Annotated in this window: 59 protein-coding genes (2 of these 59 cut by a window edge); 21 read left to right on the forward strand and 38 right to left on the reverse strand. The window is 38.8% G+C overall.

What is annotated here, in order from left to right; all coding sequences use genetic code 11:
* From Q0976_RS09215 to Q0976_RS09230, 4 genes are all read left to right on the forward strand, one after another.
* A protein-coding gene (locus Q0976_RS09215) for a hypothetical protein (RefSeq protein WP_299493231.1) crosses the window boundary here: on the forward strand, positions 1-509 show its final stretch. 2,110 nt of this gene lie to the left of the window's left edge; 509 of the gene's 2,619 nt are visible here — the last part of the coding sequence; its start codon lies beyond the left edge, outside the window; its stop codon occupies positions 507-509.
* A gap of 172 nt (positions 510-681) precedes the next feature.
* Positions 682-1,302, forward strand: coding sequence for a hypothetical protein (locus Q0976_RS09220; protein ID WP_299493232.1), 621 nt, complete (start codon positions 682-684; stop codon positions 1,300-1,302).
* Between the two features lie 62 nt (positions 1,303-1,364).
* Complete coding sequence (locus Q0976_RS09225; protein WP_299493233.1) at positions 1,365-1,985, forward strand: hypothetical protein; 621 nt, start codon at positions 1,365-1,367, stop codon at positions 1,983-1,985.
* Between the two features lie 83 nt (positions 1,986-2,068).
* The gene (locus Q0976_RS09230; RefSeq protein ID WP_299493234.1) at positions 2,069-2,698 is read left to right on the forward strand and encodes a hypothetical protein; all 630 of its coding nucleotides are present in this window, start codon (positions 2,069-2,071) and stop codon (positions 2,696-2,698) included.
* Positions 2,699-2,838: 140 nt separating this feature from the next.
* Here Q0976_RS09230 and Q0976_RS09235 read toward each other — a convergent pair whose 3' ends face one another.
* Positions 2,839-3,564 carry a YebC/PmpR family DNA-binding transcriptional regulator gene (locus tag Q0976_RS09235; protein WP_299493235.1) on the reverse strand — a complete coding sequence of 242 codons (726 nt, stop codon included), beginning with the start codon at positions 3,562-3,564 and terminating at the stop codon, positions 2,839-2,841.
* Between the two features lie 90 nt (positions 3,565-3,654).
* A complete protein-coding gene (locus tag Q0976_RS09240; protein WP_299493236.1) occupies positions 3,655-4,608 on the reverse strand; it encodes a LysR family transcriptional regulator in 954 nt (317 codons plus the stop codon).
* A gap of 94 nt (positions 4,609-4,702) precedes the next feature.
* Between Q0976_RS09240 and Q0976_RS09245 the strand changes: the two genes are divergently transcribed.
* The 5 genes from Q0976_RS09245 (at position 4,703) to udp (ending at position 10,226) form a co-directional block, all read left to right on the forward strand.
* Entirely contained in the window at positions 4,703-5,830 is a 1,128-nt protein-coding gene (locus Q0976_RS09245) for an HlyD family secretion protein (RefSeq protein WP_299493237.1), read from the forward strand.
* 56 nt (positions 5,831-5,886) lie between these two features.
* Positions 5,887-7,413 (forward strand): DHA2 family efflux MFS transporter permease subunit, encoded by a 1,527-nt coding sequence (locus tag Q0976_RS09250; protein ID WP_299493436.1) that lies wholly within the window; start codon positions 5,887-5,889, stop codon positions 7,411-7,413.
* A gap of 323 nt (positions 7,414-7,736) precedes the next feature.
* Entirely contained in the window at positions 7,737-8,192 is a 456-nt protein-coding gene (locus Q0976_RS09255) for a GNAT family N-acetyltransferase (protein WP_299493238.1), read from the forward strand.
* Between the two features lie 83 nt (positions 8,193-8,275).
* Positions 8,276-9,163, forward strand: a complete 888-nt coding sequence (locus Q0976_RS09260; protein ID WP_299493438.1) for a radical SAM protein — start codon at positions 8,276-8,278, stop codon at positions 9,161-9,163.
* A 304-nt stretch (positions 9,164-9,467) separates the two neighbouring features.
* Positions 9,468-10,226, forward strand: a complete 759-nt coding sequence (gene udp / locus Q0976_RS09265; RefSeq protein WP_299493239.1) for a uridine phosphorylase — start codon at positions 9,468-9,470, stop codon at positions 10,224-10,226.
* An 82-nt stretch (positions 10,227-10,308) separates the two neighbouring features.
* Here udp and Q0976_RS09270 read toward each other — a convergent pair whose 3' ends face one another.
* Positions 10,309-11,061, reverse strand: coding sequence for an outer membrane protein OmpK (locus tag Q0976_RS09270; protein WP_299493240.1), 753 nt, complete (start codon positions 11,059-11,061; stop codon positions 10,309-10,311).
* 354 nt (positions 11,062-11,415) lie between these two features.
* Between Q0976_RS09270 and Q0976_RS09275 the strand changes: the two genes are divergently transcribed.
* Genes Q0976_RS09275 through Q0976_RS09285 form a run of 3 tightly spaced genes read left to right on the forward strand, consistent with a single transcriptional unit; the run spans position 11,416 to position 13,782 of the window.
* The gene (locus Q0976_RS09275) at positions 11,416-11,895 is read left to right on the forward strand and encodes an NfeD family protein (RefSeq protein WP_299493241.1); all 480 of its coding nucleotides are present in this window, start codon (positions 11,416-11,418) and stop codon (positions 11,893-11,895) included.
* 13 nt (positions 11,896-11,908) lie between these two features.
* The gene (locus Q0976_RS09280; protein WP_299493242.1) at positions 11,909-12,841 is read left to right on the forward strand and encodes a slipin family protein; all 933 of its coding nucleotides are present in this window, start codon (positions 11,909-11,911) and stop codon (positions 12,839-12,841) included.
* Complete coding sequence (locus tag Q0976_RS09285) at positions 12,841-13,782, forward strand: stomatin-like protein (protein ID WP_299493440.1); 942 nt, start codon at positions 12,841-12,843, stop codon at positions 13,780-13,782. Before Q0976_RS09280 ends, Q0976_RS09285 begins: the two co-directional genes overlap by 1 nt.
* A gap of 77 nt (positions 13,783-13,859) precedes the next feature.
* Here Q0976_RS09285 and Q0976_RS09290 read toward each other — a convergent pair whose 3' ends face one another.
* The 3 genes from Q0976_RS09290 to Q0976_RS09300 all read right to left on the reverse strand — a co-directional run bounded on the left by Q0976_RS09290 (position 13,860) and on the right by Q0976_RS09300 (position 18,777).
* Positions 13,860-16,319 carry a hypothetical protein gene (locus Q0976_RS09290; protein ID WP_299493243.1) on the reverse strand — a complete coding sequence of 820 codons (2,460 nt, stop codon included), beginning with the start codon at positions 16,317-16,319 and terminating at the stop codon, positions 13,860-13,862.
* 86 nt (positions 16,320-16,405) lie between these two features.
* Positions 16,406-17,644 carry a hypothetical protein gene (locus Q0976_RS09295; protein WP_299493244.1) on the reverse strand — a complete coding sequence of 413 codons (1,239 nt, stop codon included), beginning with the start codon at positions 17,642-17,644 and terminating at the stop codon, positions 16,406-16,408.
* 662 nt (positions 17,645-18,306) lie between these two features.
* The gene (locus Q0976_RS09300; protein ID WP_299493245.1) at positions 18,307-18,777 is read right to left on the reverse strand and encodes an SRPBCC family protein; all 471 of its coding nucleotides are present in this window, start codon (positions 18,775-18,777) and stop codon (positions 18,307-18,309) included.
* 180 nt (positions 18,778-18,957) lie between these two features.
* Between Q0976_RS09300 and Q0976_RS09305 the strand changes: the two genes are divergently transcribed.
* Complete coding sequence (locus Q0976_RS09305) at positions 18,958-19,539, forward strand: TetR/AcrR family transcriptional regulator (protein WP_299493247.1); 582 nt, start codon at positions 18,958-18,960, stop codon at positions 19,537-19,539.
* Between the two features lie 75 nt (positions 19,540-19,614).
* Positions 19,615-20,871: an MFS transporter gene (locus Q0976_RS09310; RefSeq protein WP_299493249.1), complete on the forward strand. Its 1,257-nt coding sequence runs from the start codon at positions 19,615-19,617 to the stop codon at positions 20,869-20,871.
* Between the two features lie 333 nt (positions 20,872-21,204).
* Here Q0976_RS09310 and Q0976_RS09315 read toward each other — a convergent pair whose 3' ends face one another.
* The 7 genes from Q0976_RS09315 to Q0976_RS09345 form a co-directional block, all read right to left on the reverse strand.
* A complete protein-coding gene (locus Q0976_RS09315) occupies positions 21,205-23,307 on the reverse strand; it encodes a peptidase domain-containing ABC transporter (RefSeq protein WP_299493251.1) in 2,103 nt (700 codons plus the stop codon).
* A 346-nt stretch (positions 23,308-23,653) separates the two neighbouring features.
* The gene (locus tag Q0976_RS09320) at positions 23,654-23,863 is read right to left on the reverse strand and encodes a hypothetical protein (protein WP_299493253.1); all 210 of its coding nucleotides are present in this window, start codon (positions 23,861-23,863) and stop codon (positions 23,654-23,656) included.
* A gap of 5 nt (positions 23,864-23,868) precedes the next feature.
* Positions 23,869-24,063, reverse strand: a complete 195-nt coding sequence (locus Q0976_RS09325; RefSeq protein ID WP_299493255.1) for a hypothetical protein — start codon at positions 24,061-24,063, stop codon at positions 23,869-23,871.
* A 50-nt stretch (positions 24,064-24,113) separates the two neighbouring features.
* Positions 24,114-24,371 carry a hypothetical protein gene (locus tag Q0976_RS09330; RefSeq protein WP_299493257.1) on the reverse strand — a complete coding sequence of 86 codons (258 nt, stop codon included), beginning with the start codon at positions 24,369-24,371 and terminating at the stop codon, positions 24,114-24,116.
* A 496-nt stretch (positions 24,372-24,867) separates the two neighbouring features.
* Entirely contained in the window at positions 24,868-25,206 is a 339-nt protein-coding gene (locus Q0976_RS09335; RefSeq protein WP_299493259.1) for a hypothetical protein, read from the reverse strand.
* A 120-nt stretch (positions 25,207-25,326) separates the two neighbouring features.
* Positions 25,327-25,731: a hypothetical protein gene (locus Q0976_RS09340; RefSeq protein WP_299493261.1), complete on the reverse strand. Its 405-nt coding sequence runs from the start codon at positions 25,729-25,731 to the stop codon at positions 25,327-25,329.
* A 32-nt stretch (positions 25,732-25,763) separates the two neighbouring features.
* Positions 25,764-27,005, reverse strand: a complete 1,242-nt coding sequence (locus Q0976_RS09345; RefSeq protein WP_299493263.1) for an HlyD family efflux transporter periplasmic adaptor subunit — start codon at positions 27,003-27,005, stop codon at positions 25,764-25,766.
* A gap of 480 nt (positions 27,006-27,485) precedes the next feature.
* Here Q0976_RS09345 and Q0976_RS09350 point away from each other — a divergent pair, with 480 nt between their 5' ends.
* The 7 genes from Q0976_RS09350 (at position 27,486) to Q0976_RS09380 (ending at position 30,831) form a co-directional block, all read left to right on the forward strand.
* Complete coding sequence (locus Q0976_RS09350; RefSeq protein WP_299493265.1) at positions 27,486-27,851, forward strand: hypothetical protein; 366 nt, start codon at positions 27,486-27,488, stop codon at positions 27,849-27,851.
* Positions 27,852-27,877: 26 nt separating this feature from the next.
* Positions 27,878-28,243, forward strand: a complete 366-nt coding sequence (locus Q0976_RS09355; protein ID WP_299493267.1) for a hypothetical protein — start codon at positions 27,878-27,880, stop codon at positions 28,241-28,243.
* Positions 28,244-28,537: 294 nt separating this feature from the next.
* Positions 28,538-28,729: a hypothetical protein gene (locus tag Q0976_RS09360; RefSeq protein WP_299493269.1), complete on the forward strand. Its 192-nt coding sequence runs from the start codon at positions 28,538-28,540 to the stop codon at positions 28,727-28,729.
* Between the two features lie 146 nt (positions 28,730-28,875).
* The gene (locus Q0976_RS09365) at positions 28,876-29,139 is read left to right on the forward strand and encodes a hypothetical protein (protein ID WP_299493271.1); all 264 of its coding nucleotides are present in this window, start codon (positions 28,876-28,878) and stop codon (positions 29,137-29,139) included.
* A gap of 177 nt (positions 29,140-29,316) precedes the next feature.
* Positions 29,317-29,706: a hypothetical protein gene (locus tag Q0976_RS09370; RefSeq protein WP_299493273.1), complete on the forward strand. Its 390-nt coding sequence runs from the start codon at positions 29,317-29,319 to the stop codon at positions 29,704-29,706.
* Between the two features lie 250 nt (positions 29,707-29,956).
* Positions 29,957-30,286, forward strand: coding sequence for a hypothetical protein (locus Q0976_RS09375; protein ID WP_299493275.1), 330 nt, complete (start codon positions 29,957-29,959; stop codon positions 30,284-30,286).
* Positions 30,287-30,498: 212 nt separating this feature from the next.
* Complete coding sequence (locus Q0976_RS09380; protein ID WP_299493276.1) at positions 30,499-30,831, forward strand: hypothetical protein; 333 nt, start codon at positions 30,499-30,501, stop codon at positions 30,829-30,831.
* A gap of 750 nt (positions 30,832-31,581) precedes the next feature.
* Here Q0976_RS09380 and Q0976_RS09385 read toward each other — a convergent pair.
* From Q0976_RS09385 to Q0976_RS09505, 25 genes are all read right to left on the reverse strand, one after another.
* Complete coding sequence (locus Q0976_RS09385) at positions 31,582-32,529, reverse strand: hypothetical protein (protein ID WP_299493278.1); 948 nt, start codon at positions 32,527-32,529, stop codon at positions 31,582-31,584.
* A 19-nt stretch (positions 32,530-32,548) separates the two neighbouring features.
* Positions 32,549-33,298 (reverse strand): hypothetical protein, encoded by a 750-nt coding sequence (locus Q0976_RS09390; protein WP_299493280.1) that lies wholly within the window; start codon positions 33,296-33,298, stop codon positions 32,549-32,551.
* 15 nt (positions 33,299-33,313) lie between these two features.
* Positions 33,314-34,486, reverse strand: coding sequence for a 3-oxoacyl-[acyl-carrier-protein] synthase III C-terminal domain-containing protein (locus tag Q0976_RS09395; protein WP_299493282.1), 1,173 nt, complete (start codon positions 34,484-34,486; stop codon positions 33,314-33,316).
* Between the two features lie 525 nt (positions 34,487-35,011).
* Complete coding sequence (locus tag Q0976_RS09400) at positions 35,012-36,265, reverse strand: beta-ketoacyl-ACP synthase (protein WP_299493442.1); 1,254 nt, start codon at positions 36,263-36,265, stop codon at positions 35,012-35,014.
* Positions 36,266-36,338: 73 nt separating this feature from the next.
* Positions 36,339-37,064 (reverse strand): 3-ketoacyl-ACP reductase FabG2, encoded by a 726-nt coding sequence (locus Q0976_RS09405; RefSeq protein ID WP_299493284.1) that lies wholly within the window; start codon positions 37,062-37,064, stop codon positions 36,339-36,341.
* On the reverse strand, positions 37,061-37,570 hold the full coding sequence (locus Q0976_RS09410) for a hotdog family protein (RefSeq protein ID WP_299493285.1): 510 nt from the start codon (positions 37,568-37,570) through the stop codon (positions 37,061-37,063). The genes Q0976_RS09405 and Q0976_RS09410 overlap by 4 nt, the downstream gene beginning before the upstream one ends.
* A complete protein-coding gene (locus Q0976_RS09415) occupies positions 37,563-38,801 on the reverse strand; it encodes a beta-ketoacyl-[acyl-carrier-protein] synthase family protein (RefSeq protein ID WP_299493287.1) in 1,239 nt (412 codons plus the stop codon). The genes Q0976_RS09410 and Q0976_RS09415 overlap by 8 nt, the downstream gene beginning before the upstream one ends.
* Before the next feature lie 80 nt (positions 38,802-38,881).
* On the reverse strand, positions 38,882-39,550 hold the full coding sequence (locus Q0976_RS09420; protein ID WP_299493289.1) for a DUF3261 domain-containing protein: 669 nt from the start codon (positions 39,548-39,550) through the stop codon (positions 38,882-38,884).
* Positions 39,551-39,663: 113 nt separating this feature from the next.
* Entirely contained in the window at positions 39,664-40,983 is a 1,320-nt protein-coding gene (locus tag Q0976_RS09425) for an NAD(P)/FAD-dependent oxidoreductase (protein WP_299493292.1), read from the reverse strand.
* A complete protein-coding gene (locus Q0976_RS09430) occupies positions 40,974-43,391 on the reverse strand; it encodes an MMPL family transporter (protein WP_299493294.1) in 2,418 nt (805 codons plus the stop codon). Before Q0976_RS09430 ends, Q0976_RS09425 begins: the two co-directional genes overlap by 10 nt.
* Positions 43,392-43,393: 2 nt before the next feature.
* Positions 43,394-44,089 (reverse strand): outer membrane lipoprotein carrier protein LolA, encoded by a 696-nt coding sequence (locus Q0976_RS09435; protein WP_299493296.1) that lies wholly within the window; start codon positions 44,087-44,089, stop codon positions 43,394-43,396.
* A gap of 76 nt (positions 44,090-44,165) precedes the next feature.
* On the reverse strand, positions 44,166-44,585 hold the full coding sequence (locus Q0976_RS09440) for an acyl-CoA thioesterase (RefSeq protein ID WP_299493298.1): 420 nt from the start codon (positions 44,583-44,585) through the stop codon (positions 44,166-44,168).
* 79 nt (positions 44,586-44,664) lie between these two features.
* On the reverse strand, positions 44,665-46,239 hold the full coding sequence (locus Q0976_RS09445; protein ID WP_299493300.1) for an aromatic amino acid ammonia-lyase: 1,575 nt from the start codon (positions 46,237-46,239) through the stop codon (positions 44,665-44,667).
* Complete coding sequence (locus Q0976_RS09450; RefSeq protein ID WP_299493302.1) at positions 46,236-47,996, reverse strand: glycosyltransferase family 2 protein; 1,761 nt, start codon at positions 47,994-47,996, stop codon at positions 46,236-46,238. The genes Q0976_RS09445 and Q0976_RS09450 overlap by 4 nt, the downstream gene beginning before the upstream one ends.
* 5 nt (positions 47,997-48,001) lie before the next feature.
* Complete coding sequence (locus tag Q0976_RS09455; RefSeq protein WP_299493304.1) at positions 48,002-48,382, reverse strand: thioester dehydrase; 381 nt, start codon at positions 48,380-48,382, stop codon at positions 48,002-48,004.
* Positions 48,375-49,739 (reverse strand): AMP-binding protein, encoded by a 1,365-nt coding sequence (locus Q0976_RS09460; RefSeq protein WP_299493305.1) that lies wholly within the window; start codon positions 49,737-49,739, stop codon positions 48,375-48,377. The genes Q0976_RS09455 and Q0976_RS09460 overlap by 8 nt, the downstream gene beginning before the upstream one ends.
* The gene (locus Q0976_RS09465; RefSeq protein WP_299493307.1) at positions 49,736-50,284 is read right to left on the reverse strand and encodes a hypothetical protein; all 549 of its coding nucleotides are present in this window, start codon (positions 50,282-50,284) and stop codon (positions 49,736-49,738) included. Before Q0976_RS09465 ends, Q0976_RS09460 begins: the two co-directional genes overlap by 4 nt.
* On the reverse strand, positions 50,281-50,532 hold the full coding sequence (locus tag Q0976_RS09470; RefSeq protein ID WP_299493309.1) for an acyl carrier protein: 252 nt from the start codon (positions 50,530-50,532) through the stop codon (positions 50,281-50,283). Before Q0976_RS09470 ends, Q0976_RS09465 begins: the two co-directional genes overlap by 4 nt.
* A gap of 14 nt (positions 50,533-50,546) precedes the next feature.
* Entirely contained in the window at positions 50,547-50,795 is a 249-nt protein-coding gene (locus Q0976_RS09475) for a phosphopantetheine-binding protein (protein ID WP_299493311.1), read from the reverse strand.
* Positions 50,782-51,606: a lysophospholipid acyltransferase family protein gene (locus tag Q0976_RS09480; RefSeq protein ID WP_299493313.1), complete on the reverse strand. Its 825-nt coding sequence runs from the start codon at positions 51,604-51,606 to the stop codon at positions 50,782-50,784. The genes Q0976_RS09475 and Q0976_RS09480 overlap by 14 nt, the downstream gene beginning before the upstream one ends.
* On the reverse strand, positions 51,599-52,321 hold the full coding sequence (locus Q0976_RS09485; RefSeq protein WP_299493315.1) for a beta-ketoacyl synthase chain length factor: 723 nt from the start codon (positions 52,319-52,321) through the stop codon (positions 51,599-51,601). The genes Q0976_RS09480 and Q0976_RS09485 overlap by 8 nt, the downstream gene beginning before the upstream one ends.
* Before the next feature lie 189 nt (positions 52,322-52,510).
* On the reverse strand, positions 52,511-53,398 hold the full coding sequence (locus Q0976_RS09490) for a DUF3014 domain-containing protein (RefSeq protein WP_299493317.1): 888 nt from the start codon (positions 53,396-53,398) through the stop codon (positions 52,511-52,513).
* Positions 53,399-53,592: 194 nt separating this feature from the next.
* The gene (gene recG, locus Q0976_RS09495) at positions 53,593-55,668 is read right to left on the reverse strand and encodes an ATP-dependent DNA helicase RecG (protein ID WP_299493319.1); all 2,076 of its coding nucleotides are present in this window, start codon (positions 55,666-55,668) and stop codon (positions 53,593-53,595) included.
* A gap of 142 nt (positions 55,669-55,810) precedes the next feature.
* Positions 55,811-56,755, reverse strand: a complete 945-nt coding sequence (locus Q0976_RS09500) for a calcium/sodium antiporter (RefSeq protein WP_299493321.1) — start codon at positions 56,753-56,755, stop codon at positions 55,811-55,813.
* A 197-nt stretch (positions 56,756-56,952) separates the two neighbouring features.
* Positions 56,953-57,671 carry the final stretch of an AMP-binding protein gene (locus Q0976_RS09505; RefSeq protein WP_299493323.1) on the reverse strand. The gene runs 925 nt beyond the window's last position, so 719 of the gene's 1,644 nt are visible here — the last part of the coding sequence; the start codon falls outside the window, past its right edge; the stop codon is at positions 56,953-56,955.

Genomic DNA, 57,671 nt, shown 5'->3' on the forward strand with positions numbered 1-57,671 from the left:
TGGAGGCGCTGTCAGTTTTAGCTCAGGCATATTTGCCAACAGAATTAGAAGTGAATGTGCTTGAGGGATGGGCCAGTGAGGGCATGGATGTGGCCATGAGACTGGCCAATAACAGTGACATGCATAATGCCAGCATTACCTTTGGCTCCCATAAAGATGTCTGGCATCAAGGGCCGATTTTTTCATTAATCGATGAGAACCTCGCTTTACAACCTGACACACCAGCATTTGCGACTTTGTTGGATAATACAGAGTATTTACATAACATTATGAGCCCACGTGATGAAAGCGGTAATATGATGGCGTGTAATGAGTATGATACTGGTACTATGAATGGCTGTAGCCAGCCTATTTTACGTAGTGTCCATAATATTATGTTAAACACGCTAAACAAAGAAGCTGATTTATTCCTTGAGTTCATCTTTGAAGGTGCAGTACGAAAACGCTATCAAATCAATAAAGACTCCGGCGACATCACCGAAGTCGATTCAAAGGTGATTGGATTTTAAGTTTGATTGAATGCGGCTGAGTTTAGGCTTATGTGGATCAGCGCTATTAAAATCTATTTTTTAATATAAGCCTGAGGTAATGGTTATTGATAATTAGTGTTATTGATAACTAGTACTATTGATAACTAGGCCTCAGGTGCTTTTAATGTTTTTAATCAATATAATGAAAAATATGAGTAAACTTTTTATCGTCATCGCATTGCTTGTGAGTGCGCAGGCTATTGCAAAACCCGTTCATCAAATTGCGGTAGACGGTATACAATATCATTTAACCAAGAAAGATTTTGTTTATAAAAAAGTGGGTAAAAATATGGTTGGACATGAATATATTGCCTACATTGATTTAAGTGGGGACAATGGTCAAAAACTGTATTTTAATTTAGGCGGAACCGTTATAGGTAAAGCGGGTGTTGAGAAAACCTCCATACCTAAAGGCGCTCCTGATGCATCGGGAGAGATTATTTATCTTTTTGGAAAAAATCCACCTAAACAATATCAATATTTTAGATCAAATATTGAATTGTCATGCAGCCATATCGCAATCGGAAAAGACAGCTTTAATAATAAACATTTTCTAAATAAAGCCGAAAGTAAAGATACGAAAAAGCTCCATAAAAATCGAAAAGAAAAAGTGGTGATTAATCAACAAAAAGTCACTAAAGGAAAGTGTAAACAGTTACAAGTTAAAATTAAGCATGCATATAACCAACATTATCAAGGTACCTCTCAGGGGCAGTATCCTATGTCGATTGATAATATTGATTTAACGCTAAGTGTATTAGAAAAGTATTAAACAGTATTGAATAAAATTATTTTTACGTTTTGTTATAGTGTATTTTTTATAAGGATTGTATTTTGAAAAGACTCACTTCTTCACTCGTTGCTCTGGCTATGATGCCAATGATCATGTCTGTAAACGTATTCGCTAAAGATATTGTGGTAGGGGCTGAGCCTGTGAGCTTAACCCAAGCTGATTTTGTGGCACAGGGCCAAAATTATATCGCGAACTTGACTGTGATTGGTCATAGCAATATACCGCTGGCATTTGATATTAGCGCCAATGTCAACGGACAAGGCACTGAGACAGTGACACAAATTGACTCGCAAGTGTGTATGCGTTGGGACTTAGAGACCATAGGTGAGTATTATGATGAAAGCACCATGACGTGCGAAGAGTATCGTATATTAGATGAGCCACTCATTACTTCTCATTTTCAGTTTGAGGCGAGTTTATTAGCCAGCTGTGATGATGAGGTTATCGATTGGCAATTTGCCCATGACAATGCCTATATCAATGGCACTATGAGTGATTTAAATCGAGACTTATCACTTGCAATGAACACAAAGCCTTTGGCGATAAAGGCGTGTAAAAATTTACAAGTCAAAATTGGCGCTGAAGCCTTAGATCATATTAATGATGTTCAGGCCCAAATCAGTATCGTTGAAGTCGCTGATGCTCAAGGGAATGGGAATTAACATAGGGCATTTTTAACGAATATTATTTTATATGAGCAATATTAATCATTAACATTATTAAGTATTTCTAAATAGGATATTATATGAAAGGGATGATGGGCTTATTAATATTAATAAGCAGTGTATTGAGTTTTCAGGTGATGGCTCATGGTCAAATTGCGGTAGGAGGAATGCAATATACATTAACGAAAAAGGATTTTGTTCATAAGACAACAGGAAAAAATCCTGTTAAGCAAGAATTGATAGCTAAAATTAATTTAAATGGTGATCATGGACAAAGACTTTATTTTAACCTTGCTGGAATAGTTGCAGGTAAAGCAGGATTGAAGCAAGGAACCGTAAGTAAAGTTAAAGTAATAAATGTAGATACAGTAAAAGAAAAAATCATTAAATATACTGTGCCTGGAAAAAAGTACCATTTTTTTGATGCAACAGTAACTCTCTCTTGTAGTAATATCGCAATAGGTGAAGATAGCATACAATATAAAAAATATCTGAATGGTTATGAGAGTAAAAATACCAATAAGATTAATGAAAATAGGGATGGTAAAATTGTTGTATATAAAAAGCAAGTCACTAAAGGGAAGTGTAAACAATTAGAAGTTAAAGTTACTCATCAATACAATAAAGTGAATGCAACCAATTCGAAAGAATTTCACCCTATGTCTATCGACAATGTTAACTTAACTTTAAGTGTTTTAGAAAAATATTAATATTTAATGTTTCATATCTAACGGTTAATATTTATTTTCTGGAGATTTATTGAAGAAAAAAGGCGATCATAGGGTTTGACCTAGAGCGCCTTTTTAGTGAGTCGATTATGCTACCTAGAGTCTAGGTGGCAATCCAAACATTAGCTGTCGGCTATTTCCGCATTGTGATAGATATTTTGAACATCATCGCAATCTTCTAATGCGGCAAGAAATTTTTCAAATTGGGCGACATCTTCACCACTGATTTGGGTGTGATTTTGTGGTACGAAAGTGATTTCTTCCACTTCAAAATGCCGATCCGGCGTGTCGTCCGTCAGGGCTGTTTTGGCTTTAAAAAATTCAGTGTGGGGCGCAAAAACATTGATCATGCCATTGTCGACTTCAATGTCGCTGACATCCACATCGGCCATCATGAGTGTTTCAAGTACCGCTTCTTCATCTTCACTTTTAAAGACAAACACGGCTTGATGATCAAACATATGCCCTACTGTGCCGGGACTACCAATTTTGGCATCGTTTTTTACAAAGGCTTGGCGTACTTCGGTGAAAGTGCGCTTCATATTGTCGGTGAGACAATCAACAATCACCATGCAGCCGCCGGGACCAAAGCCTTCGTAGCGCGCCGTGTCATAATCTTCTCCGCCGCCACCAACCGCTTTTTCAATACCACGTTCAATCACATGGGTGGGCACTTGATCTTTTTTTGCTTTATCAATGAGACGACGCAATGCAAGATTGCCATCGGGATCGGTACCGCCATTTTTAGCGCAAACATAAATCTCTTTGCCATAGCGTGAATAAAGTCGTGTTTTTTGACCCGCGGTCTTGGCCATGGATTCTTTTCGGTTTTGGTAAGCTCTGCCCATTCGATGCAATCTCATTAATGCAAAATTGGGGCAATATTAGCAGTTTTAGCTCGCTTTGTGCAGCGAGGGCTTTAAAAATTTTAAGGTATGCTAGTTTACGTTTGACTGCTTGTTCGGTAAATCAATGTAATCGGGCACTTCTAATATCGCTTCTTCCCATCGAAGATGAAACTCATGATACAAAGATTCTATAAAAGCACGGTATTTTTTAGGGAGATAAGCTCCTTGAGGGTGACTCAAAATAATTTGAGCTTGATTCATGGGAAAGTCATCTAAAACGGGAATAAGCTGTTTTTTATTTAAAGCGGTTTGTGCAATTTTATCCACTAAACTGGCAATCCCTAAACCTGCAATGGCGGCTTCCCGTGCAAGGGTAATATTATTGACCGTGAGCTGGGCTTTAGGGCTAATACTTATCCATTGATTACCGTTAAATAAGCGCCATTCACCGACAGTATGTGGCGACTGTAATTGAATCGCTTGATGATGTATTAAATCGTCCGGTGTTTTGGGTATACCGTGCTTTTTGAGGTAATCAGGACTGGCCATGAGCCGCTTTGTGGTATTGAATAAAGCGTAGCTAGTGAGATTAGGATCTTTGTTTTCGGTAATTTGGAACACAATATCGATGTTTTCATTAACGGCATCTATTTTGCGGTTGGTGAGTTCGGCATTAATGGTCATTTCTGGGCATTTAGATAAAAATCGAGCTAATATTGGTGCTAAAAAAAGTTGCCCTAGTTCAATGGGGCAGGCAATGTTTAAATTCCCTTTAATGGTTTCTTGATTCGCGTTAAGAATATTTTCGGCATCACTTAAGTCCAGCAGTATACCTTGTACTCGATGAAAATAACTGGCACCGGTTTCCGTTAATTTGAGTGCTCTGGTGGTGCGAAATAATAGCTGGGCACCGACATCGGATTCCAGTTCGGCAATCTTTCTACTGACTGTGGCTTTCGTCAGCCCTAATGCATTGGCCGCTTTAGTAAAACTGCCTTGCTCGACCACTTGAACAAACATCTGAATACGATTGAGATCTATCATTGTTACACCTATGAAACAGTGGGGTGATTTTTAGCTATCTAATAAACTTAATAGAACAGTAGTAAACTAGTATGCTAATTTCAAGGAGTTTACTATGTCGGCGTCTCATACTTCTCACTCGCATTCTGATCCACAAACCAGCCCATCACAAGGTTCATTTCGTATATATCTCATTGCTTGTATTATTATTTTATCTATTCTGAGCGGAGGGTATTATTGGTGGATGCAAGTCCGTTTTGTTGAATCAACCAATAATGCCTATGTGGAAGCCGATATTTCTAATATTAGTGTGCAAGTACCAGGTTATATAACGACGACCAATGTTTCAGATAACCAGCATGTTGAGAAGGGGCAGTTACTGGCGACATTAGAAGATAACCAATATGCGGCAAAGGTGGCGCAAGACACTGCGGCATTGGACTCTGTTAAGGCTGAATTAGCGACATTGACCGCTAAAATTGCGTTGCAACAAAAATTAATCATACAAGCACAAGCGGGGATGGCGGCAGCAACGGCAGATAAGTTGCGTGCCAAACAGCAATTGAGGCGAGAAACTCAGCTTAAAACAAAAAATTACAGCTCACAAGATACCGTTGACCAAATGCAGGCGAGTTTTGACTCTGCTGTTGCTGGATTAGATGAAGCAAAAGCCAATGTTGAAGCAAAACAAGGTGAGTTAGTGGTGTATCAAGCCCAAGAAGTAGAAGCGAGTGCTAAAGCAAAGCAAGCACAGGCGGTACTGACTTTGTCTCAAATCCAACTTGATGATACGCAAATAAGAGCGCCATTTTCAGGGGTTATCGGTAAGCGAGGAGCGTTGTCAGGGCAGTATGTGCAACCTGGTCAAGCCCTCTATAGTTTGGTTCCGGATGGGGCCGTATGGATCACGGCGAACTTTAAAGAAACCCAAATCCAACACATGAAGCCTGGGCAGTCGGTACAAGTTAATCTCGATGCGTTTCCCGACAAAACCTTTACCGGTGTAATCGAAAGCTTGTCGCCGGCTTCCGGAGCCAAATTTAGTTTATTACCCGCAGAAAATGCCACGGGGAATTTTACCAAAATTGTGCAGCGTATTCCGGTGAAAATTCGCTTGAACATGGATAGTCATATATTGAGTGGCGAGGCGAGTAAGATAGTGCCTGGATTAAGTGCTGTGGTGAGTGTGGATACTTCAAAGCCTGTGAGCAGTCATTCAGTGATTGCTAAGGTAATGAAATAATGACTCAAGTATTATCGAGAGAGCTCAGTGTCATAGAAGATTATTCAGCACCTAAAATGGATTACTCTCAAGGTAGCAAGCGTGCATGGATAGCTATTTTTGGTGGCCTTATCGGTGCATTTATGGCCATTCTCGATATTCAAATCACCAATTCTTCATTAAAAGAAATTCAAGGAGGGTTAGGGGCGACCGTAGAGGAAGGCTCTTGGATTTCAACGTCATATTTAGTGGCGGAAATGATAGCGATTCCCTTATCGGGTTGGTTAAGTAAAGTGTGTGATGTTCGCCGCTATGCCATTATTAATACTGTATTATTTATTCTAGCGTCTTTATTGTGTTCAATGTCCTGGAATTTAGAATCGATGATAACGTTTCGTGCCATGCAAGGTTTTTTTGGTGGTGCGCTTATCCCTATGGCATTTAGTTTAATTCTTGAAAAATTGCCACTAGAGAAACGTTCTATTGGTATGGCGCTTTTTGGTTTAACGGCGACTTTTGCGCCTTCTATTGGTCCTACTTTCGGAGGCTGGTTAACAGAACAGTTTAATTGGTCTTATTTATTCTATATTAATGTTCCTCCCGGAATTCTTGTCATTGCGATGTTGAGCTATGGCTTACCAAAACGCCCTGGTATGTGGTCTGAATTTAAAAAAGGCGATTTTACAGGTGTATTGACCATGGCTTTAGGCCTAGGCTCTTTGGAAGTGGTGCTGGAAGATGGTAATCGAAAAGGCTGGTTTGACTCTGATCTGATCCGTAATCTCGCTATTATTGCGGGAATTAATATTATTCTTTTTATTTACATACAACTGAAGAAATCCGCTCCTTTAGTCAATTTACGCTTGTTTGCTAAGCGAGATTTTGTGTTGTCTACTTTGGCTTATTTCTTTCTAGGTTGGGGCTTATTTGCTGGCATTTATATGGTGCCTTTGTATTTATCTCAAATACAAAATTACAGTGCCATGGAAATTGGAGAAGTATTAATGTGGATGGGGTTTCCACAGTTACTGCTATTGCCTTTAATACCTAAAATCATGAAAAAAATAGACAGTCGCTACCTAGTGAGTTTTGGCTTTTTGATGTTTGGTATGAGTTATTATTTAAATAGCCATATGACATTAGATTTTGCCGGTGAGCAAATGATTCTCTCTATGGTTGTTCGAGCGATGGGCTTACCTTTTGTCATTGTGCCACTGGGAACCTTAGCCACCGATTATTTAAAAGAGGAAGAAAATGCATCAGCATCCACTTTGCTCAATGTGATGCGAAATTTAGGTGGTGCTTTTGGTATTGCATTAGTGGCGACCTTTATTGATACCTTAACCCGTATGCATCTCTCTGTGATGCGAGAGACGGTGCCTGCGGTGAGTGTGCAAGCGAGCCAATATTTACAGCAAACTGCGCAAATGTTGCAAACGGCGGGCTCAAATGCAGTGATAGCTAACGAACAGGCAAATAAAATGTTAATTCAAACAATGCAGCAACAAGCCAGTATTCAGGCTTATAATGATGTTTTTTTAATTGTTTCAGCAATATTGGCATTTGCGGCGATCATTGTAATGGGGATTCGAAAAGTCAATTGATGGATCCTATTTAACCTGAACTCGGGATAATGAGTGTCTGGTTTAAACAATACTGTATTAAAAATCAATGAATTAAATTAATCCCTTGTTTTTATTTATGTCATTTTGGGCTAAATGCCGATATTTTTGTCGATATCAAGGCGGGGTTTCGTGCCTAATAGCTCGCCATGAGTAGAAAGTACAACACAGATAGGGGCCCAAATAGCGATATTTAATGGCGCGGCTTAACTCGAGTTCAGATTATTTAGTAATGATTTGTGCCTATAAATACAGTGCTTGTGATAAAGTGTTTGCGATGTTTGCTATTGTGAGAGGATGAAGTCGTGAATTGGAAAAGTGTGGTATTTTCACAGTTAACGCTCAATGAATTATATGAATTGTTAAAGTTAAGGGTAGATGTATTTGTGGTTGAGCAAAATTGCCCTTATCCAGAGCTTGATGATAAAGACAGGTTAACCGATTCACGTCATTTAATGGGAATGGACGATGAAGGTAACATTATTTGTTATGCGCGTATTTTAGCCCCCGGTGTCAGCTACTCAGAGAGTGCTATTGGAAGAGTGTTAGTGAAACAAGCTGCGCGTGGAGGCGGTAAGGCTACTCAGCTTATGAGGCAAGCGATTGATGTTGCGCTTCAGTCTTGGCCTGAACATGATATTCAGTTAGGTGCTCAAGCTTACTTGGTTGGTTTCTATGAAAATTTAGGTTTTAAAACTGTCTCAGATGTTTATTTAGAGGATGATATTCCTCATGTGGATATGCGACTTAAAGTCACTTAAAGTCATTTTATTTTGCCCCTGTTTACCTTGATTTGTTTGGGAGATAAAATAGCCTCTTTGTTTCCCAACATTAAAGGATTAATATCTTGCTGAATTACATTGAACCTGTTTTTAGGCCTCCTTCTGAGTGGCAATCTTTAATTCTTCAAGTGACCAATGGCTGCAGTTGGAATCATTGTCGGTTTTGCGACATGTATACGGCGCCGCAGAAAAAATTTCGTGCCCAAAAACTGGATAAAATAGAGCAAGACATTATTGCTGCAGCAACAAGTGGCCAAACGTTTCGCCGCATATTCTTAGCTGATGGTGATGCAATGACTCTACCTTTTAAGCGGTTAGAGGCCATTTGCTTATTGATTAAAGAACATTTACCTCAAGTCACACGGGTAAGCAGTTACTGTTTACCCCGTAATATTAATAATAAAACAGTGGAAGAACTCGCGTGTTTAAAGGCATTGGGTTTATCACTCTTATATGTGGGGTGTGAAAGTGGTGATGATGAAGTATTACAGCGAGTGAATAAAGGAGAAACCTTTGATAGTTCTTTGGCTGCGTTAAATAAAATGAAAGCTGCTGGAATGAAATCGTCAGTGATGATCCTCAATGGCTTAGGTGGCGTGGCGTTATCAGAGCAACACGCTGTGGGGTCGGCAAAACTCATGAATGCGGCTCAACCTGATTATTTATCTACGCTCGTTGTGTCGTTTCCATTAGGAAAACAGCGAATGGACGACAGTTTTGAAGGCAGTTTTAAATTACCTGATCAGCAAGGCTTGTTTACAGAAATGTTGTGCCTGGTGGAGCATCTTGAGTTGAATAAAACCATTTTTCGATCAGATCATGCATCAAATTATTTAGTACTCAAGGGAGTATTAGGTAAAGACAAAGTGGCTTTTATTGAGCAAATTAAGGCTGCTTTAGTCAGACCTGAAACCATCAGTTTACGTCAAGAATGGCAGCGGGGTTTATAAATATCGTCACATGGATAACAGTGGGGCGAAAGACTTTTCCGCAGTATGAAGCTTTATTTATATCTTCGAGGTATTTATAGGCCATTATACGATAAATTCCTTTTCAAATTGTTCTTTACTCATTGATTGCCTTTTAAAAGTCGTTAAGCATTCATATTTTCTAGTACATTTATACTGTTTGTTTATTACATTTACTTTTCATTTTTGGTCAGATAATGTGATATATTCGATGTTTTTTGCTTTGAAGCTGGATTAAAGTCAAAGTGATGTCGTATTAATAACAATAATGAAAGAGGGTTCCACAATGGCTGATGTATTTCATTTAGGCTTAACCAAAGAGATGTTAAATGGCGCAAGTTTAGCAATTGTGCCGGGCGATCCAGAAAGGGTTAAGCGAATTGCTGATTTGATGGACGATGCCAAGTTTTTAGCCAGTCATCGAGAATATACCAGTTATTTGGCCTATATTGATGGTTTAGCTGTCGTTATTTGTTCAACGGGGATCGGTGGTCCTTCTACATCTATTGCTGTTGAAGAGTTAGCGCAATTGGGCGTGAATACTTTTTTACGAATTGGTACTACGGGGGCTATTCAGCCACATGTTAATGTGGGGGATGTGATTGTCACGCAAGCATCTGTACGTTTAGATGGTGCAAGTTCGCATTTTGCGCCAATGGAATACCCAGCGGTTGCAAATTTTGAATGTACAACGGCTATGGTTGCTGCAACGCGTGATGCAGGTTTAGAGCCTCATATTGGTATAACTGCTTCTTCAGATACGTTTTATCCTGGTCAAGAGCGCTATGATACCGTTTCTGGTCGTGTGAGACGTCACTTTGTGGGATCGATGCAAGAATGGCAAGAGTTAGGTGTGCTGAACTATGAAATGGAGTCAGCCACTTTGTTTACGATGTGTGCCTCACAAGGTTGGCGTGCTGCTTGTGTTGCTGGTGTGATTGTTAATCGAACTCAACAAGAAATACCTGATGAAGCTGTGATGAAAAAGACTGAGTCTAATGCGATTTCAATTGTGGTTGATGCGGCAAGAAAATTATTGAAATAGGCTTTATCAATCATATTATGAATAAAGCACTGCTTATCGATGATTGTCAGTGCTTTATTATTTAGAAAGGATAACGCAAAGATTAAAAATGATATTTAGCGATAATAGAGTAGGTATTTTGATCTATGCCTTCAACGCCGTATTTGTTCTGCCAATAATCATATTCTATACCGACAAAGAGTTTATTTTTGGGTTGGTTTGAAAATAACACGCGACCAAGATCATATTTCAGCTGTGGATTAAAGTGGAAATTCTTTTCATAGCCATGATCATCTGTTTGAAAAACCCAATCGATAAAGCCATCAAAGACAATATTGGAGTCACCGACTGGAAAGTCCATTCTAAAAACGGGGGTGAACTGCCAACCATCACTGTTGTTTTTATTATTGAGTGCGTGTCTACGGTAGGTGTTCAAACTAAAGTAGGTGAAATAGGGTAGGTTAAAATCCATACCTACACCGTATAAAAAGCTATCAACAGGCCCATCACCTTCTTCAAGTGTTAATGCAAGAGAAAAGTCAGTGATAGCGCCAATGCTGAGATCTTGTCCTAAAATTTTTCCTGCACTAAAACGTGGGGATATTTCACCATAGTTAGTGCTATTGGTGCTACTAGGCGCGCCAGTAAAGTAAGTAAAATCTTGAAATGTAAACCAATCACCATATTTCCACTCTCCAGCGGTTTCAATGGTGAGTGTGGCTTGTTCGTCTGACGTGGCGAGATCGTAATTTTTTCCATAAAGGCCAGTGGCACTGATATCCCACCATTTTATTAAGTCATCAGCGACAACGGTAGGAGAGGCTAATAATGCCAAATAAAGCCATGTTTTATTCATATCAAACCCTTTTTATAAGCAGTGTATTTGCTGCAGAACGTCATTCCATGTCCATCAGTGCTGATGGTCGATAAGGGAGGGGAATATAAGACGATGAGGGAGAGATTACAAAGAATTTGTTGTTTTTTTTGTGTAAATTGAGGTGTTGTTGATATATCAATGTTTACGCAATGTATACATTGTTGATTTGATGAGTTTTTATTTACATGTCAATTTGAGTTGAAAATGGGTGAGTGATAGGTGTTGTATAAAAAATACCTGCATTATAAAGGGGAATGTATGACATAATATGTCGCATATGATGGACTAAACTGATATAGTCAATAGTGTAATATTTATTCGGCGGGAGGGAGTATGTCGTTTGCAAACCCAAGTATTATTTGGATGTGTATTGGCCTGATCTTGATGCTGGCTGAGATCATTATTCCAGGTGGTATTGTCATTTTACTCGGTGCAGCTTGTTTGATTGTTGCTGGCGCATTAGCCCTAGGTGTCGTCGAAGGCATAATACAGAGCATGACGCTGTGGTTCATTGCATCTATGGTATTGTTATTAGGCTTCAGGCAAGTGACTCAAAGACTTATCGGAGGGTATTCCCATGTAGATAATACCGATGAAGAATTCGATATTTATAATAAAGTGGCTGTAGTTATCCAAACCATTGGACCGGGGCAACAAGCTGGTAGAATTGCATTTCAAGGTTCACAATGGTCGGCTTTAGGAGATGGAACTGAAATTGTCGTCGGGACAAAAGTTAGGATTATTTGTCGGGATAATATTGGGTTAGTGGTTGAGCCATTAATCGATCCCCAAGATACTGAGTTATCAGATTAATAAGGGAAGCATCATGTTTATATTCACATTAGTTGTATTGGTTATTTTCTTTATTTTATATAAATTGTTGTTAATTGTTCCTATGCGAGAAGTCAATGTAATTGAACGCTTAGGAAAATTTAGAACCGTGTTACAGCCAGGCTTTCATTTTCTCATTCCTTTTTTTGATCGTGTGGCTTACAGGCATGAAATTCGTGAGCAAGTGCTCGATGTACCACCACAAAGCTGTATTTCTAAGGACAATACTCAGCTGGAAGTCGATGGACTGGTGTATTTAAAAGTCATGGATGGAAAGTTAGCCAGTTATGGTATTGAGAATTATCGCCGCGCAGCAGTCAATTTAGCGCAAACGACCATGCGTTCGGAGATAGGTAAGCTGACCTTAAGTCAAACATTTTCTGAGCGAGATAGCTTAAATGAGTCTATTGTTCGGGAAATTGATAAGGCGTCCGATCCTTGGGGGATTAAAGTGTTACGTTATGAAATTCGTAATATTACTCCTTCTCGCAAAGTGATCCATACCCTTGAAAAGCAAATGGAAGCTGAAAGGCGAAAGCGTGCTGAAATTACCCTCGCGAATGCTGAGAAAGCGGCAATGATTAACGTGTCCGAAGGTGAGAGACAAGAAGCGATTAATCTCTCTCAAGGTGCTAAACAGAAACGCATTAATGAAGCAAAAGGCACAGCACAAGAAATTGCCATTATTGCCAAAGCGAAATCTGAAGGGATGGCACTTGTGTCGTCGGCATTAGCGTTAGAGGGCGGGCATGATGCGATGAACATGCAATTGAAAGAACAGTTTATTGGTCAAGTTGGCGATATTCTTGAGCATGCCGATATTTCTGTTGTTCCGGCAGAGATGGCTAAGTTGGAAGGTTTTTTTGAAGGAATGGAGCAAGTGACTCATGGCATCAAAGCCAATGCAATGAAAGGAGAACGCTCATGATGATAGCGGGTTTTAATACAGATATAGTGGTGATGGCCATTTGGGGCATCATTTTTATTATTTTCCTAATTAAGTTATTTCAATCCATTCGCTTGGTACCCACTAAGTCTGCTTATATTGTTGAGCGCTTGGGTAAATATCATGCAACATTAGATGCTGGCTTCCATGCATTAGTGCCTTTTATTGATAAAGTTGCTTATATTCATGATCTAAAAGAAGAGACAATAGATGTCCCACCTCAAGAATGTTTTTCCAGTGATGAAGTGAATGTGGAAGTCGACGGGGTCATGTACATTTCGGTGGTGGATCCCGTTAAATCCAGTTATGGGGTTACCGATTATCGTTATGCGGCTATTCAATTAGCTCAAACGACGACGCGTTCTGTTATTGGTACGTTAGACTTGGACAGAACCTTTGAAGAAAGAGATGTGATTAGCGCCAAAGTGGTTGAAGTGCTCGATCAAGCGGGCGCTATGTGGGGGATCAGGGTCCATCGCTATGAAATAAAGAATATCTCACCGCCAGAAACAGTGAAAAATGCCATGGAAATGCAAGTGAATGCTGAGCGTGAGCGACGTGCATTATTGGCAAAAAGTGAAGGAGATAAGCAAAGTAAAATTAATCGTTCGGAAGGCATTAAGACTGAGATCATTAATCACTCTGAAGGTGAAATGCAGCGCCGGATCAATGAAGCTGAAGGTAAAGCGGAAGAAATTATTACCATTGCAAGAGCCACTGCAGAGTCTATTGAACGTATTGCAACGGTTATTGCCGCACCTGGTGGCAAAAATGTGGTGAGAATGCAACTTGGTTCGCAATATTTGAAACAGTTCAAAGGACTGAGCGACAGTGCGAGCAAAGTTGTGTTACCGGGTAATTTAATGGATTTCGAACACTGGATGAACAGTGTTGGGCTAGAGGATGAACCCATAAAGGATTAGTCAGTAATATTATCCAAAGTCTCTGTTTGAAAGCCCTTAACTTGTTGACTCAGTTGAGGGCTTAGCATTTTGCGTAGTTAATTAAAGGCATTCTTGAGCTGTTTAGTCACGTTATTGTTACCTGTCACGGATTTATCGACGATAAATTCATTACGAATTTCTACCGAGAAACTGCCGCCTGCTTCCCATCTTGTTTTGGGTTGATAACCGAACAGTTGAACGAATTTAGTAATAGAGTCAGTAAATAATCCTCCAACTTTAATCCGATTAGAGAAGATTGCGCCTCCTCCTATTGAAGCTGTAGCGACAGGTGAGAATAACCAAGCGTAGTTCACTAAGGCTAAGGCTTCACCGACTTGACTGCCTGCGACACAGCCATCGATTTGTTCACCATAATAGGATCCGATTAGCCCACCGGCACCACAACCCACAGAGGCACCTATGGCGCTCATGCCAAGGCCGACATAAATATCATCAGTATTTTGTATTGACCAGCTAGCACTGGGGCCTGCATAACCTGTGATGAGAATATTATTATATGCGCTCACGCCATAAGGGATTATTTTAGGGGCTTCATTACCAAACATATTGAGGTAATTAAACGAGTAGAAAGTTTGATCAAAAGAATACTTTGCCTTATGTTTCATCTTCTTGGTGTCATAGGTATTAAAAGTCGTTTTTTGACCTGCAATCATATCTGTTTTAGTGCCATTCTTTATCATAGGAAAGATAAGTGAATGCCCCCTTGCTAGGCCTAGTTCACCATATAATGTGGTATTTTTTCCGGTGCTTGAATCACCATTTCCTGCCCCGACATAGACTTCATCGGCTAAGCGAATCTGTAAAAAACCAACTTCACTGATGCACTTCTCAGTTTGGCAATTTGAGTAGTAGGTTTTATCACTCATGTAACGAGGCGGCGTGTAGCGGATCTCTAAAATCGCGGTAGAATCTGCGCCAACGTCTTTACTTTTAAAGCCGACTTGCATTCTGAAACGCCAACGAAACTTCCAATTTTTTTTGTACATTTGGGTTTGTAAGTCAACCATACTGGGAAAGGTTTCATAATGTAACTTGCCGCCATCATTGGCCAATGTGAGGGTGGTTGATAAATCTGATTCTTGCGGATTAAGAGTCCCGATGTCAGTAATAAGATCGTCGCTATCGAGTAATACAGCATCAGCAAAGCGAGCACCTGCTTCCCCTGTGACTTCACAGTTCACTAAAGGTTCATTGGCAATTTTACAGCGCATAAAATTTAAATAGTGGCCTAATTCTTCAGAATATACATAGGTTAATTGATCTTTGTCGTCTTGTTCGAGATCTGGCATATTAAAGGAGGTTTGATTAAGGACTATCATGCCATCATCTTCAGTGGAGAGAAAAACTGCGTTACCATCATCAAGTTTGTCTGAACTTAAAAAGTAGGGAACACGTCTATCAATACCATCACCTAATACGTCGGTTTGAAATAGAGCTTGATTGAGCGCATTGAGCATGTCATCTTGTGTCATGGTCGATGAGGCTGCATAAAACTTGGTGCCAAAGGCATGCTGGATCAATGCGAGAAAGTTATTTTTCCGAGTGATGATTTCATCATCTGATAATGAAGTATCTTGATAGTTAAAGCGTTCAAACAGGGCCGTTGAGCTACTACTGGTACAAATGAGCGGTAAGTCTACGATACTGCAGGCGGTTTCAGGTGCAGCATTATAGCTCAATTCATTAAATGCATTGAAGTCACTACTGTTACGCATTTCATTAATAGTGGAAAATTGACCAAAGAATGCTTGTTTGTTGCTATCGTTTTTGTTGCTATTTGATTTTTTAAAGCCAATATGTAACTTTCTAGCAAATTGAATGGCATTTAAACCTGAGCGTGTATCCAGTAGTCCTAGAAAGGCAAAAATGTCATCGTTATGTTTACCGTTGAACATTTGTTTAGTATACCGAATAATTTTTCGAATGGATTTGATGCTATCAATTAAGGCTTGGATCATAGTAACAGCTTGAGTAAAGCACTGACCACTTTGGGCTGCAGCGCCGAGCTCATCACCATCTTTCCCTATATCAACGGCTGTTATCATGCATTGGGTGAAACTGTCGATGATGTTATAAGCTATGCCGCCAAAGCTTTGGGCTGCTATGACGGTCAAAGAGCCTAACGTTTGTGGAATTTTCAGGTTATACACATCATTACCAAATTGAGTGATTTTATTACCTAAGTTTTTTATAGGGACATCGTTTGCAATAGAGACTATGCCATTTTTGAGTGTATTAACACTATTAGAGACACTGCCATTTACCGCTGTTTTTCCCATGTCTTTAATAAAATTAACGGAGTCACTAATATAAGGGACTTGTGTAATGGTATTAATTTTTAAATATTTTGTAATGGGGTTATAAGTCTTTGGGTTCGCAAAGCTCTTTAAGTCTTTTATTATTTTATTAAAAAAACCAGCTTGCACATATATAGGTGATAACGATAGACCGATTATTAATGAACATAATATTATTTTTTTAGATATTACGGGCATGATTTACCCCTTGTCAGAAACAATTATTTAATGTTTTATTTAATGTTTTATTTTTTATATATTATTTTTAATTTAAATGGATATTGCTAAGGCTCAGACAGGCATGCGGATATTGATTGGTTATTACTGTTTCCGTAATGACATAATGCATTGGTGTTGAACGCTAATACAGAAATGTTCATTTTATTTTGAATACTTGATAAGGCATTATCTATAAGTTGTTTATCGCCTGGAATTTTGTTATTTAAACAATAACCATTACTTTGTGACAGACACTCTTCAACACCAGAGTAAGGGTTCTGACTGATTAACCATCCCTCTCCAGTACTGCCCGCAACACTGTGCCAATCTCGTGCTAAGTTATTCAGCTGAGTACACCAGCTGCCTTGTGTGTAACCATCATTACCTGAAATTTCAGCAAGTGAGACATAGCCTGCAGTGGGAATAAACTCTGATAGTGAACCGCATTGCAACATCACAAGGCTGCTAATATTGGCTTCTTCTTTAGAGATGGAGTATGGGAATTCATTTTCATTATCAGTATTTTGTGCAGGGATACATTGGTAATTTCCATTATTCGATTCTGCTAAGCAAGCGACTCTATTATCAACTAATGAATATACGGCAGGGGCCCCGGCAACCCCTGGATATTGCCAGTTATTAGGGATCTCGGCAATGGTGTCTAATCCTGAGATAGGAATAGCGCTAGACACATTAGTAAGCTCTTTAAAACTGCCATTGTTTCGTCTAACTAGCTTTGCATAAATATCAACTTCAAGATCGAGATTATCCTCTGTTGTATTGAGAGTTTTACCTTTTAATAGTTCATTACCTGCTGGAATATTGATTGTCATTATGCCGTCATAATCGGTGCCATTGGCATTCTCTCTCCATGTATCCAATTTATTCCATTGAAAAATATTAATACCGTCAACAGCAATAGCACCTGAATTACTTTTACCGACTTTGTCATGGCATAGGGATTTAAAATCATCGTCATTACCGTAGGTATCATTAGACCATAGAATATTTTCTCCGGTTTCTGAATTTGCAGTGACGTTATCATCATCGCTCGTCCAATCAACATCGGTATAGTCATACCCCCAGTTAATGTTTTTATAAATGAGTTTTATTTGATATAGCGCAATACAGACTTTTTGTTTACTTCCAGTGTTATCGGAGTCAATAAAAAAAGTAACATTAATGCCTCCATTACCATCGGATACCGCCGAATCAACACCGAGCACAATGTCGTCAGTTGCTTGCGCTTTAATGATAAAACTGTAGAGAACGAGTAATATTATTATTTGAGTTTTATGTTTCATTTTTCCCCCTATTTTTATGTTAGTGCTTTTATATCCTTTTGAGGTGAAAATACATCTATATAAGAAATGACTTCTTTGAGTCGATTAAATTTTATCGACATACTTTATTACAATATAATTAATCTTGCTTTTATTGACTTTAACTTCAAGTCTTGTTTACAAGAACAGACTGTTTTGTGTGTTTATTAACAATTAATAAATTAAACAGTGAATGTAATGAAACTCGACTGGTTAAAAAGTGATCAATATTTACATTTGAGTATATAAATGTAGCAAGATGTATCAAAAATAAATGACTTATTGAGTAAAAAAATATTTAGATAAAGAATAATTAATTGAATGTTTATGTGTTATGTATTGGAGAGCTTGTTCATGCAGTTGAGATTATTTTAAGATTAATTATTTATTTTCAGTGATATAAAGCATAATTTAAAGCAAAAAATCTTAGCGAGATTCAAGAAGAGAGCATCAATGCGTGATGCTATCCTCATAATAAAATATCAGTTTTTTAGGTATAAAAGCATCACGGGTGTATTAAAAGGAGAGCTAAATGTTGAACGAAAGGGGGGATGTTTAGAGCAGAGTCATTTTTATTATTAATGACTCCCTAAATTCATATAAATAAGTGCGATACTCATGGAAATGAGCAATAAAAAGTGGAATTAAGGTGTTTCAGCAAAGGTTTTTAATTGTTTTAAAATATCGCCAAATGATTTACCTAATCCCATTTTAAGTAAGGGGGATAGCAGTGTGGCAATGGGTTTAATGTCTGGCGTAGAAATCCAAGTGACTTCGGCTGAAGATGGGTTTACCGCTTTAACAGCAATTTGCACCGTGTTTTTCTTAACTGGTAAAAGTTTTGGTGCATTAATCGGGGTAAGCTCAAAGGTATAAGATTTATTTTCTTCATTATAATGAGTTATAATCTCAGATGCCTGAAATCCATTAGGTTTATCAGTGAATTCACATATGCGGCCTTCAACGGGGGCACCTTGTGTATGCTGCTGGGCTGAAATAGCATAGGAGTGCCGCACTGGCCCCATCCATTGGTATACGCTATCAAAATCATGAGCCAAAATTTCCCAAACGTGATCTGCGGGTTTGTTTATAACAATTTTTTTTGTAATGATCATGATATTACTTCCAATAATATAATAGGGTTATAGGCAGTACATTGTTTTCAATAAAGATGGTTTTTCATCATCATGTACCGATTGGTTTACCATCTTGTACCGATTGGTTCTCATTGTCAAGTTGAACCAATCAGTTTGATATGACATGATGATATTTTTGACATTTGAGGGGAGCAAAGAATGAGTGGACGTAAGCAATTTGATGAAGCAAGCATTCTTGATTGTGCTATGCGCCAGTTTTGGGAAAAAGGGTATACAGCAACCTCGTTAGCAGATTTAGAAATGGCAACAGGGCTTAATAAGTCGAGTATTTATAATACGTTTAAAAGTAAAGAAGGCCTTTATGCACGGTGTATTGAAAGGTTTCGCACAGAATATACTCGAGGAGCATTAGCCAAATTAGATCATCCAGACTTTAAAACTGCCCTGAGTCGTTTTTTTGATGTATTGCTTGCAGGTTTTGATGATCCCTCTTGTCCTAATGGATGCATTGCCACCATGGGAGCGTTAGAAATGGGGGATAAAAATAATATTGTTTCAGGTTTAATTTCAAATGGATTGGAAGAAATGTTGGTATATATTGAGCAACGCTGTTTAAAAGCAATTGAAGACAAGCAGTTGGATGCCAAGATGGATTGCAGTGAATTGGCCGCTATGATTTTAGCCGTGACTCGAGGCGTTGTCGTGCTGAATATGGGCACAGGGAATGCTAACACAGGCCGCAAAGCATACGATTGTGTATTGTCCTTTATCAGCCTTTAGTGAAAGCATAATAGTGATAACCGACTATATTTGATAAATAGTATTGATTTACATTTTTCATAAGATGGTTATCTCATGCAAAAAAGCACAAATAATGATGCCGAAGCGCGTAAAGTGGCCATTTTAGCGGGTACAGGAGGCATGTTAGAGTTTTATGATTTTATTCTTTATATTTTGTTTTCAGCCCAAATCCAAGCGCAGTTTTTTGACTCTATAGAATCTGATTATGTAAAAGATATTGTTACGATAGCAGTCTTCTCCGTGGCTTATATTGTGCGTCCCATTGGCGGTTTTCTCGTTGGATGGATGGGCGATAATATTGGCCGTAAAAAAAGCTTTGCTTTCACCATTCTAGTGATGTCTGCTTGTATGTTATTGATGGGGATCATGCCCAGTTATGCCCAATGGGGGATCATTGCTCCTATTTTGTTTATTATTTTGAGAATAATCCAAGGTCTGGCTTTAGGAGGTGAGTTACCCGGCGCAATCGTGTTTGTATATGAATCCGTTGAACGTAAAGGAATTGCTTTAGGTATTTTATTTACTATGGTGTTTGCTGGCTTTACCTTAGGGGATGTCATGAGCCTTTTTTTTAATTATATTTTTGGTGATTTAGCTTGGCGAGCTGCCTTTATCAGTGGTTCATTTATTGCGCTGGTGGGCTTTTACATTCGAAGCCATTTGAGTGAAACTAAAATGTTTTTGGCGTTAGAAGAAAAACAAAAGTTTCCGCTTAAAACCATTCTTGAAAACCATGGTCGTATTTTGCTAGCAACCATATTCATAGTGGTAATTGTGGCATTTGATGGGGTCATGGTATCGTTATATTTACCCAAATATTTGACCACACATCTAGGGATTGCCCATGAGAGTGTGAGACATATTTTGGTGGGGGTATCTTTATTAGGCTTAATTGTCATTTTTATTTCTGGAATGATTTCTGATTATGTCGATTATATAAAGCTTTATAAGGGAGCTGCTTGGTTATTGATGATAATGAGTTATCCGGCCTATTACTTATTTTCTATTGGTATAAATCATACAGGCTATGTGTTAGCAGGTTTATTATTGGTTGTATTGATCCCTGCTATTTCAACGGGGATTTTTATGCGCATCATTTGTGATGCTTTTTCAACATCCGTGCGCTTTTCTGGCGTGGCCATGGCTTATAATTTGTCTTTTGCACTCGTGGGGGGATTTGCGCCTTTATTGTCAGAGATCACTATTCGGTTGATGGGAAAAATTTCTGGTGCGGCGATTATAGGTGTCATCTGTGCTATTTTGACCTTAATCGGCCTATTGCTGTTGAAACCTAAAGCTGAGCATGATTAGTGTTACGTTGGAGTCCTCAACGTTAGTTAAATATGAGTCATCAACGGCAGTTAAATATGAGTCATCAACGGCAGTTAAATATGAGTCCTCAACGGCAGACAGTCGGCATATTTTAATTTTAAATGGATTGAGTGCGAGAGTGGTTATCACTGGTAAGGAAATATAGCCCATGATTTAACGTTATTAAAAACAATGAATAAAAAAATTCCCCGACACGACGACCAGTGATAATGGCTATTATCACTGGTCGGGTTTTTTATTCTAAATCATAAAGTGGGACAAAACTCACCTACCATAATACTCTAAAAGACAACGTAAAAGCTCAAACTTCAATTATTCTACTGATTTGACTTTAAGCTGGTTAAGCTCTCTTTGAGAGAGATCAATGACTTTATCCACGGATTCTAAAGAGGACTGTCTATGAGTGACAATAATGCGTGTTAATGGAAGTTCATTAATGACTGCATTAATGTGTGACTCATTCATTAGATCAAGATTACTCGTCGCTTCATCTAATACCATTATTGCAGGATCTTGATAGAGAGCTCTGGCTAACAGAATTCTTTGCGTTTGACCACCTGATAATAAGGAACCAATATCACCAATTAACGTGTGATAAGACATAGGGAGTTGCTCTATTTCATCATGAATAAAGGCTTTCCTTGCAACTTCCTTCATTTTCTTTCTATCGATTTTTTCATCAAAAAATGAAATATTATCGGCTATGCTTCCAGATAATAAAGTGTCATTTTGCATAACGCTAGCTATACGCTGTCTGTAAGCTACGAGTCCGATTTGTTTGATATCAGTACCATCTAAGAGGATTTTTCCTTCAGTGGGTATAAGTAACCCTAAAATAATTTTCATTAAAGTGGTTTTTCCACATCCAGACGGACCAGTAAAGGCGATACTTTCACCTGGTGTAATAGTGATATTGAGATTTCTAAACAAAAAAGGACTATTTTCACTATATTTAAAACCGATATTCTGCAGTTCAATTTTGCCCTGAATTTTGCTTGGTAACCCTATTCCACAGCGATTGTCTTCCTGAGGCTCTAATGCTATATCAGAGAGCCTGCTTAAATGCACATCTAACATTTTAAACTCAACAAGGCTGTCGATTAATCCACTAATGGTAGATGAAAACTGACCTTTGTAGGCCATGAATGCCATCATCATTCCAATAGAAAGGTAACCATCAATAACGCTAATAGCCGCAATATAAACAACAATCAAATTTTCAGCTGTCATAATGAGGCTGTTAAATGTACTAAAGCCCATGGACCATAAAGAGCCTTTAATGCTTAAATTTGTCATATTGGTATATAATGACAACCATTCTTTTTTACGTTTATCTTCATAACCTTTTAACTTGATTGCTTGTATTGATTTAATACCCTCAATAAAGAAGCTGTCTTCTTTTGCTGATGCGGTAATTTGTTCTTGAGCATTATTTTTAAAAGGGTGATAACTGAGATAGCGAGACAATGCATAAATGAGGACAGCGCTTAACACAATGGCGCTGAGTGTGGGGCTATAAATGTACATCATGATTAGTGTTGTAGAGGCCATTAGGCCATCAAGAATAACATTAACAAAAGTTGAAGTAATAAAAGATTGGATTTCACTTTGGGCTCCAAAGCGGCTCATTATATCGCCTAGGTGACGTTTTTCATACCAGGCCATGGGTAACTTAGATAAGTGATTAAATAGTGCTGCACCCCATTGAATGTTTAAGTGGCTTTGAATGTGTAATCCAATGAGTTCGCGTATTATTCCAGTGATTGTTGATATAAAAGTGAGTAAGGTAAAACCAGCTAATAATAGGAGTAGCAGATCACGGTCATGGTTAACGATAACATCATCGACCACTAGTTGCATATAATAAGGGGAGGCTAAAGAAAAAACCTGTAATAACAATGAGGCTATTAACATTTTGAATAATCCAGATTTAAGGCCTTTTGAAGCACTTAAAAAGGCACTTAAAGAAAGTTTATTGGTTTTTTCTTCTTTTTTAAATTCAATTGTCGGAAATAACTCTAATGCAACTCCGGTAAAGTGTTGGCTCGCTTCGGTAAGTGAATAGACTTTTTTTCCAATAGCGGGATCGTGGATACTAATTGACTTATTATTGACTTTGGTTAGAACAACGAAATGATCTAGATCCCAATGCAAAATGCAAGGTAAACGAAGTTGATTTAATTCATTCATTTCCAATTGCAAGGCTCGTGACTCTAAATTTATTTGTTGTGCATATTCTGATAGTGTATGCAAAGACAAGCCATTGTCATTATATTGCAGCTCTCTACGTAACGATGCAATATCTGTTTTTCGACCATAGTAATGTGACACCATAGCGAGGCATGCAATACCGCATTCACTGTTTTCCGATTGATGAATGACAGGGCACTTTTTTTTAGGGAAGAAAGACAGCATGTTAACCTTAACTTAATTAGTATATAAGAATTTAATGATGTAATGTAAAATAAGAAGCACTCAGTATTGTTTAATACTGAGTGTTTCTTGTTAAAAACAGTATGATTTTAGTCTATTAGACTGGGAATTTTGTCATCATTATTTGTTGAGTAAAACATTCATTATAACTTTGTTCTCCACAGACTCTTTTTCGAAAGTCACTGGATTGACTGTATTGTTTATTAAATCCATGTACTCTTCTTTCCATATATTCTTTTTGTATTCTTTTTGTTATTTCTGAACTCAACTTATATTGTCCACCACAAATATTAAATAGTGAATTTTTATGTATGACATTCATTTATTGTCATCTCGATAAAACATATTTAATATGCAATCTATCTTGAAAACATTGCTCATAATTTTTATTTTTGCAATTAGATTCTCTATATTCTTTTGATTTGTAATTTTTATCAAAGTCTGCTCTTTCTTTTATACGAATTTCTTTAGTGAGTGGTGGACGCCAAAGAATTCCACCAACAACGCTGGATAATTTATCACTGTTAATAATGTTCATTTGTTCTACTTCATAATGTATTCAAGTTGCAATGCTGCTTGGTAGCATTCGGTATAATTGCGTTCCTTACAGAATGATTGCTTATATTCTGTATTACTATATCTTTTATCAAAAACAATCTTGAACTTGTGTCTAAAACCTGTAGGTTTGGCATATCCGCCAACAATATTTAAAAGGTAAGTTGATTTTAATTCTTTCATTTTTCCCTTCATCATAAATGTGATGGTAATTAATTTTTTATTTATAAAAATCACATTGGAAATACAAGTGATGATATTTTTTTACTTAAACACTGATTGTAATTTAGTTCACCACAATAGTCTTTTCTAAATTTATCTGATTTATATTTTTCATTAAAAAACTCTATATTACTTTTTATTATTCGGTTGTTGCGATCACTTTCAATTTTTTTAAATATGATTTTTGGATCCTGTTTTTTTTGCACATTTTTAGAATGTATCGTGCCACCACAAACTTGCAATTGTTTGTATTGGGTCATTAATTTCATTTTATTGAATTCCTGTTTTATTGTGAAGAAATATTTAGGTGAATACTAGTTTAATAGGCCTAGTACATCTATTAATATATTTTTTATCTACATCAGAAAGAGTGATATAACTAATCTCCTAGGTTCGAACATTAAACCTAGGATCTTCTAGGGTGATCCAGCCTCTTAAGCGATTTTATTTCTCTTTTTAAAGGACGTTTTATCATAAATTTCCCTGAATTATCGATCACACATAACGATGGAAATTCTTTACAAAAATGACGTTTATGCATATTTTCCTCGTGCTTTATGAAATCATTGTATTGTTCTATTTTTGAGCGCATTTTTACAGTACCACCAATAATATGATGTTGTTGTTTATTTGTAATGTTTATCATTAATATTATTTCCAGTAAATGTGTAGTTGATGATGCTTGAATTCAATGTGATTATCATGAGTTAGTTTCAGGTCACTAACCCATGAGAACTATAATATAATTACTTTGAATTATATCTTTTAATTTGGCCAATAACGATTACGGTTGGATATTCCGCTAGAGGGTCTACTTTGATAATTAGTAGGTCTATTATTGCAAGCATAAGTAACAGCTCCGCTTACAACAGGGCCTGAATATCCTGAAACAAGAGGTCCCGCTGGCGCTGTAATTACCCGTGTTGCTGCGCCTGATAATGTACCTAAAACAGCACAGCCAATTCTACCATTGCCCGTTGCATGTGCCATAGTTGCAGCACCTGCACTAGTGCCAAGATTGGTTTGTGCAGTTGGATATCGATTCTTTATACCTTTTTTCCCGCCAATAATACTGTTTTTTTCTTGATGTGAAATATTGCGCATCTTTGTTCCTTTTAATGTAGTAAACGAATAAAAAATACTTTGTAAACTTATTTTATGTTAAGTTTTAATTGTTGAAGTTAAATAATGCATTGGTGTTTTGATATAAATGATGTTATAAGATTATTTTTTAAAATAATCATTTTTTAAGTAACCTATTTCTTCAAAAACATACATCATCATTGGTAAGGTCAAGTATGTGATGAGCCCACTAGAGTAGGCGCAAATTGAAAGTGTATACCATGGGTAGTAATGTATATCTGTTTTTTTTTGAGGTTTTATTTTCATAATCATATACTCTAAAATAGATTTTTTTGTATGCTCTTTAATATAGTAGGCCGTTAATATATTGATTACAGTAAATTGTATGCTACTTAAGAATATTATGTAAGCAATCTTAAGAATTATATCGTAACCTGTATCTTGATTATAATCTAAATAAAAACCAATATTATAATTTACAACGTCTATACTTAATCCAATTATGAGTGAAATACCAAACATTAATATTACATGAAATTTATTCATTATTTATTCTCAAAAATTTAAATGGTTTATCTTTAATAACCTTTAAGGATGTAAAGCGGTTCTAATAGCCATTCAAATAGGCTTCTATTATCTGTGATAATGTCAGCGTGCAATAACATCCCTGGAATTAACTGTGTATGATTACCATAGGCATTAATGTATTGCTGGTGCAATTTAGCTTTAATTTTATATACAGGTTCGTTAAATGATAACTTATGATTAGTTTCTGCTGCGAAAACAATATTTTTTGAGATATGCGATACATCCCCCTTAGTGACCCCAAACTTCTGAAAAGGAAATGCATCAAATTTGAAATTAACTTCATCACCTTGCTTAATGAAGCCAATTGCTCGAGTAGGAACGTATATCTCAGCTTGTAACTCTGAATGATCAGGCAGAATACTGACTAAATAGTCACCTTGAGATGCGAATTCTCCAATCGCTAGTTTTATTGATGTTACTGTGCCTGATACTGCTGATTTAAGGATTAATTCATTGTTTTCTTGTATATTGAATTTACTGGCTAAAAGTTGTGATACTTCAATATTGAGTTGATTAATCTGTTGCTCTTTTTCATAAGGTATTTTCACTAATTCATTATTCAGGTTAGCAATTTCAGCTTCTGATTTCAGTATTCTGGTACTATGCTCTTGGATCCGTTGCTGTAAATCTAGCACGATATCAAGGTGCTCTGTGACTTCATTTTTACTGACATTGCCTTTTAAAGAGAGTGAAGTCATATTTTTTAAACGTGTTTTTGCGATCAATAATCTTTCATTAAGGAACAGACTTTGTTGTTCGAGCTCTTTATTTTCTTTAATTAAAATATTTTTCATTGTTACTGCTTGCTCTTTTTTTTGAGCAAATAACAAGGATACTTGCTTTATTTGATTGTTGACTATCGCTATTTGAAGATCTGCTTCTCGTAATTTCGCTTTATCGACACTAATAGATTCTTCTACATATTTATAGCTAGAGACTGTGAGCAAGTTGTCACCCAATTCAACATGATCACCTTCTTTAATATTAAGTTGGCTGACAATACCATTGACATGAGAGTAGACTTTGGAAATACCATTGGTAGGGATTAAGTATCCCGTGACTTTTTCTTTTTTTGCATAGGAATTTGTAAAAAGGAATAAAATAATTGTAATAGTAGCTAGCAATATAAAAAGTAAAATATAACTCAGTGATATAGGAGTGACTATTAATGCTTTACTGAAATATTGATTTTTAGTTTTGTTTAATACTTCTTTTCTAAATAGACTTGCCATTTTTGTTATCCATCCTTGGATGATTTATATATATAACCATAAATCAACATCCTTTAATTCTCGAAGCATTATCCATTTAAACTTGATATTGTCAACAATAAAAGAGTAATGTTTTAAATATTTTATTTTGTTAATTTAGTTATTCTTAATTTGTTTGACTTTTGTATAGTATTTTTTGTTTGTGAAATTCATTATTATTTTCGTGGTTAATACACTAAGTATTAGTTATTGGATTATTATTGATATTGGATTTCTAAAAATGAAAGTAAAGTTTGTAAGTGTGCCCACCCTTATATCCATTCATTGTGTCCGATATAAGTAACATTCTATTCATTATAGATAAAAATTAGCGTAACTTCATTTAATAATAAGTAGTTAAGTTAGTACTTAACTGCAATCAGTGATTAATGTTTTTTAGTTTTCTCCATGGGATTTTATTATTTATTAATTCAAAGTGGAGGCGAATTAAAGAGGTGTAGATTGAAAATTAATATTAAGTTTTATCTGATTTTATCAATATCATTATGCCTAGGTTTTTTAGGTGAGATAACGATTAACTTTTTAAATAATTTTAATGACTATGGGTTTATTAATAGGCTTTCTGTTTTAATCATATATATGTTGATAGTAACAATTTTGATTGCAGCCATAAAAGGACATGATATAAAAGTAAGAGTGTTAAGCTTATTTTCAAATGATGATAATTCAAAAGGTTCTATTTTTTGGTTGAAAATAGGCTTTATATTTTTTTGCGCAACTTTTGTTGGGCAGTCTATAGGTTATTTTATTTTTCTTGCACTCGTTTTTTCAGTATATGAGAATTACCGAGTGCTCACTAAAGAATAAAATATCATTTAATAAGGTGATTTACTATGAAAAATATTAATATACTTGAGCAACATTCCGTTAAAGGTGGAGGAAAAGGAACAAGAATTGGTGTCCCTGCAGCTTCAGCGGTAGGCTCTGGAGTTACAGGAAGCTGTAGTACAATTGGCACTCTTGCCGGCATTGCAGCTGGTGCACCATTTGGACCTGTTATTGGTGCGGGTATGGCAAGCGCAATGAGTAATATGGTTAGTCAGGGTTGTGCTAATGGTGCTGTAAAGCATCCAAGAAATTCTAATCCTAGCATTCCTAAAAACGGAGGTGGTTATTGGCCAACACAGGGCTGGAGCGGTTCTGGCGTCCGCCAAGCAGGCTCCGGCCGCGGGTCTAGACTCAAGCTGTCACCAGAGTAAATAAATACAATGTCTAGATGAAATGCCCTATTAGCTATTAATAGGTGGTTGTTAGGTTTTTGTTTGACTATGCACATACTCTAAACCCTAGGGGTTAGCTAACCAATTGATATATAACTACATGTGTAATTATTTTAACCAATTAATGTGTAGGAGCATAATAATGTTAGAGAACATTTCAAAACAGTTAAAGAATGTGGGTTTAAATGCTTGCTTAAACAATGACAGCAAAATCTTGCTGGTCAGTCACTAGGCGGAGCTTCTGGGTGTGACATCGCAGGAGGAGCTATAACTTTGGGCTTTACTTTAGTTGGTCGACCTTTTGTTGGCGGTGTGATTGGGCAGCAAATAGCTAATGGGTGTAATAACCCCAAGCCAGACAAACCATTTCCTCATGGACAACGTTGGCCGACACCCCATTTTAATGGGCGAAGTAGGAATCCTTTTAGTTATCGTAGAGATGACATTTTAACCTGTGGTCGATAACAAGCGGCAGATTAGGAAGTCTGAAGCTTGATATGAAATTAAGATTACATTCGATTATGTTTATGCCTATTTGACTTCTTGAAAGGCATGTATCTAGGTTGTTAACTTTAATTTTTGTTACATTATTTTCAATAAAAGGAAGCATTATGAAAGAAATAAATTTGCTAATACAAGATGTTATTTTTGGTGGGAAAGGAAAAATGACAACAGGTATTAATAGTTCACATGGTAGTAAAACTCGTGTCGGTGGTGGCGCCGGTGGCGCAGCTGGTGTCGGTGGTGGCGTTCGTGTTAATCGAGTTGGTGCTGCTGGTGTCGGTGGCGGCGTTCGTCTTAATCGAGTCGGTGGTGGCGTCAGTGGTGGAGTATCTGGTGGCGGTGCTAGTGGAAATTATAGATATAATCGATGAATATTTGGTTATTTAGTAGCATATGTCGATGGGAAAATTATTCTGTAAGGATAATATAGTTAGACTTATTTGTCTTGTTGTCTGATTTTATCTTTTAATTGTTCAAGTATGGATTTCCTTCTGGAGAGTAGTAGACTTATGATAGCTTGTATTTATAATATGTTTTAAGGGTTACTCATGAAAAAATTTAATTTTTTTTCCGTTGCCGTATTAAGTTTACTCTTGTTGTTATACAGTATTGCTGTTGATTTAATTTTAACAGGGAAAATATATGACATTTATTTCAAATGGCCAAGTATGAACTTTAATGTTTTTTTCATGCTATTAGGTTTGATTGTATTTTATTCTTGTTTTTCTGTATTTTTCAACTTTAATTTTGTTAAATTGATTATGGGAAAATGCTACCCTCAAACTGCTTTTTTTGGAAGTAAATATAGGTTGGTACCAGTTGGTACTGTATTTTATTTATTTGTTTCTGGTTATATAACACTTTTCGTCATTCCTATGATGTTATTGGTCATTATTGAGTGTTCATATTTGTGCTTTATACGTAAAGAAATAAATTGAATTTAATGTAAGTTTATAATTTTCATCTTGATACAATGTGAAGTTTTTCAATTCTTTTATTCATCATCGTTGATGTAATAAGGACTCGTGAATTTTGGGGTGAGAACTTATAAAGGTAGTGGCTTGAAATAGCGCTATCCATTTTCTGTCAGGTAATAGTTATATTATTTAAGCTCGATTACCAAAATGAATACTAGATAATTTATCTCAAGTAATTATCAAATAAAAATCGTTTTTTAAAGGATGTAAAATGCAAGAATTATGTATTAAAGAAACTAAAGCTATTTCAGCAGGACTTGGTAATTTTGTTGCAGGTTATGTAGGAGGAAAAATTATCGACAAAGCTTGGGATGAATGGAAAGCAAGTGAACAATACAAAAAAAATATTCGAGATATGGAGAAAAACTCAGCCTATTACCGTTGGGTTACAGGTAAAAGTAATCCTGCTAGACCAAATCAACCTAAAGGTGGAAATGGTGGAAATATAGGTGGCGGTGGTTTTGGGGGGAGTGGTGGTTTTGGGGGTAGTGGTGGTTTTGGCGGTGGTCATGGTCATACATTTAAGATATATGCAGAGTAAATAAACACAACGCCTAGATTAAATGCCCTATTAGCTATTAATAGGTTGTATTTTAAGTAAAATATAATTAACAACCATCTACTTAAGTAGGTGGTTGTTAAGTTTTTGTGTGACAATGAACATAGTCTAAAGCCTAACCGTGATAGTTATCTATTTGATATATAACTACATGTGTAATTATTTTAACCAATTAATGTTGTAGGAACATAACAATGTTAGAGAATATTTCAAAACAGTTAAATAATGTGGGTTTTAATGCTTGCTTAAACAATGACAGTGTCGTTGTTAAAGATGTTATATTTGGTAATATCACGATAAAAAATAACATTGTGGATAATAACCTCTCACTCACTTATCGAGCGTATGTGCACTTTGTAGGTATTTTAATTTCTATTACACCACTTATATTATTCGATACAGAAGGTGTTGATGTATTTAGTTTTATCTTTACTTTATTTGCTATATCAAATCTTATCTCATTATTAATAAAAGAGAGTAGAGCAGCAACGATAAGGTTGATCATTCACTCAATCACTAAAACATAGGAACTTGGAGTTTAATAGCTTTGATGCCGAGTAAAACTTTTAACTAAATAAACTATGGGCTTTGTCTGGTAGTAATTCCCCCATCCCCCCCCTACTTATCACAATAACTATAACAATAACAAAAGCATAAAATGTGACTTGAGCGCTTTGCTAAAGTCCATGTTTTAAGCCTTAAGAATAGGCCTTTTATTGCCGAAAAACCGCCGAAATAACTATTTCAATAAGTGGTGCTTTATGGGTTAAGCGCACCGTTTTTATGTACTTTGATGCATGGATTGATGCTCGGATTGATGTTTGGGTCGATTAAAGGATGAGTGGGGATTTTTTACTTTCTCCACTTCTTACTTTCTCCACTTCTTACTTTCTCCACTTCTTACTTTCTCCCTAATGGGGCGGGGCAGTCTGCCCCATTCATATATGACCTGTTCAAGTGTATGCTCTCTACATATGCTCTCTAAAATGGATCGTGGTTGAGATCTTATACCAATTCTATTATATAGATGATCAATTCAGAGCTTCTCAGGCTTTTCAATTCAAGGCGCATTTATGCTGTAATGGTAATTCCCTTTCAAATGAATGCAACGCAGAAGTGGAATGTCTGAGAAGCTCACTTTGTGCGGGTTTCAACATACTTTATGTGACTTAGCTGCTTTCGATATAGAATAACTATTAGCTTCAATCATCTGCCTTGCCTACAGCATGTTGAATTCCCGCTGAAAGATCACTTATATAATGGAATTGGTATTATGCTCAATTGGGGTTAAGTTTTTTAAGATAGGCATGAGCGTAATCGTGCACCATCATGTGCCACCTTAGATCGCGAATGGGATCTGAGCTGTAACCCAGCCAGTTAGTAAACTTCATGGGGGTCCAGTGTTTAAATTGATCGTCACCGGTGAGTTTCGCGAGTGAGACCATGATGCTTTCATCAAACTGTAATGACGTAATTGCCCGCTCTATTTCCCTGTCGGTAAAAAAAAGCGCCATAAAAATGCCCATAATATAGAGTGAGGTATCCATGTCCAGATTGATCAGGCGTTTTCGATTGGGCTCCACATCAATATTGTCAATGGTCAGCATGGAAAAGTCGAGTTTATCAAGGGGGACTCGTTGGCTGACATTCGCGTTATGGGAGTGACCCAGATCCAATATTAAATTATAGAGATTGATATCATGTAATTTAATGGCGTTGACACCGTCATTATTGCCCAGTTGATCAATGCTTGTGGGTTTCAAGTCGACTTCATGGACATTGTCGCCCTTGCTGTTTCTGGCAAGGAAATTAATGAGGTTGGCTTCAGTGTGAAAGTGCTGAAGAAAATAATAGGTCGCTTCAGGTGACACCATAGTATTGATGAACCAGACGCCTAATTTATTCAGTAAGTATTCGGATCCCAGAAAAGGCAGCACCCGTTTAATACACATGATGATGACAATTAGGATCTTAGACATAAAACGGATCAATGGATAAAGATAGCGTCGAGTTGGGCGCTTTAAATCAATGTTTTGCCTGTGCTGGTTATCAGGTTCAATATTAATGTGAGGCGCCAAAACGAATGCGTCAAAATGATCCGGATCTTGTCTGTTTCGTGGAGGCTTATTGTGTTGCTGATGTGGCTCATCGACATCAATAGCCACATTAGGTGTTAAAATAAACTCATCTAAGTAGTTAGGATCTTGTCTGTTATGGGCTGTCATAATGGCGCTCCTTTTAGTGCTAGCAGTTATCTAACTCTTCTAATTGCAGTGCATATAAGCGAGCAACGACTTTAGCGCATTTAACCATGCGGACCGCCACTTCTTCAGTAATAAACGGTGACGTTAATACTTTTAATAAGTTTTCATAATGATCTTCATCGGCTTTACCGTGATAATATAAAAAACTGATGTCTTCAATAGGCAGCGATAGGGCTTTGCTAATGCAATGGGCCCATAACCCCGCCTTTTTTGTGCCCATACCTTCTATGATAAAGGTGGCACCAAAAGCGTGAACCGGGTTGGTTTGAGAGGACTGAGCAAAAATATAAGCGTGTAATGCTTCAGAGCCGATGTTTTTTTCTGCTGTTTGAATCGTCGAGAGCGCTCCGCCAACCTTGACATAATCCTGTTCAAGCATAGTGAAATCTTTATGTTCGGCTGCCGAATGCGCAATTAAGGCGTTGCGCAGTGGAGTATGGCTATCGTCCATGCTACTGGCTGCGCGAGAAATCCAGCGTGCACCTTCTTTCACTTGTTGACGCATATTCAATAAGTAGGATTGGTACTCAACGAGGGATAGGTGTTTACTTTCTATTTTTTGGACAATATCTATAGTGCTGAGTTTTTCCTCAAATTCACACCAGACAGCCCCTAAGGCTAAGCCTAACCATTCAAAAACAGGGTTGTTAAGCTTGGCCATGCGATCGCCAATAGGGGATTTGGCATAAATGGTTTCAACGCTATAGGGCGTATTAATTTCGTGTAGCATAGTGTAATGTCCTTATTATTGAGGTGCGATTGCTGTTAGCTGGGCATAGCTCACCGAGAAGCGGCCGGATTCGGGGATCATCAGCAGAATTTTTTCATTGGGCTTAAATAAACCTTGTCTTAATGCATCATCAAGCATGATGTAAATACTGGCTGAACCTGTGTTTCCTTTGTGTTTGAGGTTGGTAAACCATTTGTCTTTTTCAATGCCAATATCTTGCTCTTTCATACTGTTATAGAGTTTATCCATAAAGAAATAAGAACTAATATGAGGGAGATAATGATCGATGGCCTCATTGTTCAGCATGCCTCTATTTTTTAATGTCTTAGCAGCATGAACGGTAATGGGGACTATGTTATCGGCAAGCAGTCTCACATCTTGGCGAAGCAGTAATTTGCCCTCGGATTCGGCCATTGCAATGCTGTCTTCCCAGAGCCAAGAATGATGGACTTGCATATTTGTTATTTGATTAGTGCCAAGATACATACAGGTATCAAGCTCGTTGGCATAGGAGAAGGTCTCCATCCAATCTAGGCGTAGAGAAAGGTTGATTTTAGAGGGGGTGTTTTCCATGATAATAGCGCCGGCACCGTCGGATAGCATCCAGCGTAGAAAGTCGGCATTAAAATATTGAAAGCCCTCTTCTACCTCTTTTCGAGTTGGAGCCAACTGACTTTCTTGCGTAAATCGACATCCGCGCATAAAAATGGAAGGGCGCTCAGAAGCCACTGAAACCACTTTTTGATGTTGGCCAATTCTTATGGTGTTACTGGCCGCTTTCATTGCTGCTGCGCCAGCGCCACATATGCCAGCACAACTTAAAATATCCAGTGGATTGCCGCCCAGCCTACCTTGGATCATACTGGCAAACCCAGGTGCTAATATGTCGGGCATAGTGGTGCCTGCAGCGATCATTTGCAGCGCTTCTTTTTGAATTCCCCCCCTTTTTAGTGCCGCGATAATAGCATTAACAGCAAGCTCTTCATTTAAATGACTTGGTTTATTTTGATGATTCAGTGCGTAGTGACGATGTTCAATGCCATTTGAGCGTAAAATACTGTCTTTAAACTGGCTAGGTTGGCCATTGACTAAGCCGAGAACGTCTTCCATTTGTTCATTATTAATAGCGGGGCCGGGTAAATAAGATCCCGTTGATGTTATGTATACATTATTGAGTGTGTAAGGCATATGAGTGACCTCCTAATTCAGCGTTCTTGAATAGCAAAGTTTGGTAGGTTTAATGGTATGAGTTAGGAGGTTTTGTTTTTGGAAAACATGGTGTCTCATTGAAGGCGTTGCTATGATTTGATCGATTAATACTAGGGTGCATATTGAAATAATCCGTTAAATATAGGGTCCTTTTAACTTAATTCTTTAATTGTTATTTCAGTTAAAGAATAAGTGTTAACCTACACCTTAGTTAATATTTATTCACCTTTAGCTGAGTTTTTTTGTTTGTAATTAGAGCGAGATCATGCTTTGTAAAAAAGCATGATCTCGCTCTAAAAAGTTATCAATGTTATCGACTTCATTTATTATTGATAGAATTCAATATGTAAATAAAGAGGCGTATAACAAAAAAATAGAAGAGTTCTTTTTTATTATTTTTTTATGGTTTGTATTTTCATTCTTTATTTAAATTAAGTTGCTCTACTTTTGATTTTTTACTCTTTTTTTTGCATGTTTAGTATTGATTGCTGACCTTATTGTTTATCAATCATGCCATTTCTTAAAAATAAGTGATGTGTTGATCCCACCAAAGGCAAAGTTATTACTCATCACATATTGCGTATCAATATGGCGAATATCATCTTTGATATAATCTAACTCACCGCAAGCGGGATCAACTTGTGCTAAGTTGAGTGTTGGCGCAAACCAGCCTTCATTCATCATTTCAATACTGAGCCAAGACTCCAATGCGCCGCAAGCGCCCAAGGTGTGACCCGTATAACTTTTTAGGGATGAAATAGGCTGATTTTGACCAAAAACGGCTTGTGTGGCTTGAGTTTCGGCGATATCTCCTCGCTCGGTTGCGGTGCCGTGAGCGTTGACATAACCAATAGCATTAGGGGAGATTTGTGCATCTTTTATGGCCAAACGAATTGCTGTTTCCATGGTGTCGCTATTGGGCTGAGTCACATGCTGTCCATCAGAGTTTGTGCCAAACCCCACAAGCTCTGCATAAATATGGGCCCCACGATTTTGTGCATGCTCTAACGATTCTAACACCAATGTACAAGCGCCTTCTCCTATTACTAAGCCGTCACGGTGTTGATCAAAAGGACTGGGGGTCAAGTGGGGACGATCGTTTTTCGTACTGGTAGCAAACAGTGTGTCAAATACGACTGCCTCTGTTGGGCACAACTCTTCTGCCCCCCCTGCGAGCATCAGATCTTGTTGACCATATTTTATGGCTTCATAAGCATAGCCTATGCCTTGGCTTCCAGATGTACAGGCGCTACTGGTGGTATGAACGCGGCCTTTAAGACCAAAATAGACTCCCAAATTGACCGCCGTAGTGTGGGCCATCATGCGAATATAACTTGTTGCCGTCACGCCCGACATATCCCCAGTATCAAGCATTCTACTGAAGCCCAATAAGGGATCGGTACTGCCTGTTGATGAGCCATAGGCCACCCCCATTTTGCCTGAAGTGATCAGCGGATCGTCAAGTAAATTGGCATCAATGAGTGCAAGCTCACTGGCTCTAGTAGCCATGAGTGATACCCGCCCCATAGAGCGAATTTTCTTGCGTGAATAGTGTTTAGGGGTGACAAAATCAGTGACAGGTCCTGCTAAGCGAGTATGTAAGCCATCAAATTTATCCCACTCGTCCATTCTAACAATGCAATTTTGTTGCTTTTTTAGATTACTGGCAATGGTTTCCCAGTCATGACCTAAAGATGAGATCCCAGCCATCCCCGTAACCACCACACGCCTATGTGAGGGGGCATTTTTATGTGTCATTGGCTCAGAAGTTGGCTGAGTCTCTGTAGGTGTGTCAGGTGCTTCTAGATTGGAAGCAATATGCGTATCCATATTAAATCATACCTCCATTCACTGAAATGACCTGTCTGGTAATGTAGGATGCATCGTTTGATAATAAAAATTGGGCTAAACCAGCAATTTCTTCGGGTTTACCCATGCGTCTCATGGGCACGATGTCTTTCACTAAATCGGTGGGTATATCGTTCACCATATCGGTTTCGATAAGGCCTGGTGCAATGCAATTGACGGTGATTTTACGTTTGGCCAACTCTAAAGAGAGGGCTTTTGTCGCACCGATAATGCCTGCTTTAGAGGCACTGTAATTCACTTGTCCTCGATTACCTGCAATACCTGATACTGATGCAAGTGTGATGATACGGCCACCTTGTCGAGTTTGGATCATGGGCATAGTACAAGGGTGTATGACATTATAAAAACCATCAAGGTTAGTATGAATGACGCTATCCCATTCATTTTCTGTCATGGCTGGAAAAGCGGTATCCCGTGCAATACCTGCATTGAGGATCACGCCGTAGTATGCCCCGTGAGATTGTATATCGGCTTCAATGGCGTGCTTGGCAGCATGGCGATCACTGATATCAAACTGTAAAGTAGACACATGCACGCCAAATGTTTCAAGTTCAGTGGTGGTATCACTGGCCGCTTGTTGATTACTATGAAAATGCAGGGCGATATCATAGCCCTGTTTAGCTAATCTTAGCGCGATGGCTTTGCCTATGCCCCTGCTTGAACCTGTGATTAAAACGCGTTGCTTCATTGTGCGATTTCCTGACTATCTTGGCTATTATTTGGAGTGTTATCTTGAGGTAAATCTTGTGATTCTTGAGGTTGAAACACGTTGATATTGGCCTCAGCAATAATCTTATTGTGATCGAGAATTTGGCATTCAAATACGGCTAAACCTGTTTCTTCTTGATAAAGTCGTCTAACACGAGTGTGGTAAGTACAATCTAATGCGTAAAATGGAGTATGCAATTGTAATTTACGGCTACCCAATAAAAATCCCACTCGGATAATATCATTTCGATCTTTGGCTTCGATCCCTGCAAGGGCAGCAATGGTTTGCGCCATATATTCAATGCCAACATAGTTTGGTACACCAGATAAGGCGGCATCAAAATAAGCGCTTTGGGGGGTGATTGTTATTTCTGATAATAGGGTATCATTTTGATATTCTATGACTTTATCAATAAATATCATGGGCGCATCATGAGGGAGATAATCGGCAATATCATGACTTTGAATTGTGTGTAGATTAATCATTACTTGTATTATCTCCTCGGCTAAAAATTAGGCTTGCATTACTGCCACCAAAGGCAAAAGAATTACTCATGATATAACGCAGTGGTTTTTTACCATGAACAGGTTTGTGCTGACTAACAAAAGAAAGAGAAGGGTTCTGACTATCAATTTGTTCATCCCATAAATGGGGAGGCAGTAAAGCTTGTGGGTTTTCATCAGATAACAAGAGATAACAAAATGCTGCTTCTATTGCCCCTGCAGCGCCTAATGTGTGTCCTGTTAAGGGTTTTGTTGAGCTCACTAAAGGTAGGTTAGGCGTAAAAACAGCCTCAATGGCTCGACTTTCCATGGCATCATTTTTTTGTGTTGCAGTGCCATGTAAATTGACATAATCAATTTGACTGGCGTGTATATTGGCATTGTGAATTGCCGCTTGCATGGCAATAATTGCGCCTTGTCCTTCAGGGTGAGGTGCTGAAATATGATGGGCATCGCTTGACTCACCAATACCAGCAAGCAGTATAGGGTCTTGCCCTTGAACCGTTAATGCTTGGGCTGAAGTGGCTTTTTCAAGGGTAAAAACAGCCGCGCCCTCTCCTATATTAATGCCTTGTCTGTTGACACTAAAAGGTTGGCAAGTCACATTTGAAATAGACTCTAAAGCATCAAAGCCATTTAAGGTTAATTGGCAAAGGCTGTCTGCGCCACCGACAATGACCATATCGCAAAGATCGGCCATTAATAGGCGCTTTGCACTGGCAAAGACTTTAGCACTAGAAGAGCAAGCCGTTGAGATAGTGTAGCAAGGGCCAGATAAGGAAAAGTAGGCTTGCAAGAATTGACTGGTATTGCCTAATTCTTGTAAGGCATAATCGTAGCCTTCTGGAAAATCTTGTTCTTGATTGTAAAATTTGAGCGCTTGTTCGCCGCTTTCAATGCCTGACGTGCTTGTGCCGAGTACAATACCAATACGGTGTTGGCCATAACGGTTTTTAGCAAGATTGACCTTTGATTCAATTTGTTTTGCTGCGCACAATAAAATTTGATTATTGCGAGTATGATATTGAGATAGCGCTGCAGGAATATCAGGTAAAGGTCCGGTAACTTCTCCAACCATTGCAGTCCTGTCAAACAGTAAGTCATTTTTTGGGGCCAGTCCGCTGGTACCAGCAAGTAGATGAGTGAGTACTGTTTTTGTGTTTTGCCCTAAAGGGGTACACAAGCCCAATTGTGTTATTGCTATCTGTGTCATAAGTGTCTTCATGCTGATAAATGGCCAGCTTATTTATAGGTTCACTGTCCGATATTATCTAAGCTACCTGAAAGTGCATGTTATGTTATTGGCGTGAGTGTTAGAGTGAATTCAGCCTGTGGTATCGTCAATGTTATATTGGCATTCCAAGGAGAAGGATCACTGTACTGGATCTGTAATAGCGGCATTTCAGTTGATCCATTTTCGCTATTATATAACGCTTTACAGAGCACTGCACCACATTGCACAGTTTTAGCACAATCAACTGATTTATTGTGCTTTGGGGAGTCACTTGTCGTGCAATGTGATGTCGGCTGATCTAAGGTCTTTAACTGCGCTCCTTGTAAATAATGATTCACTTCCTGCTGAGGCCAATAGATGAGTTGTAACATGGCCATTAAATACTCGGCTTTAAATTGCTTACCGAGCAAAATGCTTTGCTCACTATTAAGTGTATTACCGTCATAATCTAGAGTGAATAAGGCTTGGCCCAATGGGGCTACGCCGACTAAGGTCATGTTTTGGGGATCCATGTCTAGTTGACCCATGAGTTCATGCTGTTGTGCGCCAACCTTAATATTGATTTTTTGTGTCATGCTGTGGGTTTGATTGAGTAAAGGCGCTAAACAATAGTGGCTGTCTTGGGGTAAAGAGACACAAGTTTGTCGTGTCAATGACTGACTGCAAGCCGATAAGAGCAATAAACCTAATAGAAGGATTATTGTTTGAAAAGAGGTGGATAATTTCATCTATTTTGAGCCTTGTTCTTTCTGTGTTTCAAGCTGTCTTGTTTTTAATATAAATATAGTCACTTTGAAAATATTTATATTAAAAACAGCATGATGTTGACATTGGTTGAGTGTCATTTCGCTGTGTCTCGTACCAATGCCACATTTGATGCAAGTTCTGTTTCTGAACTTGAGTAGGGAGAGATGGGATGGCACAGCTCAACCAATGTATTGAGCCGTCTATCAGACTGACTGACATAGGGGTTGGTAATATCCCAAGCATAACCTGCAAGAATAGAGCAAATCATACCTTTGATTTTAGGGTTGCCCCCTTGGTGAAAAATGACTTGCTGAAAACGAGCATCATACCAAGCCTGCACATAGGTACGAAAAGTATCAACACCTTGCATTAATGGTTTGCAATAATCTTGTTGCCAGTCAATGTGTTCTCCATTGAGTTGTTTAATGAGTGATTTGACCGCCATAGAGGCAGATTGCATTGCAATAGTGACACCTGACGAAAAGACAGGATCAAGAAATTCTCCCGCATTGCCTAATAAGGCAAATTGGTGGGTTGCTAATGTGCTGACATTAGCCGAGTATCCTTTTAACTCTTTGCAATCACTAATGATATTGGCATTGGTTAATAATTTATCTAAACTCGGTTCCTGTGCAATCATGTGCTTTAGTTGGCTTGTTAAGTCCTGTGTTTGAGTCATGAGCTTGTCAGGTTCGCCCACCACGCCAACTGAGCAGCGGCCATTAGAAAAGGGAATAAGCCAATACCAAATACTGGAATCAATAGGATTCACACTAATTAAAATTTTATTGCGATCAAAATGGGGATCATCAATGTTATCTTCAATATGTGTAAAAATGGCGCTGCGTGTGGGAAGGTCCGATGCTTGTTCTAAATCTAATAATTTGGGTAACACACGACCAAAACCACTGGCATCTAAAATGTATTTTGCGTTGATTTTATAGGTGTCATTATTCTCATTACGGATGTGTAAACAAGGTGTAGAGTGTAAATCAACATGTTCAACCGTTTGACCAAATCGAATATCGACGCCTTGGCTTTGGGCTTCATCGGCAAGCAACTTATCAAATTTTGCCCGTTCAACTTGAAAGGTTGTGCCTGGGCCTGATGTGTACTTTTCAGTAAAATTAAAGGTCGTGTAATGCTCACCAAATTGAAATGCAGCGCCATTTTTAAATTGAAACCCTGCCTGATTGACGGCATCAAGCATATTGGCTTCTTCGATAATTTGCATACAACAAGGTAATAAACTTTCCCCAATAGAAAAGCGAGGGAAAAACTGTTTCTCAAGAACTAATACTTTTTTCCCTTGTTGGTGTAATAAGCTGGCAGCAATACTGCCTGATGGGCCAGCCCCAATGATAACGACATCCAAGTCAGCGGGTATATCAGGAGAGGTTAATTCTAACGACATGAAAATTGACCTTGTGTGGCAATACGAATAAAAGGAGATAATAAAAAAGTGAAGCCAATGCCCAGCAAGAGTGTTAGGCCAAATGCGTGAATAGCTGGAGTATCGCTAAATGCCAGTAACCCAAAGGCTAATAATGTGGAACAAGCAGATAAGAAAACGGCCATCATGACCCCAGCACTGTCTTTTTTAGCTTCGGCAAAAAATAAGCTGTAATCAATACCAATACCGAAAACAAGAATTAACGCTAACGCATGAAATAGGGTTAACGGACTGCCTATTATGCCTAATAGAGCCAATGTGAAAAGAGAGGCACTTGCAGGCACTGCCACTATGATAAGGGCTAATTTAAAATGAAAACGGATGGAAAAAATCAGGCAGGCAAGCAGCAATGCTATGGCTAATAGGCCTAAGGTGAGCTGCCGATATTGTCCCATGATATGGGAAATATCGGCTACTTTATCGACCATTTTCACGGCATCGCCATCTTTGGTGAGTGGCAAAAGTAACTGAGTCAATGCCGGTAAATTTTGAATACCGCCTAAGAGTACAATGCTACCGTATTCTTTATCATTTTGTGTGCCGCTGGTTTGCGTTGGACTCAGCCACAAAGGTGAAAAAGCTTTTCCTGCGGGGCTATTAAAAAAGTGATCGGGTTCAATATAATGTTTTTGAGCGGCGTGATAAGCCGATTGTAAAGAAGAGGTCAGATTTGCCTCTAAGCCAATACTGTCTAACGTCTGTGGTAATGAAGAACCATAAATGTTGTTTTGTAATTGGTAGTTATTATCTTGTTTTTGATGGCTTGGAAGATAAGCACTTAAGCTAATGGCATTACCTAAGTAGCCTTGTGATATCGCTTCTTTAAGGTAAGGTGTTAACTTTTCAAGTTGTTGTAATAGGGCCTGCTCAGTGTCGCCTCTCACTAATAAAAATTGATTGTCTGTGCCGCCACTGAGTATATTTCGCACTTGATTTTCTTCTTGTGTGATGTGTTTTGGGCTTTGTTGAAGCTGGCGAATATCATCATTACTGTTAAGCTGCAACAAGCCTAAACCGCCAAAAATAATAATGAAGCCAATAAAGAGTTTTACTTGTCTAGAGGGTATTTTTTGACTTATTTGATACAAATAAGTTTGATATTGGCTCGCCATACGTAGTGGAGTGAATGTCTCTGGTAAAGGTGATTGAGCCAATAAAGGATAAGCAAGAATTAACGTGATATAAGCCCCCATTAAGCCTGATGCACAAAATATGGCGACCTGCTGCATACCAGGAAACGGGGCGAACCCCATACTGAGGTAAGCCAATACACTGGTGAGTAATGCTAAGCTAATGGCTGGGAAAATCAGCTTAACGGTATTTTGTGCTGATAACTTTGGATGCTGTAACCGTTCACAGTAAAAGTGAAAGCTGTAATCAATGGCAATGCCAATTAAACTGGTACCAAAGACCAAGGTCAGTAAATGGATTTGGTGGAATACTAATAAGGTGCCTACGAAGGCAAATATAAAACCTGTCGATAAGGTGAGCAGGGCGATGGCGAGTGGCATAATCGAGCGAAAGGCCAGTAAGACTAACCCTATGACTCCTAATAGCGAAATCAGTCCTATGGTGGACACTTCTTTTTTTGCATTGTCTGTTGCAGATGCCGCGTGAAATAAAGCGCCTGCTTTGATAAAGCGAATATTATTATATTGTTTTTGAGTGGCTAAGAAAGCCTGATCTAAGCTGGATAATTGCGCTTGTTGTGCATTTGGACTAAAGGCACTGTCTATACCTTTTGCCATGATAATAGCGGCAATATTGTCATCTTGTTTATGCAGTAATATGCCTTGCTGAATGTGCAATTGATTCTTGGGAGCCATGGCTAGAACATTACTTGGATAAAGTAATAACGGATCTTGGCTTAATAAGTTACTGTTTGCATAACTAAAAGCATTATAGAGTTGCTGTTGAACTTTGGCTATCATCTCAGGCAGTTGATGTGTTGCTAAAGCCTGAGCTTGCGAAGGAGTCAGCAGCTTAAATCGATAAGGGAAAAAATATCGACTTAAGGTTTCCCCTTGATTGATATCTGCGCTTTGGATGTCACTAAATGCTTGTGGTTGAATTGATTTTAAATTTTTTATAAAGGCTTTTGATGCTGCAATCGCCTCTGTTTCATTACTGGCGATGAGCGCGATATAGATGCGATTCGCTAACTGACTTTCGACACGTGATAAGGCTCTGTCGGTGAGAGGATCCTCTTTCACTTGAGGTAACATCGCTAAAATATCAGTTTGTACCTTAGCGCCGTTTTGCCATGCCTTTAAGCCTGTGATACTGATACTGACTAAGATAACTAACCAAATGATAAACCCTATTCTGGGTTTAATGTTACCAATCTTGTGGGTAATATATTTCATCATGTTTATTTAGCTTGTGAATTGTCGGCAGCCGTTGGATTAAAAGCGTTCAACTCAGCTGTCGTCAGCGCTCGATTTTCAATATCATTGAATATGATTTTGCTGGTATCGCCATTGGGACTCAATAACAATAACTGAGAGATCTGGTTTTGCCCTTTAATGATCATTTTTGGCAGGACGTTAGCAACAAGGGGATCGTTAGGAATAAGGCCCAGCTGCCATTGTTGCTGCTGTTGTAAAAACGAAATGGCGAAGTCTTGCTTTAACTGCTTAATATCCCCCGTTAGCAAAGCGTTTAATAGGCTTGGCATGATATTTTCTAGTGCAGAAGCTGCAGGAGTATTCCCAGCTTCTTGTACTTGAATTTGACCTTGGCTATTAACCTGAATGAGCTGTTTATCTTTTAAAATAAGGCTGGATTTAAATGGACGTAATTGTTGCCAAATTAAGCCTTTATCTTTATCGAATAGAAAACGTCCTTGGCTTACCAATGGTTTCTTCAGCACTTTAAGTTGGCGGTATTGGGTAAAGTGGCCACTGGCTGAGGTACCGAAATGAAGTTGCGTGCTTAATGTTTGTAATTGAGCTTGGGTGGCGGTATGAGTAAACAAAGACGCGTCAGAGGGATTGGCGAATAAGAATGAAGGCAAGAAACTGAGTATAAAAAAATAACATATTCGACTAAATGTATTGTTTTTCATTATGATTACCACTCAACATTAGCCTCAAAATGAGGCAAGAGAATTATCCATGAACATTGCTTATGACATCGCGACATTAGGCGAGTAAGGGTTTTATTTTATCTTGGAAAACCTTTGGGGTAACAAAGCAGAGCTCTTGAGTGCTCATATCGACTGCTGCTTGAATGGTATGCCCTTTTGTGATCCGTTTTCCCGTTTCAGAATCAATAACTTTATAGTTGATTTTGATTCGGTTTTCCCATTCAACTAATGAAGCGATGACTTTTACTTTTTGATCAAATGTGCTCGATTGTACATATTTTATTTGGGCATCAACAATGGGCCAGCTATAGCCGGAATTGAGCATTTCACGGTAGCCGTAGTTAATTTTTTCTAACAATGCACAACGGGCAATTTCAAAATATCGTAAATAATTACCATGCCAAGTGATCCCCATGGAATCAACATCGTGAAAAGGAATGAGCTGTTCAATTTCTGCTGTGAGTATGGCTTGCATTGTTATTTCTACCCTTGATGCAGTGATTGAGGTACACAAAGTCAAGCCTCAATCACTGAGTCTAAATCACGATAATGTTTTATTGCGCACAAGAATGGCAGACTTCCCATTCGCCACGTTGAATTTTGTCCACTGTTTGTCTAAGTGTTTGCTCTAAAGGACGATCCTCGGTTAATAAACTAAAATTATTTTGCACCTGTGTTAAGGTTTTAGCTAAGGATGGTGTGAAAGACTGAGCACAGAGTTCATCGTTTTGTATGCGTAAACGAATGCCTTGGGACATGGCTAATAGTGCCGCTGCGGCGACTTGCTCGGTAAGTTGTAGCACACGTAAGCAATCTCTAGCGGCAATCGTGCCCATGCTCACTTTGTCTTGGTTGTGGCATTCTGTTGAGCGAGAAAATACGCTGGCTGGCATTGTTTGTTTTAAGGCTTCTGCTGTCCACGCTGATACGCCAATTTGAACGGCTTTGAAACCATGATTGATAACACTTCGTGGGCCTGTTGAACCTGATAAATTAGCGGGTAACCCATTGTTAAATTTTGGGTCCATAACTAAAGCCATTTGCCTATCAATCAGATCGGCAATATTGGCAACGGCATTTTTTAATGCGTCCATGGCAAAAGCAATATGCCCGCCGTAAAAATGGCCGCCATGAAGCACATGTTCGCCTTCTGCATCAATAATGGGATTATCATTGGCACTGTTAAGTTCAGTTTCGATAAACTGACGCATGAAAGGCAATGAATCTTGGAGCACACCAATCACATGGGGGGCGCAGCGAATAGAATACCTGTCTTGTAAGCGATCGGAATTTCGAGGGTGCTCATGATGGTTGAGATCTTCACGGATCCAAGTGGCAATTTGATTTTGTCCAGGGTGAGGTTTAGCGGCAAATAAAATATCATCGAAATGATTGGAATTGCCTTTGAGAGTCAAAGAGGCCATCGCCGTTATACGACTGGATAGCTTGGCCATATATTGAGCCCTATCAAAAGCTAAACAGGCGAGTGCAGTCATGACGGCAGTGCCATTCATTAGGGCTAAACCTTCTTTAGGTCGAAGTGTTAACGGCGTGATATCGAGTTTGGTGTACACGTCAATAGTCGACTGTTTGACACCTTGGTAAATGACTTCTCGCTCACCCACTAAGACTGCGGCTAAATAAGACAGTGGAGTCAAATCACCACTGGCACCCACAGAGCCTTCTTCTGGGATCACAGGGATAATATTCAGATTCAGTAATAGTTCTATGCGTTTTAATAACCCATAACTGACTCCAGATTTGCCATAGGCCAGTGAGCTCAAGCGGCAAGCCATAACGGCTCTAGCTTGCATTTCACTGAGTGTATTGCCTAATCCACATCCATGGAAACGGGTTAAATGCAAAGGGAGTTCGTCAACTAAGTCTAGGCCGACCTTGACGGTGCAGGAATCGCCATACCCAGTCGTTACACCATAGATTACGCCTTCTTCACTAAGTAAGTTATCAATAAAGTCAGCACCTTGCTGAATATATTTTTGGTATTCATTGCTACTATTGAGCTCAGCTTTAGCCCCTTTAGCAATGGCGACAACATCTTCAAGAGATAGGGTTTTGTTACCAAAATGAATAATACTTTGGGTTTTGTTAGCTTGGGTTGCTTGTGTCATTTACTGCTGGTCCTATGCTCATTTACTGGACTTTCGCTGGGTGAGCAACGTTGAGTCTTATTATCGTTACGCCAAAAATCATAAAAATTAAACCACTGAAGTGGTTCTCGTTTAGCATGGCTTTCTAAAAGTTGACTATATTCATTGACTGCTTGCTGTAACCTGACAGCACGCTCTTTTCTTGGTCCTTTTAATGGTGTGTTAAAAGGCGTGATATGGACACGGTATTGTCCTTGTTCTTTTAAACAGAACATACTGAAGATAGGGCAGTCAAGCAGCCCTGCCAATACAAAAGGCCCTAAAGGAAAGGGAGCGGGTTTGTTCATGAATGAGGCGGAGATTGCTCGACCTTCACTGCCTAATGACGTTCTGTCACCTGCAATCACAACTAACTCCCCAGCTTCAATTTTTTCTTGCAGTAATATGGAAGTACTGGGGCCAAGTTCGGTGACTTGGATAAGATTGAGTGCACTATTAGGATTCAGTTGTTTGAGGATATTATTAAAATTTTCGGCATGCTGTGTCATTACCATTACATTAACTTTGGCATTGCGGTGAGTCACTGATATTGCGCGGCATAACTCCAAGTTACCTAAGTGAGAAACGAGTAAGACAACGCCTTGTCCGTTGGACATATGCTGTGCGAGGATATCACTTTCTGGAAAATCAATTTTTTCTGGTGGAATGCGATCGCACCAAGCGTCAATGCGATCGAGGGCTGCATGGCCAAAAGCAAAGAAGTGTTTAAGGCTATCCAATAAGCGAGGCTGATGGATTAGCTTGTTATTGTTAGGATCAGCAGATTTGACTTGCTGTAAAAAATCCATTGATGCTTGTCTCGCCGCTTTTCCCGTGATAAAAAAATAGATAATGACAGGGTACATAATTGCACGGCAAAGCCAGTGCCCACCATAACGGTAACTTAGCGCTAATAATTTAATCCCCCAATAGCTGCCTCGCTCACCGATAGAAGACCAATGTTTATTCATTGCCTTTGGAGGATGAGTTTGTGTTGTGTTTGGGGTAATCAGTGCTGTTTTTTGCAACCGAGCAGGCAGACGTTTTAGCATGCCGAAAAAAAGCCGAGTATGTAGAGCTGAAATACGCAGGTTATCACGAAAGGCTTGAAAGTGACTCGTACCGGCTTCAGGGTAAATGACTCGTGTTGGAATATGCTTTATTTCAACCCCTTGCCAATGAAGCTTAACTAATACTTCAATATCAAAATCCATTCTCTCACCCAGTGATTGCGCTAAAAATAAGGATTCGGTTGCGTGTAACGGATAAATTCGAAAACCACACATCGCATCTTTAATGTCTAGGCTTAAGGTGGCTACCCAAACCCAAAAGTGGGTGAGATAGCGTCCATATAAACGACCTTTTGGAATGGAATCGTCATACTGTGGTTGACCCGATATGACGGCTTCTGGAGCGCTGATAGCTGTATCGATAAAAGTGGGGATATCCGCTAGATCGTGCTGACCATCGGCATCAATCTGTAATGCATGGGTAAATCCATCACGATAGGCTGCTCTTAATCCTGTTATGACTGCCGCACCTTTTCCTCGGTTATAGGGGTGGTGTATCAAATGAACCCATTCATATTGCTTGGCAAGTTGTTGGAGTCGGTAGCGTGTTTCATCATTGCTTCCATCATCAACCAAGTAGCAATCGCGCTTAAAAATAGCGAGATTGGCTAAAGTTTCACTGATCGCGGTAATGTGATTATAGTTGGGAATAACAAATGCTAACTGCATACATCTTAACTCATTTTTACAGGATTAGGGGCATCTTGTGTGCACACAGCAAGGCGTCCAGATGAGAAGCGTGTATTGTCATCGCAATAGATAAAGCTGAGTTTGTGCTTCTTGGTATCAAGTGTCACGCAAAGGTCGATTTCTGTATCCGGTAATATTAAATGTTGAAATTTTAATACTTCTAAGCTTGTTGTATAAGCGGGATATTGGAAGTGCTCACAGCCTAAGCGAATGGCCCAGTCAAGTTGGGTGACACCAGGTAAAACAGGCTGACGATTAAAGTGGCCTTTAAAATAAGGTAAGTCTTTATCAATACGCAGACGCCATGTGGCGGAAGTATCATTTAAGCTACGGCTGATAATGTCAGGAAGATGAGATTTAATCATGGGTAAATAATGCCAACAGTTGAGATTGTACTAGTTTACCTTGCCTGTTAACGGGCATTTGGTTTGGATAACGCCAACGCTTAGGTAAAATAACCCGTTCAAATTTGGTTAATAAGTAAGACTTAAAAATATTATTAAGGCTGAGTTTTCCTTTCGTGTCGAGGTATTCTTTACCTGACTGGGATAGCTCTATAACGGCTGCCAATTGTATTTTAGGCTGTTCTACAATGAGTAACCTTGCGACTTCTACCATGGGGTGGGTATGAAGCAATGATTCCATTTCAACTAATGAAAGTCGCTTTTCTTCAATTTTGACAATGCGGTCAAGTCGTTCTTGAAGAATAAATTCATCGTCATTGGTGAGTTGAATTTTATCATTACATTTCATCCAGCTATCATGTTCAATATAGGGAGATTTTAACCATAATGCGCCGTCATTTTCATCTTGCTTAATTTGAATGGGTGCAAAGGTTTTCCATGTTTGCTGTTCTTGGTATTGGCGACGATAAGCAATACCGCCTGTTTCAGTACTACCAAAGACTTCAATAGGTAAGGTTGAATAGCATTGTTTAATACCTTGCGCAGCTTCATAAGTTAAAGGTCCACCAGAGCTGAACACTAAGCTAGGTGCCCGCATTTGGGGTTGAAAATCTAAGGAGGCTGGTAGGCGAGATAAATGTGCTGGACTACTGATTAAGCATAATTGAGAGAATAAATTACTGTAATAACTGAGTGTTTCTGGGTATTCAATGAGCTCACTTAAAAAGGGCCTACGGCTAGCAAGTGGCCAGAGAATTTTGAACAGTAAACCGTAAATATGTTGGTGAGATACTGTTGAAATAATACTGCATTGTGGTAAATGTTTAGCAAAAGTGGATTCGAGTGTGGAGACTTCACTGTCAAGCTGCGCAAGGGTTTTTGTGACAGCTTTTGGTTCTCCGCTGCTACCGGAGGTAAAAAGGGTAAAGCATCCCCAGTCGTTAGACTTTGGCCAAGGTAATTTGGGTAAGTCGGCCAGTGCTTCTAATGGGATAAAAGGTTTATTGGACACGAGTTCTTTATCTGATAGAACCGCATCAAATTGGTCATTTAATGCTAGCAAGTTAGCCGGTTGTACACTTGAAGGCAAAATAATGTCTTTTCCTGCAATTAAAGCAGCACACAGGCCTATAGCAAATAATTCACTATTGTCACAAGAAACAAGCCATTTTTTATGGGGGCTCTCAATAAGTTGTTGATGAAAGTAAGCGACTTGATGGCTAAAGCATTCTCCCGTCAGAATGTTATGATGATTAAAACTTATGAGTTGTTGTTCAATTGGGCCTAACGTTAACCAAGATGTCAGAATATTTATCATCGTTTTTTCAACCAAAATGTGCGGTATAACCATTCACCAGCAAAAAGAATACCCATTAATACATAAGAAATAAGACCGTTATAAAGCGTCCAAGTAGAAAGGCTTGCAAATTGGGCGGTATAATAAGCGATTGTGCCATTGACAATGAAAAAAGAGCACCAGATTAATGTGACTTTATTGAGATAAGGTATCGCACTGTCTGGTAAGTCAGGTTCTTTTAATCTTGCTAGTCGCTCTATGATGCTTGGCCCCCATTTTAATGAATGAGCAAACAATAACAGCATGCAAGTACTGATCACGACGGGGTAGTACAGCAACCAGTCATTCATTTTTGCGATATAGCTACTCATTGTTAATACAATACCTGCCAAGATAGGCAGTATTAATGATTTTAGTTTTTGTTTATTAATCAATAATCGTAATACAAGAAAGCCACAAAGTAGCAAGGCAATGCTGCCTTGGGGTAAATAGTTAAGCCCAAAATAGACAGCGATTGGATAACATAGCACCACAATTGTGGTGGCTATTTGCAAAAACAGTGTCATTCAGCTGTAACAAGCGCTTCAATCGCGGAGACAACGTCATCAACGGTACGCACTGCTTTAAATGTCTCAGGGTGGATCTTTTTGCCTGTGATCTGTTGTAATTTGATGACCAAATCAACAGCATCAATACTGTCTAAATCTAACTCATCATAAAGCGATGCGTTTAATGATATATCACCTTCATCAATTTCAAACTCTTCTACTAAAATCTTAGTCAAAGTTTCAAGTATTTGCTCACGGTTTTTCATGTTACTTCCACTGCTTATTGCGCTTCAATGAAGGCGGCAAGGTTATTTACACTATAAAAGTGCTGTTTGGTTTCTTCTGAATTAGCATCGATTTTAATATTAAATTGTTTTTTTATGGCTAATCCGAGTTCTAATGCGTCGATGGAATCTAATCCTAATCCGTCACCAAATAATGGTGCATCAGAGTCAATATCTTCGATGCTTACGTCTTCTAAATCGAGACATTCAATAATTAATTTTTTTATTTCGTTATGTAATTTCATGTGTCATATCTAATTGTTGTTTATAATAATTCTCTAAATCCCTAGTCATTTGGCGTGCTTTTTTTGCATTTAAACTGCAATCCACACTGAATGGTGAGATATATTCATTATAAGAGCGAGGATCGCCAATCTCGACTCTCATGCCAATAGTGCGCGGAGGGATATGATACCACGGTTGTTGTTTGCTGAGACCAATTGCATTGGTGCGCAATACCACGGGGATCAGTTCAGTTTGACTGCGTAAAGTGATATTCGCTGCGCCTCTGGCAAATTGATTAATGGTTTCACCTATTTGGGTACGAGTACCTTCAGGGAAAATAATGAGGTTAGTGCCTTTTTCCAGTTCAGATTTACAATCTTTAAGGAGTAAGTCTGCCCCTCTATTAGGAATGTAGCCCGCACTTGAGACGACGCCTCTTAGGAAGAAGTTTCGCCATAAAGCTTGTTTTACAATACACCCGGCGTTGGGAATTAAGCTTATCATGACGACAACATCAACTAGGGTTGGGTGATTCGCTATGACTATCTTTCCCGTCATATTTTGTAAAAAGGCGGCATTATCAGTATCGACTTTGATGACGCCTGCAGCGGTAAGCATGGCAACCATGCCTTTGAACATGATATGGACGGCTTTTCTTACGCGCTTAATTTTTTGAGTATGGGAACCTGGCCAAAATTTAAGTAAAGGCAGCAAAGTTAAGGAACTCAGTAATCCTCCAAGGCCAAATATAATATAGCAAATCACTCCGCCAACCCATCTTGGAACATAGGCCAGCCCAGTTAGCTTAGGGGCAGGAGTAAAGTCAGTCATAATGGAGGGTCCAAAGTTGATTATTCATTATACCTGAAAGCGAAGATTGGCAGGCCAAAGCGTGTAAAATTTCGCCAAACTTTAAATGCTTCTCTGTTTTAGTTTGGTAATTTGTATCAATAGTCAGTTTGGCTAGATGTGTGTTTGTAGACTGTTGCGACAGCACAAATGCCATGGCAATTGGCCATTCAGGTTGGGTATTGAATCGCTGAAAAATCGAGGGTACGGGCTCATCACCATAGACAAGTAATATTGGTTCTGGGTTTTCATGTAATTGAACATAGGATTCTATTACAGCTTGCGATAAGGACTCAGTACCAGCGGCAATGGCTGTCGATGCCGCTTTATTTTTTGTCAATATACTGAACATACCACTGGCTGTGTTATGAACTGACTGACTAAAGCTTGTTGGAGACAGTGACTGTGCGTTTGTGATATCACTTAGCAGTGACATGGTACGATTAATTTCACCATGTTGAGAAGCGAAGATGCTACGACATTGTGCGGGTGGATTGGCCTGAAAGGTTGCCGCTAATATTATTTTGGTCAGTGGGCTCAGGCGTCTACGTTGATTCGCAGGTATTTGTTGAAGATCTGGCGGTCGAGTAGAGGAGGGCACAGCAGTGAGTGGTGCTTGCCAATGTTGCCAATCCAAGGCTTCTTGATATAAGGGAGACCATGCTCCCCAAGAAATAATGTCAAATGTTAACCGCATCGGTTCTTAGTACCTGTTTTACTCAATTTTCTACACCAACTTATACTGCTAAATATTGTCGAAGATAAGAAAATTCGAATGGATGCAAGTCTATGTTTGGTATTTATTATTATTATTTTCGGCTCGCATAATAGCATAGATCCCCGTTAAGGGGATAATGCTATTGCTTGAAAGTCTTGCTATCTCATTTTAGTTGTTTATTTGTTGCTTTAACTGGGTTTTAAGACGACGTAAAGCGGCTTTGACTTTTCTCGCGTTATCAGGGCCCATACGAATAAGTAATTTTTGGGGACCCGCTAATGCTTCAAGTTTAGGATCAACAAATTTATAATTGACACTCACACCATTCACTTCAATAGGGGCATTAATAATGGGTGTTGCTAACAAGAGATCGATGGCTTTTAACATACGGTCATCAAATTGAGTGTCATTATAACCAAGTTCAGCTAAGGCTTCGCTAAACAGTGGACTCATTTGTTTATAGGTAACAATAAGTTGTTGGTCATTGAGGCCACTTAGGAAGTCAGCATAGATATCATAACGATGATAGCTATCTGGATCGATATACGTTTTGTTGCTCACATCGGATACAGTGAATTTTTCAGTGGGCCCTTTTATTGGGCTGGCGTTTCGAGCAAGCTCTCCTTCTGACAGGTTGTCAACAAAAACAACAAATTGACGAACCAAATTTTTGTCATTCAATATAGGTTGAATTGTCATGCCATCAGCAATTTCAATCGCTTTTTGATAGGCAAATTGGTCGCTATTGTTTAATGCCGGAAGCACTTCAGGTTCTGCAGGTGCTTGTGGAGCGACTTCTGCTGGCACATCCTCATTGTCGATGATAGTCGTAGTGGTTTCCGGGACTTTAGCAACGGTATCTAAAGGCTCATCCGGCGTCGAAACTGGCTGGCTGATACTTTCATCAGGCATTTTTTCAAGATTATCTTCTTGCTGATTGAAATAGTAATAGGCTCCGCCAGCGATTAAGATAACAATAATAATAAATATAATTAATGGATTAGAGCCAGAGGTTTTTCTCTTTTGAGTGGCCCTGTCTTCTTGGTTGGCTTTCATTTACATTCCTCTGCTACTCGGGCGAATCTGTGTGCCGATACGTTCATTGTCAAATTAACAGGCATTACCTGTCGAAGTCATCTTAATTAAAGATGTTTAATTGTTGAACTTTTATTGATAAGGATAAACTCATCAAATCAGTATTGTTCAATTACTCTACAGCCGATATTGAATCTTAATGATGCAAACCTTAATCAGGCTTGTACAAATTGTTCTCTTTCGCCAAGCCATCTGGTAATAATATTATCAACATTATCGGGCGATTGATCCATTACATGTTGGGCTAATTTTTGAATATGTGGAATTAATGATTGATCTCTCAATAAATCAGCGATTTTCATGTCAGCAATCCCGGTCTGTTTTGTTCCTAATACTTCACCTGGGCCTCTAATTTCTAAATCTTGTTGGGCGATAACAAAACCGTCATTACTGTGCCTTAATACGCCTAATCGTTTGGTTGCTGTGTGTGACAAGGGAGGTTTATATAATAAAACACAGTGGCTGGCGACAGCGCCTCGCCCCACACGACCACGTAATTGGTGTAGTTGAGCAAGGCCTAATCGCTCAGGATTTTCAATGATCATTAAGCTTGCATTAGGCACATCGACCCCGACTTCGATGACAGTGGTCGCAACGAGTAAATTGAGGTGACCTTCTTTAAAATCACTCATGATTTTTTGTTTTTCAGCTGATTTCATACGGCCGTGAACGAGGCCAATATTCAGTTCGGGTAAGGCAAGCTTAAGTTCTTCAGCCGTATCTTCAGCGGCCTGACATTCTAGTACTTCTGATTCTTCAATGAGTGTGCAGACCCAATAAGCTTGTCGTTTATCACTCAATGCTGCCTGTTTTACCCGTTCAATGACTTCCGTTCGACGTTGATCTGAAATCGCAACTGTTGTTACCGGAGTTCGACCGGGTGGTAATTCATCAATAATGGACGTATCTAAATCAGCATAGGCTGTCATGGCTAATGTTCGAGGGATGGGGGTGGCTGTCATAATTAATTGATGAGGATGAAAGCCTTGACTGATCCCTTTTTCTCTTAAGCCTAACCTCTGATGTACACCAAATCTGTGTTGCTCATCAATGATGATAAGAGCCAGTTTGTTAAAGATAACTTGGTCTTGAAAAATGGCATGGGTACCTATGACCATATTGGCTTTACCTGAGGCGATATCGGTTAAAGATTGGGTTCTGGCTTTGCCTTTTAATTTGCCCGCTAACCAGCCGATAGTTAAGCCAAGTGGTGAAAACCAAGCATTAAAATTAGCTGCATGCTGTTCGGCCAGTAATTCTGTTGGTGCCATCATTGCAACTTGGTAGCCACTCTCAATAGCCTGCAGTGCTGCCAGTGCAGCGACTAAGGTTTTTCCTGAGCCCACATCTCCTTGAACTAAACGCATCATAGGTTGAGCTTGAGTAAGATCTTGGGCTATGTCATCGACGACTCTTTGTTGAGCTCCTGTAGGGCTAAAAGGTAAAGAAGTTAAAAAAGGTGTAGTTAATTGCTGTGTCGGTTGCATGGTAACGGCATTATCTTTGTTTGCTCTTTGTCTTAAACGCAGCATGCTCAGATTATGAGCTAATAGTTCCTCTTGGATCAGTCTTTGTTGGGCAGGGTGCATGCCTTGTTCTAACGCATCGATTGATACATCATTACTGGGTCTGTGTAAAATGTGCAATGCTTGTTCCAAACTCAGGCTATTAGGTCTTAGATGAGCTGGAAGCAATTCACTGAGTCCCCCTTTACTGAGCATGGCTAGGGCTTGCTCGGTGAGTTTCAGTAAGCTATTTTGTTTTAGTCCCTCAGTGGTAGGATATATCGGTGTTAATATATTGCTTTGTGGGAGTGATTGCGTCTCTTGCAGCACCTTGTATTCAGGATGTACCATCTCTACTTGATGTTTTCCACGACGAATTTCACCATAGGCCCTTATTAGCATGCCCGGCGCTAAACTATTGCGTTGATTAGCTGAGAAATTAAAAAAGCGCAGTAGTAATTGGCTTGTTTCATCCTGAACGAGGCAAGTTAGCATACGTTTGCGGCCATGAAGCACCTGACTCGATATAATCGTCGCTTCAATAGTACCGTAATGACCGGGGTATAAAGCGCCTATAGGATAAATTTGGGTGCGATCTTCATAGCGTAGCGGAAGGTGAAATAACAAATCCTGTATGGTTTTAATGTTGAGTTTGCCTAAACGTTCAGCCACTTTTGTGGCAACGCCCTTCAGATCTGTAATAGGAGTAAGATCTAATTTTTGCAAATTTTCCGCTTTCCAACCACTGTAAATTTATACATATACTATCAGATAAATTGTCGTTGGCAATCTTAGATAAACTTAAGCTTATAAAATATAGGCTTAAGTTTTATGTTGATGATTATTTTATCATGAAAGCTAACGGTTTCTAGACAGAGGCATTACTGACTAAATAACTGACATAACACAGGTAACCGACTAATAATAAAATACCTTCTCGACGGCCAATTCGATAACCAGTCCAAGCAAAGGGTAAAGTAATAACCGCCAACATTAACATGACACTAAAATCAATGGTTTTCATGCCTTCAGCACTGATAGGATGAATGATGGCTGTGACACCTAAGATCCCTAAAATATTAAAAATATTGGAGCCAACAACATTACCGATGGCGATATCACTGTGTCCTTTTCTTGCGGCAACCACTGAGGTGACTAACTCTGGCATGCTTGTCCCTATGGCGACAATGGTGAGGCCAATGACGATTTCACTGATCCCGAATTGCTTGGCTAATGAGATGGCCCCATCGACAAATAAAATACCGCCACCGACTAACATACTGATGCCAATAAGGACGAAAAAAAGCGACAATAAAACATGTTGTGGGCGTTGATCGATAAGTTCACTTGTCTGACATTCATCATTTTCTTTGCGAGAGCTAATATAACTATAACCAAGATAAATACTTAATAATGAAGCGAGTAAAGCGCCGTCTCCAAGGCTGAGTTCGCCGTCATGCAATAACCACCAAAATAACATTGAAGCCATGATCATCAGTGGAATATCACGCTTGACCATTTGCGATTGAACTTTGATGGGTTTAATGAGTGCAGTAATGGCTAAAATAAGGCCAATATTGGCAATATTAGAACCAATAACATTGCCAAGTGCCAAACCACTATTGCCTGCAAGGGCGGCTTTTAAGCTCACAGCTAATTCAGGTGCACTGGTGCCAAAAGCGACGATGGTTAAGCCTATGATTAACGGTGCGACCCCTAATCGTAATGCGATAGCACTGGCCCCTCGAACGAGCGCTTCAGCACCAAGAGTTAAAATCAGAAAGCCACCGAGAAGAGAAAGAGTAATCAGCATGGTCATCGTATCGTTAGGTGATAATAACTTGCAAGAATAAAGGCTTAAAAATTCATAGCAATGGATTTAATGGCATATTATATTAATGATATTTAAATATTCCCATAAAACAAGTTTAATCAACTGATTTTTATATATAAAAAAACACGCCAAGGGGCGTGTTTTATTTTGTTGTTGGTATGTGTTTATATGTAACGCTAAATCTCATTTTCCCAACGTATTTGCCCGCCACGTAAATCGTCGAGTCGATCAATATAGCTGGCTTCTAATACATGGCGCTTAATTTTGAGTGTGGGTGTTAATATATCATTTTCCACGCTCCAGATTTCATCTGTGATAATGATAGCATCGACTTTTTCATGGGACTCTAAATGGGTATTAACGCTATCTAATGTCTCTTTTAGAGACGTTCGAACTTCTTCTCTATGCTGTAAATTGGCGCCTTCAGACAATTGCACCAAGGCCATGGGTTGGGGTAACCCTGATCCTATGACACAGATTTGTTCAATGTGGAGATTTTTGGCGAGTTTGGTTTCGATGGGAACAGGAACGACATACTTACCTTTTGAGGTTTTGAAATTATCTTTTACTCTGCCAGAGATTGAGACATAACCCTCATCATCTATTGTACAAAGATCGCCTGTATGAAAATAGCCATCGCTATCAAAACAACTTTGCGATAACGCGTCATTTTTATAGTATCCTTTCATTAAGCCTTTGCTTTTTACTAGTAATTCACCGTCATCACCTTGCTTAATATCGCAGCCCTCAACGGGACGGCCAATGGTACCAATTTTATTCGGATTGAAAGGTAAATGCAGTAAAGACAATACGCTATTTTCTGTCATTCCCCAGCCTTCACTGATATTGATATCGATATTATGATACCAAGTGATGAGTGATGGAGGGATAGGAG

Origin of the sequence: uncultured Shewanella sp. (assembly GCF_947501665.1) — a bacterium.
In the GTDB taxonomy this organism is placed as follows: domain Bacteria; phylum Pseudomonadota; class Gammaproteobacteria; order Enterobacterales; family Shewanellaceae; genus Shewanella.

Bases quoted from the DNA above. Each gene is read 5' to 3' on its own strand.
- Q0976_RS09220 (WP_299493232.1), top strand. From the start codon at position 682: ATGAGTAAACTTTTTATCGTCATCGCATTGCTTGTGAGTGCGCAGGCT.
- Q0976_RS09230 (WP_299493234.1), top strand. From the start codon at position 2,069: ATGAAAGGGATGATGGGCTTATTAATATTAATAAGCAGTGTATTGAGT.
- Q0976_RS09235 (WP_299493235.1), bottom strand. From the start codon at position 3,564: ATGGGCAGAGCTTACCAAAACCGAAAAGAATCCATGGCCAAGACCGCG.
- Q0976_RS09240 (WP_299493236.1), bottom strand. From the start codon at position 4,608: ATGATAGATCTCAATCGTATTCAGATGTTTGTTCAAGTGGTCGAGCAA.
- Q0976_RS09245 (WP_299493237.1), top strand. From the start codon at position 4,703: ATGTCGGCGTCTCATACTTCTCACTCGCATTCTGATCCACAAACCAGC.
- Q0976_RS09250 (WP_299493436.1), top strand. From the start codon at position 5,887: ATGGATTACTCTCAAGGTAGCAAGCGTGCATGGATAGCTATTTTTGGT.
- udp (WP_299493239.1), top strand. From the start codon at position 9,468: ATGGCTGATGTATTTCATTTAGGCTTAACCAAAGAGATGTTAAATGGC.
- Q0976_RS09270 (WP_299493240.1), bottom strand. From the start codon at position 11,061: ATGAATAAAACATGGCTTTATTTGGCATTATTAGCCTCTCCTACCGTT.
- Q0976_RS09275 (WP_299493241.1), top strand. From the start codon at position 11,416: ATGTCGTTTGCAAACCCAAGTATTATTTGGATGTGTATTGGCCTGATC.
- Q0976_RS09280 (WP_299493242.1), top strand. From the start codon at position 11,909: ATGTTTATATTCACATTAGTTGTATTGGTTATTTTCTTTATTTTATAT.
- Q0976_RS09285 (WP_299493440.1), top strand. From the start codon at position 12,841: ATGATAGCGGGTTTTAATACAGATATAGTGGTGATGGCCATTTGGGGC.
- Q0976_RS09290 (WP_299493243.1), bottom strand. From the start codon at position 16,319: ATGCCCGTAATATCTAAAAAAATAATATTATGTTCATTAATAATCGGT.
- Q0976_RS09295 (WP_299493244.1), bottom strand. From the start codon at position 17,644: ATGAAACATAAAACTCAAATAATAATATTACTCGTTCTCTACAGTTTT.
- Q0976_RS09300 (WP_299493245.1), bottom strand. From the start codon at position 18,777: ATGATCATTACAAAAAAAATTGTTATAAACAAACCCGCAGATCACGTT.
- Q0976_RS09305 (WP_299493247.1), top strand. From the start codon at position 18,958: ATGAGTGGACGTAAGCAATTTGATGAAGCAAGCATTCTTGATTGTGCT.
- Q0976_RS09310 (WP_299493249.1), top strand. From the start codon at position 19,615: ATGCAAAAAAGCACAAATAATGATGCCGAAGCGCGTAAAGTGGCCATT.
- Q0976_RS09315 (WP_299493251.1), bottom strand. From the start codon at position 23,307: ATGCTGTCTTTCTTCCCTAAAAAAAAGTGCCCTGTCATTCATCAATCG.
- Q0976_RS09320 (WP_299493253.1), bottom strand. From the start codon at position 23,863: ATGAACATTATTAACAGTGATAAATTATCCAGCGTTGTTGGTGGAATT.
- Q0976_RS09325 (WP_299493255.1), bottom strand. From the start codon at position 24,063: ATGAAAGAATTAAAATCAACTTACCTTTTAAATATTGTTGGCGGATAT.
- Q0976_RS09330 (WP_299493257.1), bottom strand. From the start codon at position 24,371: ATGAAATTAATGACCCAATACAAACAATTGCAAGTTTGTGGTGGCACG.
- Q0976_RS09335 (WP_299493259.1), bottom strand. From the start codon at position 25,206: ATGCGCAATATTTCACATCAAGAAAAAAACAGTATTATTGGCGGGAAA.
- Q0976_RS09340 (WP_299493261.1), bottom strand. From the start codon at position 25,731: ATGAATAAATTTCATGTAATATTAATGTTTGGTATTTCACTCATAATT.
- Q0976_RS09345 (WP_299493263.1), bottom strand. From the start codon at position 27,005: ATGGCAAGTCTATTTAGAAAAGAAGTATTAAACAAAACTAAAAATCAA.
- Q0976_RS09355 (WP_299493267.1), top strand. From the start codon at position 27,878: ATGAAAAATATTAATATACTTGAGCAACATTCCGTTAAAGGTGGAGGA.
- Q0976_RS09365 (WP_299493271.1), top strand. From the start codon at position 28,876: ATGAAAGAAATAAATTTGCTAATACAAGATGTTATTTTTGGTGGGAAA.
- Q0976_RS09370 (WP_299493273.1), top strand. From the start codon at position 29,317: ATGAAAAAATTTAATTTTTTTTCCGTTGCCGTATTAAGTTTACTCTTG.
- Q0976_RS09375 (WP_299493275.1), top strand. From the start codon at position 29,957: ATGCAAGAATTATGTATTAAAGAAACTAAAGCTATTTCAGCAGGACTT.
- Q0976_RS09380 (WP_299493276.1), top strand. From the start codon at position 30,499: ATGTTAGAGAATATTTCAAAACAGTTAAATAATGTGGGTTTTAATGCT.
- Q0976_RS09385 (WP_299493278.1), bottom strand. From the start codon at position 32,529: ATGACAGCCCATAACAGACAAGATCCTAACTACTTAGATGAGTTTATT.
- Q0976_RS09390 (WP_299493280.1), bottom strand. From the start codon at position 33,298: ATGCTACACGAAATTAATACGCCCTATAGCGTTGAAACCATTTATGCC.
- Q0976_RS09395 (WP_299493282.1), bottom strand. From the start codon at position 34,486: ATGCCTTACACACTCAATAATGTATACATAACATCAACGGGATCTTAT.
- Q0976_RS09400 (WP_299493442.1), bottom strand. From the start codon at position 36,265: ATGACACATAAAAATGCCCCCTCACATAGGCGTGTGGTGGTTACGGGG.
- Q0976_RS09405 (WP_299493284.1), bottom strand. From the start codon at position 37,064: ATGAAGCAACGCGTTTTAATCACAGGTTCAAGCAGGGGCATAGGCAAA.
- Q0976_RS09410 (WP_299493285.1), bottom strand. From the start codon at position 37,570: ATGATTAATCTACACACAATTCAAAGTCATGATATTGCCGATTATCTC.
- Q0976_RS09415 (WP_299493287.1), bottom strand. From the start codon at position 38,801: ATGACACAGATAGCAATAACACAATTGGGCTTGTGTACCCCTTTAGGG.
- Q0976_RS09420 (WP_299493289.1), bottom strand. From the start codon at position 39,550: ATGAAATTATCCACCTCTTTTCAAACAATAATCCTTCTATTAGGTTTA.
- Q0976_RS09425 (WP_299493292.1), bottom strand. From the start codon at position 40,983: ATGTCGTTAGAATTAACCTCTCCTGATATACCCGCTGACTTGGATGTC.
- Q0976_RS09430 (WP_299493294.1), bottom strand. From the start codon at position 43,391: ATGATGAAATATATTACCCACAAGATTGGTAACATTAAACCCAGAATA.
- Q0976_RS09435 (WP_299493296.1), bottom strand. From the start codon at position 44,089: ATGAAAAACAATACATTTAGTCGAATATGTTATTTTTTTATACTCAGT.
- Q0976_RS09440 (WP_299493298.1), bottom strand. From the start codon at position 44,585: ATGCAAGCCATACTCACAGCAGAAATTGAACAGCTCATTCCTTTTCAC.
- Q0976_RS09445 (WP_299493300.1), bottom strand. From the start codon at position 46,239: ATGACACAAGCAACCCAAGCTAACAAAACCCAAAGTATTATTCATTTT.
- Q0976_RS09450 (WP_299493302.1), bottom strand. From the start codon at position 47,996: ATGCAGTTAGCATTTGTTATTCCCAACTATAATCACATTACCGCGATC.
- Q0976_RS09455 (WP_299493304.1), bottom strand. From the start codon at position 48,382: ATGATTAAATCTCATCTTCCTGACATTATCAGCCGTAGCTTAAATGAT.
- Q0976_RS09460 (WP_299493305.1), bottom strand. From the start codon at position 49,739: ATGATAAATATTCTGACATCTTGGTTAACGTTAGGCCCAATTGAACAA.
- Q0976_RS09465 (WP_299493307.1), bottom strand. From the start codon at position 50,284: ATGACACTGTTTTTGCAAATAGCCACCACAATTGTGGTGCTATGTTAT.
- Q0976_RS09470 (WP_299493309.1), bottom strand. From the start codon at position 50,532: ATGAAAAACCGTGAGCAAATACTTGAAACTTTGACTAAGATTTTAGTA.
- Q0976_RS09475 (WP_299493311.1), bottom strand. From the start codon at position 50,795: ATGAAATTACATAACGAAATAAAAAAATTAATTATTGAATGTCTCGAT.
- Q0976_RS09480 (WP_299493313.1), bottom strand. From the start codon at position 51,606: ATGACTGACTTTACTCCTGCCCCTAAGCTAACTGGGCTGGCCTATGTT.
- Q0976_RS09485 (WP_299493315.1), bottom strand. From the start codon at position 52,321: ATGCGGTTAACATTTGACATTATTTCTTGGGGAGCATGGTCTCCCTTA.
- Q0976_RS09490 (WP_299493317.1), bottom strand. From the start codon at position 53,398: ATGAAAGCCAACCAAGAAGACAGGGCCACTCAAAAGAGAAAAACCTCT.
- Q0976_RS09500 (WP_299493321.1), bottom strand. From the start codon at position 56,755: ATGCTGATTACTCTTTCTCTTCTCGGTGGCTTTCTGATTTTAACTCTT.